This is a genomic window from Echinicola marina (genome assembly GCF_020463795.1).
GTDB lineage: Bacteria > Bacteroidota > Bacteroidia > Cytophagales > Cyclobacteriaceae > Echinicola > Echinicola marina.
In genome coordinates this window covers 3,782,301-3,839,971 of sequence record NZ_CP080025.1, presented here as the reverse complement: position 1 = coordinate 3,839,971, position 57,671 = coordinate 3,782,301, and the positions used below count along the sequence as shown (strand labels likewise).

The 57,671-nt window shown below is 40.8% G+C and carries 34 protein-coding genes (2 of these 34 cut by a window edge); 3 read left to right on the top strand and 31 right to left on the bottom strand.

Going from position 1 to position 57,671, the window contains the following annotated elements:
• Both KZP23_RS15425 and KZP23_RS15420 read right to left on the bottom strand, forming a co-directional pair.
• A protein-coding gene (locus KZP23_RS15425) for a FecR family protein (RefSeq protein ID WP_226332686.1) crosses the window boundary here: on the bottom strand, positions 1-618 show its 5' portion. The gene continues 522 nt to the left of window position 1, outside the view; only the first 618 of its 1,140 coding nucleotides appear in the window; its start codon is at positions 616-618; its stop codon lies beyond the left edge, outside the window.
• Between the two features lie 236 nt (positions 619-854).
• Entirely contained in the window at positions 855-1,412 is a 558-nt protein-coding gene (locus tag KZP23_RS15420; RefSeq protein ID WP_226332685.1) for an RNA polymerase sigma factor, read from the bottom strand.
• Positions 1,413-1,708: 296 nt separating this feature from the next.
• Here KZP23_RS15420 and KZP23_RS15415 point away from each other — a divergent pair, with 296 nt between their 5' ends.
• Complete coding sequence (locus KZP23_RS15415; protein WP_226332684.1) at positions 1,709-2,089, top strand: hypothetical protein; 381 nt, start codon at positions 1,709-1,711, stop codon at positions 2,087-2,089.
• Between the two features lie 264 nt (positions 2,090-2,353).
• Here KZP23_RS15415 and KZP23_RS15410 read toward each other — a convergent pair whose 3' ends face one another.
• The 6 genes from KZP23_RS15410 to KZP23_RS15385 form a co-directional block, all read right to left on the bottom strand.
• Positions 2,354-4,216: a sulfatase family protein gene (locus tag KZP23_RS15410; RefSeq protein WP_226332683.1), complete on the bottom strand. Its 1,863-nt coding sequence runs from the start codon at positions 4,214-4,216 to the stop codon at positions 2,354-2,356.
• Between the two features lie 221 nt (positions 4,217-4,437).
• A complete protein-coding gene (locus KZP23_RS15405) occupies positions 4,438-5,814 on the bottom strand; it encodes a sensor histidine kinase (RefSeq protein WP_226332682.1) in 1,377 nt (458 codons plus the stop codon).
• A complete protein-coding gene (locus tag KZP23_RS15400) occupies positions 5,811-6,479 on the bottom strand; it encodes a response regulator transcription factor (protein WP_226332681.1) in 669 nt (222 codons plus the stop codon). Before KZP23_RS15400 ends, KZP23_RS15405 begins: the two co-directional genes overlap by 4 nt.
• Before the next feature lie 58 nt (positions 6,480-6,537).
• Positions 6,538-8,502, bottom strand: a complete 1,965-nt coding sequence (locus KZP23_RS15395; protein WP_226332680.1) for an LTA synthase family protein — start codon at positions 8,500-8,502, stop codon at positions 6,538-6,540.
• 610 nt (positions 8,503-9,112) lie between these two features.
• Complete coding sequence (locus tag KZP23_RS15390) at positions 9,113-10,276, bottom strand: efflux RND transporter periplasmic adaptor subunit (RefSeq protein ID WP_226332679.1); 1,164 nt, start codon at positions 10,274-10,276, stop codon at positions 9,113-9,115.
• 7 nt (positions 10,277-10,283) lie between these two features.
• Complete coding sequence (locus tag KZP23_RS15385) at positions 10,284-14,615, bottom strand: CusA/CzcA family heavy metal efflux RND transporter (protein WP_226332678.1); 4,332 nt, start codon at positions 14,613-14,615, stop codon at positions 10,284-10,286.
• A gap of 236 nt (positions 14,616-14,851) precedes the next feature.
• Here KZP23_RS15385 and KZP23_RS15380 point away from each other — a divergent pair, with 236 nt between their 5' ends.
• Positions 14,852-17,143, top strand: coding sequence for a glycosyl hydrolase family 95 catalytic domain-containing protein (locus KZP23_RS15380; RefSeq protein WP_226332677.1), 2,292 nt, complete (start codon positions 14,852-14,854; stop codon positions 17,141-17,143).
• Positions 17,144-17,268: 125 nt separating this feature from the next.
• Here the strand turns inward: KZP23_RS15380 and KZP23_RS15375 are convergent, their stop codons facing one another.
• The 10 genes from KZP23_RS15375 to KZP23_RS15330 form a co-directional block, all read right to left on the bottom strand.
• Positions 17,269-18,270 (bottom strand): hypothetical protein, encoded by a 1,002-nt coding sequence (locus KZP23_RS15375; RefSeq protein ID WP_226332676.1) that lies wholly within the window; start codon positions 18,268-18,270, stop codon positions 17,269-17,271.
• An 89-nt stretch (positions 18,271-18,359) separates the two neighbouring features.
• Positions 18,360-20,138 carry an FAD-dependent oxidoreductase gene (locus KZP23_RS15370; protein WP_226332675.1) on the bottom strand — a complete coding sequence of 593 codons (1,779 nt, stop codon included), beginning with the start codon at positions 20,136-20,138 and terminating at the stop codon, positions 18,360-18,362.
• A 21-nt stretch (positions 20,139-20,159) separates the two neighbouring features.
• Positions 20,160-22,646, bottom strand: coding sequence for a hypothetical protein (locus KZP23_RS15365; protein WP_226332674.1), 2,487 nt, complete (start codon positions 22,644-22,646; stop codon positions 20,160-20,162).
• Between the two features lie 90 nt (positions 22,647-22,736).
• A complete protein-coding gene (locus KZP23_RS15360; protein ID WP_226332673.1) occupies positions 22,737-24,212 on the bottom strand; it encodes an alpha/beta hydrolase fold domain-containing protein in 1,476 nt (491 codons plus the stop codon).
• 57 nt (positions 24,213-24,269) lie between these two features.
• Positions 24,270-26,570 carry a discoidin domain-containing protein gene (locus KZP23_RS15355; protein WP_226332672.1) on the bottom strand — a complete coding sequence of 767 codons (2,301 nt, stop codon included), beginning with the start codon at positions 26,568-26,570 and terminating at the stop codon, positions 24,270-24,272.
• Complete coding sequence (locus KZP23_RS15350; RefSeq protein ID WP_226332671.1) at positions 26,571-28,943, bottom strand: TIM-barrel domain-containing protein; 2,373 nt, start codon at positions 28,941-28,943, stop codon at positions 26,571-26,573.
• Between the two features lie 13 nt (positions 28,944-28,956).
• Complete coding sequence (locus tag KZP23_RS15345) at positions 28,957-31,245, bottom strand: FAD-dependent oxidoreductase (RefSeq protein WP_226332670.1); 2,289 nt, start codon at positions 31,243-31,245, stop codon at positions 28,957-28,959.
• A complete protein-coding gene (locus tag KZP23_RS15340; protein ID WP_226332669.1) occupies positions 31,242-32,903 on the bottom strand; it encodes a sodium:solute symporter family protein in 1,662 nt (553 codons plus the stop codon). Before KZP23_RS15340 ends, KZP23_RS15345 begins: the two co-directional genes overlap by 4 nt.
• Before the next feature lie 111 nt (positions 32,904-33,014).
• On the bottom strand, positions 33,015-34,703 hold the full coding sequence (locus KZP23_RS15335) for a RagB/SusD family nutrient uptake outer membrane protein (RefSeq protein ID WP_226332668.1): 1,689 nt from the start codon (positions 34,701-34,703) through the stop codon (positions 33,015-33,017).
• Positions 34,704-34,714: 11 nt separating this feature from the next.
• A complete protein-coding gene (locus tag KZP23_RS15330; protein WP_226332667.1) occupies positions 34,715-37,822 on the bottom strand; it encodes a SusC/RagA family TonB-linked outer membrane protein in 3,108 nt (1,035 codons plus the stop codon).
• 357 nt (positions 37,823-38,179) lie between these two features.
• Between KZP23_RS15330 and KZP23_RS15325 the strand changes: the two genes are divergently transcribed.
• Positions 38,180-39,196 (top strand): LacI family DNA-binding transcriptional regulator, encoded by a 1,017-nt coding sequence (locus tag KZP23_RS15325; protein WP_226332666.1) that lies wholly within the window; start codon positions 38,180-38,182, stop codon positions 39,194-39,196.
• A gap of 68 nt (positions 39,197-39,264) precedes the next feature.
• Here the strand turns inward: KZP23_RS15325 and KZP23_RS15320 are convergent, their stop codons facing one another.
• The 13 genes from KZP23_RS15320 to KZP23_RS15255 form a co-directional block, all read right to left on the bottom strand.
• Positions 39,265-40,143, bottom strand: a complete 879-nt coding sequence (locus KZP23_RS15320) for an AraC family transcriptional regulator (RefSeq protein WP_226332665.1) — start codon at positions 40,141-40,143, stop codon at positions 39,265-39,267.
• 522 nt (positions 40,144-40,665) lie between these two features.
• Complete coding sequence (gnd, locus tag KZP23_RS15310) at positions 40,666-42,120, bottom strand: decarboxylating NADP(+)-dependent phosphogluconate dehydrogenase (RefSeq protein ID WP_226332663.1); 1,455 nt, start codon at positions 42,118-42,120, stop codon at positions 40,666-40,668.
• Between the two features lie 251 nt (positions 42,121-42,371).
• Entirely contained in the window at positions 42,372-43,709 is a 1,338-nt protein-coding gene (locus tag KZP23_RS15305; RefSeq protein ID WP_226332662.1) for a hypothetical protein, read from the bottom strand.
• The gene (locus KZP23_RS15300) at positions 43,693-45,411 is read right to left on the bottom strand and encodes a VWA domain-containing protein (RefSeq protein WP_226332661.1); all 1,719 of its coding nucleotides are present in this window, start codon (positions 45,409-45,411) and stop codon (positions 43,693-43,695) included. The genes KZP23_RS15305 and KZP23_RS15300 overlap by 17 nt, the downstream gene beginning before the upstream one ends.
• Entirely contained in the window at positions 45,404-46,408 is a 1,005-nt protein-coding gene (locus KZP23_RS15295) for a VWA domain-containing protein (protein ID WP_226332660.1), read from the bottom strand. The genes KZP23_RS15300 and KZP23_RS15295 overlap by 8 nt, the downstream gene beginning before the upstream one ends.
• Positions 46,392-46,898, bottom strand: a complete 507-nt coding sequence (locus tag KZP23_RS15290; RefSeq protein WP_226332659.1) for a DUF4381 domain-containing protein — start codon at positions 46,896-46,898, stop codon at positions 46,392-46,394. Before KZP23_RS15290 ends, KZP23_RS15295 begins: the two co-directional genes overlap by 17 nt.
• Positions 46,895-47,833, bottom strand: coding sequence for a DUF58 domain-containing protein (locus KZP23_RS15285; RefSeq protein WP_226332658.1), 939 nt, complete (start codon positions 47,831-47,833; stop codon positions 46,895-46,897). Before KZP23_RS15285 ends, KZP23_RS15290 begins: the two co-directional genes overlap by 4 nt.
• A gap of 12 nt (positions 47,834-47,845) precedes the next feature.
• Entirely contained in the window at positions 47,846-48,811 is a 966-nt protein-coding gene (locus KZP23_RS15280; protein ID WP_226332657.1) for an AAA family ATPase, read from the bottom strand.
• Between the two features lie 39 nt (positions 48,812-48,850).
• On the bottom strand, positions 48,851-49,891 hold the full coding sequence (locus tag KZP23_RS15275) for an HAD family hydrolase (RefSeq protein ID WP_226332656.1): 1,041 nt from the start codon (positions 49,889-49,891) through the stop codon (positions 48,851-48,853).
• Positions 49,892-49,970: 79 nt separating this feature from the next.
• Positions 49,971-51,476: an arylsulfatase gene (locus KZP23_RS15270; protein ID WP_226332655.1), complete on the bottom strand. Its 1,506-nt coding sequence runs from the start codon at positions 51,474-51,476 to the stop codon at positions 49,971-49,973.
• A 111-nt stretch (positions 51,477-51,587) separates the two neighbouring features.
• Entirely contained in the window at positions 51,588-53,141 is a 1,554-nt protein-coding gene (locus KZP23_RS15265) for an arylsulfatase (protein WP_226332654.1), read from the bottom strand.
• A gap of 588 nt (positions 53,142-53,729) precedes the next feature.
• The gene (locus tag KZP23_RS15260; RefSeq protein WP_226332653.1) at positions 53,730-55,808 is read right to left on the bottom strand and encodes a GDSL-type esterase/lipase family protein; all 2,079 of its coding nucleotides are present in this window, start codon (positions 55,806-55,808) and stop codon (positions 53,730-53,732) included.
• A gap of 66 nt (positions 55,809-55,874) precedes the next feature.
• Positions 55,875-57,671, bottom strand: the 3' portion of a protein-coding gene (locus KZP23_RS15255; protein ID WP_226332652.1) for a DUF4982 domain-containing protein. 642 nt of this gene lie beyond the right edge of the window; 1,797 of the gene's 2,439 nt are visible here — the last part of the coding sequence; its start codon lies off the right edge, out of view — the gene reads right to left on this strand; the stop codon is at positions 55,875-55,877.

Below are 57,671 nucleotides of genomic sequence, written 5' to 3'. Positions count from 1 at the left end.
GTCTGCAAATTTTGAAGGATACTTAATTACAGACTCTGAATTTAGCCATACCTTAGTTCCATCTGCCAATTCCAAATTGAAAGATTCTCCTCTTGGAATGACCAGAATGTTCATGGCCGACTTGCCCTTTGTATTACCTTTGCTTTCATATTCAATCTTATTTCCAAGTGCAGAAACTGCTGCTTCCTCATCATCGATGGAAAAGACACTGTCCTTGTCAAAGTTGATTTGTTCGCCTCCCGATGTAAAAAGCTGCACACTTCCTGTATTCTTGGACAGCTCTGTCAAAAGCTCTTCATCAGGCAGTTGGGAAGAACTGAAATTGTCAATACTTAACCATAAAATGGTCCCGGAAAAAATAAGTAGCAGGATTACGGCTGCATATCTCCAAATTTTGAAATCTCTCTCTTTCTTAAAAGTTATTCCGCTTTTTAAATTTGCTAATGCATCATCTTTAAGTAGCAGCCTGGGATCTCTTCCCGATTTATAATATTCCAAGGTTCTGGCATAATATTCCGCATGCTTGCTGTCTGATGCTATCCATTCCTGAAGTTCATTTTCTTCAGCATTAGACAGTTGCCCATGTATTTTTTTCCAAATGAGAAGGTAATCTATCATTTTATTGTCCTTTATCACTTAAATGACATGAGACTTAAAAAAAAGGGTGACAAAAAATATATTTTTTTTCGGCCAAATGACACACTAATCATTTATATAAGTTTATTTCTTCCCACTTTATAGCCTGAATTTATGACTAGCGCATATTATTAAGCCACTTGATAGTATGTAAAAGAGGTACTAAAAAGTAGTGATTGGAAGTAGTAACAAGGTAAAGGAATTGGGCTAAATAATTATCAGAAGAAAAATATAGAAAACAATTTAGGGTTCATTTCATTCCTCAACTTGGATTTACCCCGCTTCAATTGTGTTTTTACAGTATTTTCAGAAAGGTTAAGTGTTTCTGCTATTTCTGCTATTTTTTGGCCTTTGAAGTATTTCAATACAATGATTTCCCTTGCCTGTACTGGCAGATTATTTATGGCCATTAATAATTCTTCTTCAAGTACACTTTTATCGATTTCTTCTTCCCTTGATAGATGCACCAACATGGCCTCTATATATAGGATTTTGTGCTTATCATAGACATCAATACTTTTCAACTTGTTCAAACACCTGTTCTTTACTGCAGTATAAAAAAATCCGTCCAGTGTACCTTTCAATTGAAAACTATCCAGATTCTCCCAAAAATGTATAAAGAGATTCTGAACAAGATCTTCTGCCTCGCCGGAATCCAACAGAAAAGTAAATGCGTAATTTACCAGGTCTTCGTAATATCTATGATATAAATGATCAAAGCCCTCCTCTGTTTTCTTCTTTAAATTCGATATGGTAAGATTTTCGATTTGTCCCAAAATTCACTCAATAAGCAACCATTGATCAAAACAAACATTAACACCAAATATCATAAAAAACACTTTTAACAACACAAATAACTATATGTTTTTAATTTTAAAAAATAAATTATCCCATAAATGTAAAAAGTTTAAATAAAATTAACCAATAATATTCCTATGAAATCTCTTTTCATACACCTGAGGAAATACAATAAAAAAATAGAATATAATTAAGCTACAGAATAAAAACCATCACTATATCTAATTAAAAATCAGATATTTGTATATTCACTGTAAGCAAAATTTCCTCTATTATGAAAAAACTAATAATGTTCCTCCCTGCTTTATTTGCTTTACTCATTTGCACCCCACCTCTGCTTGCCCAAGAAAGTGAGGTAAGCAAAAATGAAATTTTAGGTGCAATGAACAGCTTCGAAGGTTTGGACCTGAGTTCAGACAAAAAAGATAAGCTGAAAGCAACCAACAAAAACGCGGTTGATGATTTATTTGAAATCGCAAAAGGTAATGATTCCCCAGAAGAAAAGACCAAAAAGTTCATGAGGGTCAAAGAAGATAACAGCAAAATTTTTAAGGATATCCTGGGTGAAGACAAGTTCAAGAAGTACCAAAAATCAGTCAAAAAGAAATTGAGGCCCTTCAAAAGAAAAGCCAAGCTCATTGGTTTCCTGATTTAGTATTTAGGAGCAGCTGAAACCATTATTCACCTTGGATCTTGTAGGTGAGAGACCGATCCCAGCAAAGTAGTTGATGTTTTATGCACTGCTATGATCATGGTAGCTTCCTGTACATTGACCTAAAACAATATAGATAGAAACACGGGTTAAACACGGGATATATACGGCATTGCTAGGGGTTAAATACGCGTTAAAGCTGAACGTTAAAAAACGTTACATTTATCAAATTTTGTGAAAACCAATCAAACTAACCGATTCGAATACTTACTTTCCAGACCACTTTTCCTCCAACCAACTTACCAAGCGTAAATCGTACCTGTTTTCTGTCTCATTCCCATACAATTCCTCCATCAAGGTGATGTCTTTCTTGATCATTTCTTGTGGAATGCCCAACATATCTATACTGTTCAGGGCTTGGACCCTTGCAAACAAATAAGGCGATTTGAGTCCTTGCTTTAAATATTTGAGGCCCTCATTATAAAAACCCAGCCCATAAAGACATTCGGAAAGTGTTACTGTCACCTCATCCGACTCATCTGGGAGCAATTGTATAATTTCTAAAGACTTAGGAGCGGCTTGTTCCCCCAAAATCAACATCCCCATGGCCCCCCAATAACGGATAACACTATCATCGCTGTTAAGGAAATCCATTAATTGATCGATGTTTTCGATGTTTCCTCGTGCGGCTATTTGCGCAACTTCCATCCAAACCTTCCATTGGTCCGGAACCGTCCTCATATAATCATAATGGCTGCCACCAATGGTATTTCTTCTGTTTCTCTCTGCTTCAGGAATCAAGCCTGTATCCCCAATGCGAAGACTCCAGTTGATAGCTTCTTCCCGCATCTCCTTTAATACCTCTGCATAGGCTGGATTCTCAGCAAGATTATTTATTTCCCAGGGGTCAATTTCCGTATTATACAATTCTTCAACAGGCTTTTTATTCCAGAATGCAGCCTGCATTTCATCACATTTACCATCTAAATATGCTTTTTCCCAAGAGCGCATGGAGGGGGCTTTCCAAAGGTAGTTTAAGTGCTGTCCATAAATCCTATGTGGCATATAATTCATGATATACCTGAATCCTTTGGAACGAACTGCCCTGCTCATATCATATCGCTCATCCATCCGTCCTCTGAACATAAAAGCATATGATGATTCCTCCGTTTTTTGGCTTCCTAAAAAGGCCTTTCCTTGCATCCATTTGGGAATTTGTTGATTGGTCAAGCTCATCATGGTGGGCGCCAGGTCCACAAAACTCACCAGACGGTCCACCTGATCCCCTATTTCTTTCGAGGGAAACAAATATTGATATTTCTTGGGTATTCTGATGATCATGGGTACCCTAGTACCACTTTCATAGACATAGCGCTTGCTTCTTCCCAAAACCCCACCATGGTCTCCAAAATAAACAACAATGGTATTTTCAGCTAGACCTGATCGCTCCAGCTCTTCCAATTTCTCACCAAGCCACTTATCCATATCCTCTATTTTGTCATAATATTGGGCCCAATCGTGCCTCATTTCAGGTGTATCCGGATGATATGGAGGCAAATTCACCTGGGAAGGATCATGCCTTAACTTTTCTTTGGGGATGGATTGGTGAATACTACTTTCATGACTGATATTACAATTAAACACTGCGAAAAAAGGTTGTCCCTCAGCCCTGTTTTTGTAATGGGCCTTTGTGGAGCTTTCATCCCAAATCCCTCTTGTTTGGCTTTTGGCTATATTATAATCCTCTTTGGAATTATTGGTGCAATAATACCCCGCTTCCCTTAAGAGTTCCGGGAGCATTTTAATCATATTTGACTTGGGGTAATTGCTCCTCATATGCTGATGCCCTCCTGAATTGGCATACACACCTGTAATGATGGTATTTCGGGCTGGGGCACACACCGGTGCATTGGCATAGGCATGTGTATATAAAAAACCTTCACTGGCCAATTTGTCCATATTTGGTGTAGTCGCAAATTCATCGCCATAGCATCCTGCAAAGGGGCTATTATCCTCACTACTTAACCATAAAATATTGGGTAACTCTTTTGCTGTAAGCATTGAAGCAAAGAGCATAAAAATCAAAAATACTGTCAAATACCTGGTCGGAAAAATCCCTCTAATATCCATATAAAGTCAATATTGTCTAATGATGAAGTGGTCGGAAGCCTGTCTAACTACCTGGTAGAACTGAAGATTGAAGCAAGTATTGTTTTAGTTTAAACAATCGTTCAGCATCTCTTTTAATCTTAACTGCCACAACTGCTGATATACATAAAATCAAATATGCTTCAATATTCTGAAAACTTACATCATAAGCAAACATTACTCATCTTTGAATACTTGCATCCTCACTCAAACACCAAATGTACCCAAGTCCCTTTTCCAAATTTACTATGAACGTCGATTTTAGCTTGAATGGCTTCCGCGGCCTTCTTTACGATGGATAAGCCTAAGCCATTACCATTTACTTCTTTATGCTCCAAGGGTTGTGATCTAAAAAAGGGATTGAAGATGACGGGCAGATCTTCCTCCCTGATACCTATTCCCTCATCTTTGATATAACAATGACACTGCCCAGCCACATACTGAAGTTTAATATCAATCTTGCCCCTATCATGGCTATATTTGATGGCATTATTGATCAGGTTATCCAGCATTAAATTGCCATAATAGTAAGGAACCAAAAAGTCTCCTGATTGATCTGAAGTCAGGGAAATACTGATTTTCTTTTGCCTTATTTGACTTTGGTACCTACCCAAAATCTCATCTACCAATACGGCAATTGCAACCTTTCCCTGTCCTTTAATGGCCTGATTCAAATCATTCCTGGCCAGGAACAATAGCTGTTCCACTATTTTTGACATCCGGTCTACTTCTTGAAGGCTATCATAAATCTTCTCTTCATAATCCTCAATATTCCGTTTCTTTCTGACCAGGACCTCCAAGGTTCCCCTCAGCGCGGCCAAAGGCGTTCTCAGTTCATGGGAGGCATCTGAAGTAAACTGTTTTTCCCGCTCAAGTGCCGCCCCTATCCTATCCAAAAGCCCGTTAATGGAGGTGGACAGTTCAAATAATTCATCTTTATTATTGGGCAATGGCACCCTTTCTGCCAAATTGTTTTTGGTTATGCTATTGGTAGTAGAGATAATGCTAGCTATAGGCGCAATGCTCTTTCCTGCAAGGTACCTGGATATAAGAAACAACACCCATATTGAAACAGGAAACAATATCAGTAAAGTTTTCATCAAATTTGACAATACCATGATAGAAGCCTCCAAGGGAACTGCTGCGACAATATACCCTTTCAATTGCCCTTCTTTTTGAATACCAATATGCACTTGCCTGATCGGCCTGTTATTTAGTCTGGTGTCATAATGGTGCCCCAAAGAGACCTGCTGCTGCATATCCAAATGATCTTCCTTTAAGTTGGGAGACTTATCCATCACCTGTCCATCCAAGCCCATTAGCTGCAAAAAAACCGGATTGATCTGCACTTCTTTATGCTCAATTTCCTCCCATTCTTTCTTATGGGTAAAGTAGATGGTGTCTCCCTCAACGGCTATTTCCAATAAGTGCTTGTTCGCTTCAAAGGTCAGGTCCTGATCAAGGCTTTCATAAACAGTTTTCTGAACAATAAAGTAAATAAAGCCGAAAGCCAATACACTCACCGCGGAGGTAGCTATCAGGTAATAAAAGGCAATCCTATTTTTGAAGTTGAGCTTCATATTTCCTTCGCTATATACCCTACGCCTCGAATGGTTTGGATATAATTCTCTCCTTCCTCCAAATTGAGTTTTTTTCGCAGTGCATTGATATACACATCTATCACTCCTGAGTTATAGTCAAAATTGATATCCCATACCTGCTCTATAATCTGTGTCCTACGGCAGACTTTCCCCTTATTCCTCAGTAAGTATTCCAAAAGCGCAAATTCCTTCTGGGTCAGGTAGACCACTTCCCCATTTTTAAATACTTGATGTGTTCCGATATCCATATGGATATTGCCCACAGAAAATTTTTCATGCTCTCCACTGACCGGTCTTAACTGGACTTTTACCCTTTCCAATAATTCTTCAAAGTGAAAGGGCTTTTTGATATAATCATTTGCGCCAGCTTGAAGTCCAAAAATCACATCAGTCACTTCATCCTTTGCAGTAAGAAAGATGATGGGGGTTTTGCTGTTATGTTTCCTAAATGACCTACAGACCTCTATACCACTTATAGACGGAATCATCCAGTCCAGCAGGATAATATTATAATCATTGGAAAGGGCCATGTCCAGGCCCTGAGCACCATCAGTTGCAGATTCTACCAGATATCCCTCCTCTTCAAAGCCTTGCTTTAAGAATCTCACAATACCTGGCTCATCTTCTATAATCAGTAAATTCATGGGCTATTTCCATTTTTATTTAACTGGAACTATTTCTTCTTGTTGAACAGCACCTTCACTATTGATTTACTTTAAGTCCATCATGTTTATAGAGGTAAGATGCCAATTGATAATACGCAATGGTTTCATCAAGATAATCAATATCCACGGGCAATTTTTCCAATTTAAATGTTTGATCATCCCACTGGTAAAAATTGCTTTTCCTCTGATCATCCAATACCAATAGCTTATCTCTTTTCAACAGACCAAGTTTTCTATAATTTCCAATAAAAGCTCTCTCTTCTTCTGGCTTAAGCTCCAATACATTTAGTCCAAACAGATTGCTATTATACTCCCAACCCATCATTCCGAATACAGTGGGAAAAACATCAATTTGTGAACACAGCTTATCTATCTTCATAGGTTCATATCCTGGAAGGTTATAAACCAAAGCAGGAATACGGTAATTCTCAATATTTAATTCCCACTTTCCTGCACTGCTCGCACAGTGATCAGCCATCACAATAAAAACTGTATTTTTGAACCAAGGTTTTTTGGAAGCTTTTTGGATAAAATCATGAATAGCAAAATCAGTATACTTCACAGCAGCAGACCTTGAACCTTGGGGCAAGTCTATTCTTCCCTCTGGAAAAGTATAAGGCCTGTGATTGGAAGTAGTCATCACAAAATTGAAGAAAGGTTTGTCCGATGATTTTCTCTGATCAGCATGCTCAATGACCTGCTTAAAAAGATCTTCATCACTGATCCCCCAAGCATTTTCAAAATTAACTTCTTCATCTGAAATCAATTCTCTGGAAGTCTTTATTTCATATTCTGGTATATAGCCCCTTCCCCTATCTATTATATTGAATCCATTACCGCTGAAAAAAGCATTCATATTGTCAAAATAACCATCCCCTCCATAATAAAAATAACTCTCATAGCCCTTTTCCTTGAAAACCTCATTAATGGTAAACAAACCTGCATTTTTTGGTCTTTTAACAATACTCCTCCCAGGTGTAGGAGGAATAGACAGGCTTATGGCTTCCATTCCACGCACTGTCCTTGTTCCGGTAGCAAAAAGGTTGTTGAAAAATATACTTCTCCCAGCCAAACTATCCAAATGAGGCGTCAGTCCCTCATTATTCCCAAAAGTCTTCATAAAGCTCGCGCTTAAACTCTCCACACATATGAGGATGATATTGGGTCGGATCTCTTTCTCAGTATCATTGATGACTTTTCTAAACACTCCATTATCTGCTAAAAACTCAACTTTTGATTGAGCCAATTTTTTCCTGACAATATCATTGGCCGATTCAAGGGTTTTAGAAGCATAAAAAGCATCATATTCCATTTCATTGTTTCTGAAAGCCGCAAAAAAAGAATATATCCCTGCCTTGCTGATCTCGTTATTGTAGCGGTTTGAGGACCATTCGGCATCCTGATTATCAACAAAAAAGGAAAAAAGAAAAAATGATACTAATACTATGACGGCCATTATCCCCCGATTAGCAATAGTTGTCTTTTCACTAAAAGTCGCTCTAAACAATTGTATTTTACTGAAACAAAATACTGTTAAACCTACCAAAACCAATATTCCACTTATTAATAAAGGTATAGGATAAGATTCATTTATATTATCAATCACCTCATAAGTATAAATAAGATAATCTACCGCAATGAAGTTAAATCTGGTCTGAAACTCTTCCCAAAAGGTCAATTCCGCAAAGAATGAAAAGTAAATTATTAATAGGTTCACTATTAGCCCTATATAGGTCAATATCTTATCCAACAAACTACCAATAAGCTTCTCGGGAAGCGAGATCAGGTAAAAGGCATAAACTATCAGGAAAAATGAAACAGTTCCAAAATCATAAAACATCCCTATTAAAATAGTTTTTATGACAGCGATAATGGATGAATCCACTTCATTCCCTGCCCATAAAAACAAAAGCACTCTTAATACAAATGAGAGTAGCAGAAATAGCCCTGTAAATCCTATGAAAACAGAAAACCTGCTAGAAATTAACCTTTTTTTATTCATCGTGTTTTTATCAACTGGTTTTACAAATATTGAAGCTTATAAATGCTACCTGTAACTCTGGAGAAACGAATTGGGATTAATTAGATATATTATTTCCTTAGTCGGAAGCCTCTAAAAGCTAAGCTCTTACTTCTCTCAGGTAAAGTTTGTTCCTTTCTCCAATAGCTCTCCCCAAAGTTTTCGGAAAAAAAGCTAAGTGTTCATATAAAACAACCCCGTACCTTAAGAGAAGATCAGAAACAATAAGAACTTTACAATGTTTGGTTACGTGCAACATTGCGAATGCACCAAGTAATTAATTATGTCTTTCTTAAACTTAGCCTAAAGACAAATCCAGTAAATTTGATAAAAACTCAGTAATATTTACTCGTTTTTCTTGTTTTTAATTCTATTTAAGTAATTAGTTCATTTATTCATCCTTAAAAGAAAGCTCACCATAAGTTAATAACCACCATTAACGTGTGCTCTCAACCACAGCAATAAAACACTGTAAAACTGACTGTTAGAACACAAAACCAACAATCAACAGCCTAATAAACGACCTATATAATTCGTTTCTAATTTTTTACAGTCCCTCCGCTGATATTTTTCAGTTGATTTACCTTAAATCCTATTCTTTAATCAAATTAAAGGCCCCCTTTGTCAAAAACACGGAGCCTTCCTTAAAATCCCCCGCATTTTTCACTGCTATATAGCCAGCTTCTTTTTGTCCAGGAATCACCAATTTCTCCATGAACTTAGTTTCCCCATTGGATTCGGCCATTTGAAGCAGCACAAAATACTTCTCCCCCTTTTGAACAATAGCTGTTTCCGGCAAGGCTTTTTCATCAATAGCATCTATTTGGACCTTGGCTTCTGCATACATACCTGGAACAAAATTCCGATAAGCTTCCTCATCATCAAGGTGTACATGCACCGCTATGCTCCGGTCCTCTTCGGATACCGCCTTACCCACTAAATGCACCTTACCGGTATATAGCTGACCAGGATTGTCCTGTAATGAGAATCCAACTGCCTGTCCTTCCTTGATCTTCCAAGCATCCTTTTCAAACACATTTAATTCTAAATGGAGATGATCATTATCAATGATGGTCAATGCCACATCAGACGAATTCAAGTATTTTCCTTTCTCTGTTGAAATGGAAGTGATATATCCTGAAATGGGAGCTTTTATATTGATCGTGGAAGTAATACTGCTTCCCTCTAACTGCTCTGCATTTAGCCCCATAAGTGCCATGCGCTTAGCCAATGCCTCATATCGGGATTTCATCAGCAAATAGTCTGCTTCTGCTTTAAGGTATTTCTTTTCGGAGCTCACCTTTGTTTTTACCAGCTCTATTTGGCGCTCAAAATCAGCCTTTAAATAAGCTATTTGACTTTTTGTTTCCAGGTACTCTTGCTGTAAAGCAATAAATTCAGGATTTTCGAGACTAAACAACACTTGACCTTTCTGTACTTTTTGGCCGGGCAAGAGTTTCAGTTCCTTCACAAAGCCACCAAAATAAGCACTGACAACTACCTTATTTTCTGGTGGAACATCCAACATTCCATTGGCCTTCACGGTTTGATAAAACGGTTTCTCAACGAATCCTGAAATCTCAAAATCATTGGCCTTCAGCTGTGCTTCTGTCAATAATAATTCATTGGATTGCAATCCTAATTCCGCTCCTTCTTCTTCTAGCCCTACTTTATCGGCATTGCCGCAAGCTGCCATTAAAAAAGCCCCCGTTAATAGGCAAATCCCAGCAACAATATATCTTGAAATTTTTCTCATAATCTATTTATAATAAGTAATTGGCTTCCAGCAATACCAAATTATACTGCCATAGGTTTTCCAAATAATTGATCTCAATATTTCTTGCATTTTCCAGCAACTGGATATACTGCAAAAAATTAATTTCTCCATTGCTATAGGCAAGTTGTGCATTTTTGATCAGCCCAAGTGATAAGCTCCTGCCTTCCTCTTGGTAATAATTGATGGCTTTTTTGAATTTAGAAATTTCCTGTTCCAAACCTTGGTACTTGGCTTCCAGTTGGATCTCATAATTTTCTTGTTGCTCGGTTGCTGCCAGCATTGCTGTTTTGGCCGCTTTAATTTCGGCTCTTTGGGCACCAAACCAAAGTGGTACAGCTATTCCCGCCTGAAAACCTTTATATACTTTTGATTCCTTATACTGATTACTTCCCTGAAAAAGGGAGAATTGTAAGTCAGGTAGAAGCTTTTGTTTTTCAAGCTTAAATTCATTTTCCTTGGATAAAACCAATTGCTGATGGAATTCCAAACCTGGATGGTTAGTATAAGTCTCAGGACTTTGCAACATGCTCAAACTGTCCATTGATACGGTAAAATATTCATCTCCTTGAATCCAGCTATTAAGCACAATCAAGGCCTGGCGAAAATTGTCTTTGCTCTGCTCCATCAAGACAGTGATTTCCCTGGACTTACTTTCTGCTGTCAACTTTTCCAACATATTGGACTCTCCATATTCAAAGCGACTTTGCGCGGCTTGTTCGAATTGGGCATAGAGACTATCCAAATAATTATAATTACGTATTAATTGCTTATAATAGACTGCCGTATAATAGGCTTTTGAAATCTCCTGCTTCACCCTGTACTCATCAAGTTGGTAGCTTTTTTCCTGTAGATAATACCGGCTTTTTCTCCATTTGGATTGTGCGCCATAAACTGTCGGAAACTTGAGGCTTTGATCCACTCCCCATACTTTAAGGGGATGGCCATTTTCTGCAATATTGTTTTCATCAAATTGATAATACAGCACTGGTTTGTCCAAATCCCAAGCGGCGCCTTTCAACTGTTCCTGTGCTTCCAGCTCATACCTGGCAGCTTTCAGTTCACTGTTATTGCTTATGGAAAGGTCAATGGCCTCATCCAGGCTAATGGCAGTTTCTTGAGCAAAGGAGGTAGGGAATATCCCCATCACCACTCCGACAATCAATAGCATTTTCACCATTTTTTTTGTAGAAAGCTTGAGTGGTCTATTGTTTTCTGTAAACAAAGTATAAAGAACAGGAACCACCAAGAGTGTCAACAATGTGGCTGAAACCAAGCCACCAACCACCACGGTAGCCAGTGGCCTTTGCACTTCTGCCCCGGCAGATTGGGAAATGGCCATGGGCAAGAATCCCAATGCCGCAGCAGAGGCGGTCAGTAGCACTGGCCTTAGTCTTTTTCGAGTTCCGATCATAACTGCCTTGTGGACATTTTTTATCCCATTTGCACGCAACTCTTTAAATTCTTCTATTAGCACGATTCCATTGAGCACTGCTATACCAAAAAGCGCAATAAAGCCTACTCCCGCAGAAATACTAAATGGCAAATCCCTGAGATATAACAGAAATATTCCGCCTACCGCTGCCAGCGGAATGGCACTGTATATGATCAGGGCTTCTTTCACCGAATTAAAGGCAAAATAAAGCATCAAAAATATGAGCAATAAGGCAATGGGCACCGCGATCATCAACCTTTCTTTGGCGGTACGGAGATTTTCAAACTGACCACCGTAAGTTACATTATAGCCACTTGGCAAATCAACCTGTTTGTCTATAATTTCCTGTACATCCTTTACCACTGATTCCAAATCCCGGTTTCTCACATTAACCCCTATTACAATCCTTCTCTTGGTATCGTCTCTGGAAATCTTCGCCGGACCGGTGGTATAAGCTATATTGGCAAATTCACTCAAAGGCAAACTCTTACCATTGGGAAGTTGAACAGAAGCCGTTTGGATATCCTCCAAACTTTGTCGTTTGGACTGATCGAACCTTAAGACCAAATCGAACTGTTTTTCTCCTTCAAATACCATCCCGGCAGGAAGTCCCGCAAAGCCCATACTTATCAAATCATTCAAATCCGATACATTTAATCCATATTTGGCAATTTTAGCCCTATCGTATTTTACAGTCATCTGGGGAAGCCCTGCCGTCTTCTCTACGATAATATCAGAAGCCCCTTCCACATCTTTTATGGCTTCTTCCACTTCCAGGGCTTTTTCATAAAGGATATCCAAATCCTCACCAAAAATCTTGATGGCCAAATCTGCCCTGACTCCAGTGATCAATTCATTGAAACGCATTTCTATGGGTTGGGTAAATTCAAAATCTATCCCTGGTAAAATGGCCAGTTTGGCCTTAAAGGCTTCTGCCAACTCGTCTTTACTTTCTGCATTGACCCATTCATCCTTTGGTCGTAATTTGATAATTACGTCGCTTTCTTCCATGCTCATTGGGTCTGTGGGTACTTCTGCTGCTCCAATACGGCTGACCACTTGATCTACTTCAGGAAATTCCAACAGTATCTTTTCCATTTTGGTAGTCGTTTCTATGGTCTTTTCCAGTGAAGTCCCTGTCTTAAGCACTGGTTGGATGACAAAATCCCCCTCATCCAAAGTAGGGACAAACTCTCCTCCCATCCGACTGAAAATAAAAACACTGGTGATCAGCAATACACCTGATGCAGCCAGTACCATCTTTTTGTTTCTTAAAGCAAACAATACAGTTGGTCGGTAAAAAGAGTACACCCAGTTGATGAACTTCTGGGAAAAGCCTGGTTTAGTAGATGCACTAGGCTTAATAAACATAGAGGCCATAACTGGGACGTATGTAAAACATAATAACATCGCTCCAATCAAGGCATAGCAAAACACCAGGGCCATAGGCCGGAACATCTTTCCTTCCACATTGACCAAGGAAAGGATGGGAATAAAAACGATGATGATGATTAACTGTCCAAACACCGCGGAATGCATCATCTTTGATGCTCCCTTATAGGTGATTTGGTCTATTTTAGCCTGCCGATCCTTTCCTTCCAATTGGCTCAGAGCTATATTTTGGGAGGTAATTTGATAAGCGATAAATTCAACAATGATGACCGCGCCATCAATGATGATCCCAAAATCTATGGCACCTAAACTCATGAGGTTGGCATCCACTCCGGTCAAATACATCAAAGACAGCGCAAAAAGCAAACAAAGTGGTATAACAGAAGCTACTACCAAACCGGATCGCAAATTTCCCAAAAGCAAAACCACCACAAACACTACGATAAGACAACCCAAAATCAAGTTTTCTGCAATCGTAAAAGTCGTTTTGTCTATTAGATCACTTCTTTCCAAAAATGGATTGATCACAATTCCTGGAGGAAGAGAAGATTTTATTTCTTCTACTCTTTGGTTCACCGCATTGATCACAGCCTGTGAATCAGCGCCCTTTAGCATCATCACTTGACCCAACACTTTTTCACCTTCTCCATTCCCGGTGATGGCGCCAAAACGATTGGCATGGCCAAACTGTACCTTTGCTATATCACTGATATAAATGGGCACACCATTCCTGTTTTCAATGACGATATTTTCAATATCTTCTAAACTTCCAACCAGTCCCTCACCACGCACAAAATAACTTTCTTCGGTTTTTTCTATATAGGACCCACCGGCAATGCTGTTGTTCTTTTCCAAAACCGAATAAACATCACGCAATGGTATTTTCATTGCCCTCAATTTCGATGGGTCCACAGCCACTTCATATTGCTTTAGGTAGCCCCCCCATGTGTTGACCTCCACCACTCCTGGAATCCCTGAGAGCTGTCTCCTTATCAACCAATCTTGAATAGTCCGTATATCTGTGATGGAATATTGATCTTCATATCCTGGTTCCACATCAATGATGTATTGATAAATTTCTCCCAAACCAGTAGAGATGGGCCCCATAAAAGGCACTCCAAAACCATTGGGGATCCTTTCTTCAGCACTTTTCAGTTTTTCAGCTATTAACTGTCTTGGCAGATAAGTCCCCGCCTTGTCCTCAAATACCACCGTCACTACGGAAAGCCCGAATTTAGAAATTGACCTGATCTCTTTCACATTGGGGAGATTGGCCATTTCCAATTCTACTGGATAGGTCAAAAACTTTTCCACATCTTCAGTGGCCAAGTTCTTAGAAGTAGTAATGATTTGTACTTGATTATTGGTGATATCGGGTACCGCTCCCAAAGGGATATGGGACAAGGAATAAACTCCAAAACCAATAATCCCCAAGGTCAACAGTAAAATTATCAGCTTATGATTTAAGCTATATTGAATAAGCTTCTGCAGCATCAAGAAAATATTTTTGTTACGTGTCAAAAATATTATCTCTAACTAAAGCCTATCTTAGAGAAATCTTAAGATTTCCTTAAAATCCAAAGGAATGTATAAATGAAGCCATATTTAGGAATATACATTAAGCTTTATTCCTCATATCATAAAGTTTTATTTCTTACACATCATTAAATTAGACCAAATGCACTATATTTAGAAAACATTTAAAAAGTTTCATTAACTAACGCATATATATGAAAAGTTTACCTTTACTTATTTTTTATTTATTGTTAATTTCTTGTTCCCTGCCGGAAAAAGAGACAATAAACATCCACAAAGACCTACAGCCATATAACCTTAATTTCAGTTATATCCCTACTACCTGGGATGAGGGACTTCCACTGGGCAATGGGGAAATTGGTGCATTGGTTTGGCAAAACCAGGACAAATTACGCATGTCATTGGACCATGTAGACCTTTGGGATTTGAGAAAAATGGAAAATCTGGATGGAGAAGAATATAAATTCTCTTGGGTAAAGGAACAATGGGAAAAAGATGAATATAAAAAGGTACAAGAACTATTCGATGTCCCTTATAACCGTGCACCGGCACCATCCAAGATCCGGGGAGCAGCCTTGGAATTTGCCACCGAAAAGCTGGGTAAAGTAACCAGTAGCCGCTTGGACATTGCAAGTGCCACAGTAAAGATAGAATGGAGTTCCGGAGCTACTTTAAGCACCTTTGTCCATGCTGACCGTCCCATAGGCTGGTTCAAACTGGAAGGAAAGGATGTCAAAGATTTAATCCCTAATATGATTGCTCCTACCTATAACTTGGAGTCGGAATCAAAAAAAGATCAACCTATTGCAAGAAATGACCTCAGAAGACTAGGCTATCCTCAAGGAACAATAATGCAATCACCTTCTGAAATTGTCTATATACAACCTGGATGGGATGGTTTTGAATATCAAATTACCGTTAGATGGGAAAATACTTCCAATGGAATAGAAGGCTGTTGGTCGATTACTACCAATTTAACCAACAATGAAAAAGATGCAAAAAAAATAACAACAGAGGCCATTGCAGAAGGTTTTGACGCATCCATTCCCAGCCATCTTGACTGGTGGGCAAAGTACTGGAACAAATCAAGCCTTCAGGTGCCTGATAGCATTCTTCAAAAACAATGGTACTTGGAACAATATAAATTTGGCGCAGCTGCTAGAGAAAACACACCTCCAATATCCCTACAAGCGGTATGGACTGCGGACAATGGCAAGCTACCACCTTGGAAAGGTGATTTTCACCACGACCTTAATACCCAGTTAAGCTATTGGCCGAGTTATACTTCCAACCATTTGGATCTGGCCAAAGGTTATTTAAACTGGTTATGGGAAAATTATCCCACCTTCAAAACCTATACAGAGACCTATTTTGAAACCAATGGCATAAACGTTCCTGGAGTAGGCACCTTGACCGGAGCCCCAATGGGTGGCTGGATCCAATATGCATTTGGCCCAACTGTATCGGCCTGGCTATCCCATCATTTCTACCTCCACTGGAGGTACAGCATGGATAGGGAATTTCTAAAAGAAGAAGCTTACCCATGGTTCAAAGAAGTGGCGATCTACTTAGATGAAATTTCGGAAAAAACCGAAGATGGAAAGAGAAAGCTCCCTATCAGTGCTTCGCCAGAAATGCACAATAATAGCCGCAGGGCATGGTTTGGTGAAACTACCAATTTTGACTTGGCCAATATCCGATTTGCCTATACCAAGGCCGCTGAATTGGCCAGAGAACTTGGCCTTGACAATGAAGCTAAAAAATGGGAAGCTATCTTGGCCGAATGGCCGGACTATGCTATCGATGAAACAGGGATGATGGTGGCACCTGGAGAAGCACTTAACTCTTCTCATCGTCATTTCTCTCACTTAATGGCCATTCACCCGCTAAGCATGATCAACTGGTCAGATGGTGACAAAGCCCAAACCATCATCAAGAATACTTTAGAAAACCTAAAGACTGTTGGATCTTCTGCCTGGGTAGGCTATTCCTTCAGCTGGCTCGGCAATTTACAGGCAAGGGCCTTAGATGGTGAAGGCGCTGCAGAAACATTGAAGATTTTCGCCAGCAGCTTCTGTTTGCCTAATAGCTTCCATGTCAACGGCGACCAATCCGGCAAAGGCTATTCTAATTTAAACTACCGTCCGTTTACCCTTGAGGGTAACTTTGCATTTGCCGCGGGACTACAGGAAATGTTGTTACAAAGCCATGAAGACTTTATCCGTCTTTTCCCGGCCATTCCAAAAGATTGGGAAAAAGCCTCTTTTAATGGATTCTTGGCACAAGGTAATTTTGAAATTAGTGCAGAAAAAATAAATCATGATGAAATACAGGCTGTCATCAACTCACCAAAAGGCGGAACCTTAAAAATCATCAACCCATTTGGAGAAGATTGCAAAGTAAATGGACAAGCCCTAACCAAAGGGAATGTATTCTCCAAAGCCATGAAAGTCAATGAAAGCCTGGAATTGACCTTTAAAAAATAAATTGATTTAAGCTTATAAAAGAGCTTTTCCCCAGTAATTTATAATTAGGGAAAAGCTCTTTTTTTTCTTTAAACAGGGATTTTTGAAACAAAATAGTCTTTAATTCATTCTATAGACTTTAAGATTTAATCCTCTACTATTCCTGAATCCATCACAAGATAGCCATACCTGTTTTCACTACGTGCAAATTCTGACAAATTGGTTTTCAAAGAATTGCTTAACTCCCCTGAGTTGCTCACAAGTTCCAAATATTCCAACAGCTGATTCTTAGACATTTTATTTAAATACTTGGAGAGCTCTTCCAAACTATGCGAATAAACAAGGGCAACTTCCTTCAAGCTTTGAAGCAAATAAAACCTTGAATTGACATCCAAAAGCCCATACAAACTGCAGACCTTTGCCTGGAAATCCAAGTCATTCCAAAGTGGGCTAGGCACCTTTTGTAATATTGTTTTCCTTAAAAGGGGATTACCTTGCTTCAAGCCAATGATCAAAAAGGGGATATTTTCCGAAAGCTCATCTACGCTTAACTGATCTACCGCAAAAATTCGATAGCTGTCTCGATCGGAGTTCATCATTTCAATGGCAAGTTCTTTAGTATACGACTTTTTAGTTTGCTCATTGAGCAGGTTTTGTATTTCCCCTTTATGTGCAATATGCCAAAGCGTATAAGAGGTATAAAGTGCCCCCTTTACCACCTCTTCTTTTATTTCCAAAGCAGTGGCACCTGTAGTACCATCAATTACATCAGAAGGCCTCAAAATCTTCTTATCGATTAGCTCATCCTTTCTTTTGAACTTTAAGATAGTTCCATCATTCATGAGCAATTCATGTAATTTTATATAATCCTCCTTTTCAAATGGTTCATGGTCAAATTTGGTCAGAGGATGGCCTGCGAGTGTGTCATAACCAATATAATTACCTGTCAAATCCCAAAACAACTTGATATGCAATAATTCACATATTTTATCTTCACATACTGCAGTAGCAAATTCAGAACTATAAAAAGCAGGAATTCCATGAAAATTGTACAATTCAATATTAATTGGTTCAATATAATCGTCTTCCGAATAACTCCCTATAGAGATACCATCATAATTTTCTTGGCTTTTTAAGGTTAGTTCCATAAAAAGAGGTTTAAAAAGTTCTTTCCCCTCAAAACCCAATAAGAGCAAAAAGGGGAAAGTAAAAAGCATTAATTTTCTATAATAGCACTTCACTTTTGCTTTTCTATTAACTCTAAATATTCGTCCAAATGATCCTCATAAACAGACCTAGGATCACATTGGTATTTGGCACAAATGGCAGCAGCAAAGCCCACTGCAGCCCCCATTTGACCAGTAGTCCTCATTACCCTTGGACCTCCTAAGCCGATATGAGAACAGCTGAAATTACGCCCTGCCATAAATAGGTTACTGATATTTTTGGAATATAAGCTTCTATAAGGGATATAATACATTGGTGTTCTGTAAAATATGGCCTCTGACAGAAAATCAGGTTTTGAAGCATCTTTTAGATTTTGTTGGTAATGCACGTCCACTTCCCTTTCTTCCATTACCACAGCATCAGAAAACTTTCTTTGCTCCGTTACATCATTAAAAGTAAAAATATAATCTCCTACCAACCTTCTGGACTCTCTTTTCCCAACTAAATAAGAAATCCACTCAAATTTAAGTTTTTCCATGCCTGGCAACTCCTTTTGATTGGCAAAGGATCCATAGATAGCTTTTAGCATATGATCCCTGATTTCTTCTGCATCCTCTATTTGGTGATAATCCAAACGGGAAAGCTCCCACTTCCATGTACCAGCTTTTGCTTCATGTCCCATAGCTACTTCTTCTGCCCAAGGTACTTTAGGGAATTCATAAGCTTTATCCGCTTGATAAGTTCTCCAAAGCACAGATGAACCCATTACGAATCCATCTGCTTTATTGGGAGACCACAACTCTCCCCATTCTTCATAAGCCTCACCATATTGATCTACAGCTTCCCTACCGTAGGAAAACTCTGCACCAGCCCAATAGCCTATCCAGCCATCTCCTGTTGAATCGACAAAACGAGGTGCCTTGAAACGGATTCTTTTTCCTGCTGAGGTGTGCCTTGCATCTACCGCTGTAATGGTATTTCCCTCGGCCAAAGCATCATAAGCTCTCCAATTGGTGTATAGCGCTATATTCTTATATTTTGATATATTTTGATGACGCTTATCTTCATCCCTATAAGCTTCTGGCGAGCCATTTGGATAATGTTCCGTATCCAGCATTTTGAGGATTCTTTCAAAATTGCCATAAATCCCTAATGTATGCACGCGAATTTCACTACTGGCATTTCCGCCCAATACAGGTCTATCATGAATCAGAGCAACTTCCAGACCTTGCTCCGCTGCGGCAATGGCTGCTGCACAACCGGCAATTCCACCTCCAACTACCACCAAATCATATTCTTCCACTACAGCTGGCTGGTCACTTTCACCTTTGGCACTTTTCCTCCATTCAGCCAAGGACTTTCCAGCTCTAGGGGGAACATCGTCCCTTGATTGAGAAAAATAAATGGCATCACATCTTCCATCAAAGCCTGTCAAATCAATTAACTCTAGCTCAACAGTCTTTTTCTTTAATTCAGCCATACCTACATACTCCCAACCCCAACCTGCTTGGGTTCCTAATTCACTTGACAGTACATTACCATTTACAGCCAATTGAAACCTTCCTGGAGCTTTCCAGTCCCCTGGAGCCCAGTTCTTACTCCTTACCCAAATATGGTATGCCCCTTTATCCTTGATTTTAAAGCTCGTAGAGGCATTTGACACGGGCTCCCCCATGCCATGTGCTAGCAAATAGGGAGATCCCATTTGTTCGACAAACTGCGGGTCTACCAACCAATCCCCTAAATCATCAAAGCTTTCCGCTTCTATCAAAACACCATTTTGCCGGCCATATCCAGTAGTTATAGCCAACAAAGTAAAAATTACTGCAAAGAGATATTGCTTCATCATAATCTATTTTGGATATATTGTTTATTTATAATCTAACCAGCTGGTAGCCTTGCAATCCTGATCAACGCTAAATCGAATCCATCTTACTTGGAAATCATCAGGGAACACATATTCCAGCTTCTCCCCTGGCTTTACTTCAAAAGTCTTATATTCCATCCACGGACCATGTCCAATAGGTTCTACTTCTACAGTAAAGTTAACAGGTTGAGCTGCATCATGAGACAATGTCATTGACTTCTTATCATAAAACCCTATCAAATATGGATCAGAACTTTCATTAGCCTGAACCTTAGTGTTTTTCCATGGTCCTCCTTGCCCCATAGGCTTGCCCAACTCCCATAAATCATCAATTACTCCTGCCCATACTGCAGCTTTTCCGTCTTCAGAAACAATCACGTGTTCTGAATTCCCAATTTCAGGATCAATCCCGGTCATCACCAATAATCCCCTATAAGAGGCATAATCATACACTGCCAAATTATGGGAAGATACAGGCCTTACCTTTGCAAAACCATCTGCATTTTCGGCTGGTAATTCATAGAATGTTCCATGTAAATTCATCAGATCTCTCTCTGTAGCTACTTCTCTGGCAATCCGCTGAATACCATTATTGGTAAGCTTATCAAACTGAGCATCTCCCAAAGGGAATCTCCATCTTCGACCCAAGTCGTCAATTACCAGCACAGAACTTTCTTCAACACTTACCACCTCTTTAGGAATGGCAAATTTATTTTCGATGAAATCAGATGTTTTCGGATCTTCCTTTTTCAGCAAGTTCATATTTCCATCCAATTCATAATAAGCTGTTTTTTGAAATTTCCCCTGCTCAACATTTCCTGCCAAAATCCCCAAACTTCTTCTATTATCTCCTAAACCATAAAGCAGTCCTGCATTATAACTTTCTTCCTCAATACTGGCCATCCCCTCAAACATTCCTTTATCAGACCTGTCAAATCGACTGTTGTCTGTGTAAGTAAAAAACACCGTTCCTTTAGTTGATTTATCAGCTATTACCCTAATCCATTCCCCTTTTTCCTCTTTTTCAAATGAAACATCCACAGAGCTATTTGCTGGGACTTCCACTTCTTTAAGATCTTGCCATTCTCCATTACCACTGATATCAACCTGAAAAGTAAGATTGACAGAGGATGTTCCATTATTATCAACCCATGCTATACGTTGGTCCCAACCTGCGAATAAAAATGGATCTGATGCTTCTCCTGCTTTAATATTTTCATTGATATAAAGTGATCCCTCAGCTGTATTTGGTCCCAACTGATCTGGCTTGTCCATGCTTGTAAACCAAAGATTGGAATTGGACTGGCCTGGACCTTCAATGCTTCCTTTGACGTTTCTTTTGTTCAAAAACTCTTTTTGGGCAGAGTCATCACAACCAAACACCAACTGATCGTTCCATCTGGTGTAATCGCCTATAACCTTCAAATAGGCTGACCTGGGTCTTATCCCTTTAGTATTTCCAACGCTAAATGTTTTAGGGAAATCCCAAAATAAACCGTGCATAGTCATTAGGTAATCAGGATCATTTTGAGTTCCTATATCTCTAATTCTTGGCCATTCTGTATTCCATCCATGTGCCCCATCGTAAGAATGTGAAGCCTTCGGAAGTCTAAAAAACTCCCAACCTTTCTTATTGTCCCTTACACCAAGTAAAACAGATCTGTGATCCCATCCTGTAGCCCAAATAGGATCTGTTTCCGGATTTGAATTACCATAAATCCCTCCAGGACCGGTAATTTCGACAAATTGGTTTCTTCGCACCAATTTCCAGTTCTTTCCATCCCACTCTGCCAAGGCCCCTGCTTCAATATCAAATTGTCTTTTGGCCTCCGGCACATCTTCCCCATTATTGGAAAAGACCATTACACCCTGCCCAGAATACAAGCCCTTTCCATGCGCTCCTGGTAGCAAGGGACTAAACTGCGGTTCCTCGCCCTTTCTCCTCACCTGATTACCATCCACATATAGTTCTTTTACCTCTAAACTCTCCACATCCACTTCATAAAATCCTTCTTCCATGGTTCCATAGTAGATTTTATTTTCTGGATCTGTCAGGTGTCGAGCATTTCCAGTATGCCTTCCAGGCATTTTATCATAAGATATCACCCTTGGCTTTCCCTCCTCATCTATTGCATAAGGACCAATAAACAGCTGCTTACTTTCTTCATGAATCATCCTATTGGCAGGTGTTCCTCCTATACTTTCCTTATGGACAATCTGTTCCAATCCAGGGGTCACTTCATATAGTTTATCCGAAGATCCATAAGGCATATGGGGTCCATAAGTGATCACCCAAAGCCCACCGGCCCATGGAACCACCGCCCCTGTACCACACTCTCCTTCATCATTATAATAAGCCAAATGAGGGTAAATACCGCTGAATTGCCTGAATGATGCCCCTCTATTTTGTTTGTCCTCATTGGATTGGCATCCTATATTGGCAATCAAACAAAAAAATAATGTAACAACTATTAGATTTCTATAATTCATATTCTTATGGGGTTATGTCAAATTGTATTAAATCAAACCAAGCTTCATTCCATCCAAATCATCTTGACTTAATGAGAAAAACAAAAGCATTCAATAGAAATAGCCCTGTTTTTTCAGGAAGGCTTCTGTATCCCTAAGAGTGTGGAAATAAGCCTCTCCCACACCCTTACGGTAATAAAAGATGGGGTGGCCGGCTCCCCTATAAACTTTTAGCTTTCCTTTGATACCAAATGCTTTCAATTGGTCTATGTATTTCTCTGCATTATTGACGGACAAATAAGGGTCTTCACTTCCCAATAAAATAAGACTAGGCGGAGCTTCTTGATCCAAACAGTACAGGGGAGAGATTGCTTTGTAATTTGCTTTCATCTCATCAGAACCATATCCCCCAGGTGCGTTGTCTATTACCGGATAATAAAGGATATTCAGATTTGGCCGGGAACTTATCACCAGATTTTCCCCTGCTTTATCATAACCATCAACCGTAGCAGTGGCAGCAGCCAGATATCCTCCTGCTGAGGCACCGGCCACCGCTATTTTATCGGCATCTATTCCCAACTCTTCCGCGTTTTCCCTCACCCAACGGACCGCAGACTTGGCATCACTGATACAATCAAAGATGGTGGACTTATCCAGATAATCGATGCGATAGTCTGCACTGATGGCCACAAAACCTTTTTCGGCAAAATGCGCACATTCTCTATAAAATTGTAGGGGAGATCCCACCTTCCATCCTCCACCAAAGAAAAACAGGATACAGGGCTTCTTCTTTTCTATATTGCCTGGTTTCTTAGTAAAAATATGAAGTTTTAAATCCCTGTTTTCCACCTCCTTATAGGTAACCAAAGTTGGCTTCAATGACCATTTGGGAGCTTTTAAAACCTCTCTCAGGGCATTGAACCAATTCTTTGCCATTATTTCAGCCCCGGCCTTATTGGGATGTACCTTATCCGTTACAGTATGCTCTTTCCATAAAAATCCAGTTGCCTGGTCCACTAAGTAAAGGCCGTCATACTGCTCTTCCAATGTCTTTACCATGGAAGCAGTGGCAGCATTAAGCGATGGCAGATAGGCATATTTTGGAAGCTTACCACTTTCAATGACCTGAGCCACCATAATAATGGCATCTGGATTTATCCTCTTAATTTTATGGATAATGGTACTTTGCGCTTCAATGATCTGGGCTATCGGTTTTTCTTCAGAAAAATGGTTATGTCCACTGTGCAGCAATACAATGTCAGCAGGATATTGATGGTAAATACTATCAATCTGCTGCGCCAGAAACTCCGTAGTTTTCCCTCCAAAACCTGCATGGGCTATCCCTCCTATTCTGGAGGGGCTGTTATTTGGGCCAATAAACTCAACCTGATAGCCTTCCGTAAAAAGCTGCTCCCATAAGGGGTATAAGTAAGAGGAAAAGGAACTTCCTCCCTCGGTAATGGAATCCCCCAAAGGCAATAAAGTATAACTCCTTTTGGCTTTAGCACTGGGAACAATTGCTTTTTTACCGGTTTGTGCCAAGCTGCTGTACCCCAGCAGAACAAGTACAAGAAAAAAGACAAGCATGAGGCTATGCATTAATGACTTTGGGCAAGTTTTATCTATGGTAACTTCCATTTCCTCTTATTGGACAGTTAGGCTGTTTTCGGATTGCATAAAACCATAGCCATAAGAGGCTGTTAATTTTCCACCCTTACGGACAGGAAGTTTTTGATCACCAATCTTCAGCATCCCTTTTTTGATCCTAAGATTTGTTTTGAGTTCATCCATATATGGATCATGTTCAGTCACAGTGACCACAATGCTTTGCCCCTGCTCATTGGTCAATCTTACAGCTGCTGTTTCACGCTTTTCCTGATGGAAATTAACAGGGGCTTTTAGGGAGACAATGATTTGGTTCTTTTGCTGCAAAAGGTTTACACTGCTGTAATACTTTGCCAAATAGGCCATGCTAAGATTATAAGCGGTATTGAACTGCACCCATCCTTCCGTCCACCCTAAATTCCCAACTTCCGGATGGTTAGGATAATGGAAAGATTTTGGGGAGCCATCAAAGACGAATTTGACTTCCTCCAATAAGCCAATCCCCCCCTTGTGCATGCTGTACCAACCTTTGTCCACTCCTTCTATTTCTTCCGGCCCATTGTATGAAAAATGTCTTCCTGTGGGGTTTCTACCAAATGCATTATCAAAGTGCGACCAAACCAATATTTCCAGTTCAGCAATCAGTTCATTGTCTTCCAATATAGACATAGCAGAAAGCGCCGCTGCCGGAAACCCCAATACATTGCCTGTTTCATTCCAACTTGGCGGTGTCCATTCCTTTTCGCTGTATTTTCTAAAATCCCAGTAATTGTCTGATCTTGCCAGTGCCACTTTTGCCCATTCTTCCACCTTTTTGTGTAATCCTTTCGGGGCCCTGTCGGGATATTCATGGTAAAAATAGGCAAAGGCTCGCATGGTCACATGTTCGGACATCCGCTGGCCCTTTGTCACCATCGGATCCTGCCAATCCAAGTACTCGATCAGCCATTCCATTTGCTGATAGGCAGCATGGAAATATTTATCGGCATCTTGCTCCCCCTGATCTTTTGCCACTTCGTACATCATCAGATTAGGTATCACGGAATAACCCGGAGGCATTTCCCCTTTTGTTGTGCCTATGGAAGTTTTTAGAGACAGAAGATTATGGTCGGTACTTTGATCGTATTTTGTAGTGGAATAATCTCCCACTTCACTTTTAGTCCACTTTTCTTTCAGATAGTCATAGACGACTTCGAAATTCTGTCTGGGCAACCACCCCTCTAAGTATGGCCAAGCGTAAAGAAAATAGGCCAGTTCGCACTTCTGCATTTCATGTTCCAATTGCTGGGAAATTTTCACATCTGCATCCCAATGGATCAGCTGGACAAGATCCGGGGTATTTTCGTCATAGGGAAGCAGCTTCCCCCATTTGCCCAGGTACTTATCATCAAAGTCACTGTTGGGGACATACCGAATGGTCTGTTCCATATCTTTAAACACAGAGGGATTGGCCAAGAACATGGTAACCAAACTTTGCTCCGCCCAATTAAAAAAATCACCATCTCTCCAGGCCCAGGACAAAGGCCGTATTTGATCCGTAGTGCCCACATAATGCCTGGCTCCGATCATAAAATCCACCATGTTTCGATAACTGATACGCTCCAGCCAATTGATCCCGATTCTAAACGGATAGGAACGTTCCTCTGCGGACTCAATATAGAACTCTTCGCTTGAACGAGGTTCAAAATCGGTAATATCCCCTATCCCAGCATTAATTTCTCCACTATAAAGTACCTTGTCGTCGCTGTTGCTTTTGACATGAAACCTTGTTCCTTCTTCAGCAGAGGGCATGGAAAACCGTTTTGTCCGATGAAGGTTATAGCCACTTTGGTTGACCAAAATTCTTGGTACCTCTTCCACTGAACTGTCCACATACTCTTGCCCATAAATTTCAATCTCTGAAATGACTGCTTCACTTTTTTCTTCCGTATACAAGCGGATGCGGTCAGCCAAAATGGGCTTTTCAGGATTTACGCGAACCGTAAATGCATCATTTTCAGTCACGTTTTTGATATCTCTCCATTGACCATTATGCATCACTTGGATTTTAAAAGAAGTTAATGGAGTCTGAAAACTGTCAAACGCCACCATTAAAGTACTTATTTCAGTAGCTCCGGGCAGTCTGACCATGATCCATGAGGCCTCCTCATTTCCACTTATTTTCCATCCGTTTCCAGACGCTTTAAGTCCATCTATTACTTGACTTACTTGCTCCCCTTCTTCGTCGGTACTTGCTTCAACCTCCCCCAATACGGCTAGATTGTTTTGTTGGCAAAATGTAGCAGTGGCTCCACCAACAAACACCACGAACGTTAATATGAATGTCTTTACTTTATACATTTATTCAGTTGCTTGGATTTGATATGACTTTCCTTTTTCGATTTCAAAATAATACGCTTTCATCTCTTCGTCCCAAGTAAGCTTTCCCGTGGTATTTTCGTTGGTAGTCAAGCTAAATGACCTGCTGCCCGCTTTGGGAGTATGAACGGTAGCTTCAGATAGGCCATCCGGAAAAACAAAGCGATAGGATTCTCCTTTAAAATTCAAGGGAAAATAATAGCAATACAGTGCTTGATCTTTACGTAATACTAGGCAGTCTTTTCCTCCTATAAAAAGCGGCACTTTCTCATCCGGGAAAGGATAATTGGTATAGGTTTTTCCCCCATCCAGCACCTTTTTGGTTTCCCAATCCATCCATTTTCCCTTGGGCAGGTACACATCCCTTTTGCTGGCCTCGGCGTAATCATTGCCGAAAAGTGGTGTAGCCAAAAGGGATTCACCGATCAGCCAACTGTATTGTCTCTTGGTATTATTTGCCAGATCATAGGTATTGCTATCATCAGGGAATGCCAAAGGAAGTGGGGTCATGGCAAAGGGGAATCCTGTTTCATATCCCCTGACCACCTCACTATAAATATAAGGCACCAAGGAGTAATGAGCATCAACGGCTTTTTTAACCACATTTTCATATCCTCCATTATCCAAATGCCAAGGCCCATAGCCCATGGACATGACCGGCATCACGGCCGCCAACATGGCATTCCTCACAAAATACCGCTTTTGATCTTCGGTCAAGGGACTTTTCAGGTACTTCCCTGCCACAATATCCGGATACACGTTCCCGACACCACTATAAGCATAACTTAGGGCATTAATGGGAGTTCTGTCCTGGTCAAAACCGTATTTGGTATCTTCTAAGCGCAACACATCTCCAGGAACACCATAAGCCGAATTTCTCACCATGACAAGCTGCTCTCGATCCATCAGCACCTCGTTTACTTTGTTTTGTTTGGCATCATTTCCCAACAAAACCCCATCTTGGAGCATCAGATCTTCTTTAATCCCATCTACTCCCCAAAGTGAATATTTATTGACAAACCAATCCACGGCATCAGGCTTGTCGGTGTCCAGCAAATAGGTCTTTCCTTGCGGAAAATTCACATCAAAAACCTGTGCTTTGCCTTCCGGATTTTTGATGAAATAGCCATTTTTCAATCCTTCCAAAACATATTTGCCATCATTTTCAGGAGAATAATTGCCTCCATCTGCAGGTAAAGCCTTAAAATTGATCCGGCTTCCCAGTAGCAGTTTGATATCTCTTTCTTTAAAAAAGCCCTTGAGCCCTTCCACCTGCGGATATCGGGGATTGGGCAGACCGTCTTCCCGTTTTTCTGCCGGAATGCTGTCCCAAATTCCAAAAGCCGTGGTACTGCCCTCTTTGGGGCTTCTCCGCTCCCCTTTCCAAAAACCACTACCTACCACAGCCCATTTTATCGGAAAGCCTTTCTCAAGGTATTTATTGATATCCTCCTGAACGGACGATTGATAGGTATTCCAGCCCAAAGCACCAAAAGCTTCATAACCCAGTTCGAAGAAATCAAACTTGGGCTTTTTGGAAGGATACCCGTTGTTTTCCCTGACCTGGGAGTAGGTTTTATAAATGGTGTCCATCTCCCCAAAGAAAAAATAGGCATTGAATTCTTTTTCTTTGGACAGGCCCATCTTATTTTCCTGTTGATTGATGGTGACACTTTTTTCCCCTTTCCCAAAGACCACCTGAGCTAAACCGTGAGCTGGAAATACGGCAAAGGTGGAAACAAACCGGTAGTGGTTCCAATTATGGGATTTTGTCTTGTCATTGATAAAATGTTCATTGCTATAACCGAAAATATTGGTTTTCCCCTCATATCCACCGTAATCGCCCAAACCATATACCGGGGACATACTGGCACTTCGTATCGCTGCATTTACTTTTTGGGAAGGGTCGGCATCCCATATCTTGATATGGAGATAATGGTCCGAAAGTACAATCCTACCGTGAAGCACCAAACCGGCTCCATTTTTCACCTTTACGTCAAGCTGGTCTTCCCCGGTTTTATGGCTTTCAAGAAGATGGGCATCACTCACCTTTTGTCCCACCTCTCCGATCAGTATTCCGGAAATCGGGTGTTTGCGCAAAACTTCTTTTCTGTCCTGATCCAAAATCCAAAAAGAGCCATTGGAAGGGTCTATTTTAAAGCTATGGTTGTTATTTTCAAGCCCAAGTATATCCTTCTGAACACCTTGGGCCAAGCTGGAATGTGCAGATCCAGACAGGATTACAATACCACAAAACAACAGCGGTAAGGTACTTTTACATTTAAGGAATGAAAAGCAGCCCACTATAGCTTTTGATGGATGCTGGAATAGTTTTCTACAATTAAGAAAGGTCATTTTAAGTACTCGTTTATTGGGCAATAAGTCCAAACAGCGCTGCAGGCACATCCTTTGAAGGATGGTCTAGCTCAATCGTCAGTTGATCCAATTCCAAACCGTCAAATCTTATGGTATTCACCGTCTGATGGTTATCCTCCTTTTGGTAAAGGATTTCTCCACGTTTATCTAAAATACGATAGCTTTTTACACAAAATGGGATTTCACTTTCCGGATGGCCCATTAAAGTAGATTCCATGGGATGGTCATAGTCCGTGTCAAAAAACAATTTCAGTTCTTTGATACTTTGTTTTTCTTTCCATGCAATTTGAAGCGTGGGGTTTGCATCATTCAAAGAGGCCACCCAGGCATTTACTTTGGTCGTAGGCCTAAACACTCCCGGGAGTATATTGATGGCCCCGAATGGTTTGAGGGGAACTTCCAGTTCAAAAGCCAGATTATGCCCCTTCGGTCTTCTCTCCGGTACCCAAAATTCGAACTGATCTATGCCGATGTTTTCAGGCGGGGATTGCAGGCTACTTGTAGCCACCGATTTATTGTATTTATTGGAAATGGACAAAACACCGGTCAGGCGGCTATTGCTGCACTTTACTTCCAAAACATCATTTGCCATCAGGCAGACGAATAAGTACTGGGATGTGGTATTTTCATAGTCAAAATCCAACGTCACACATTGTTCTCCCGCTACCAACTGTACCTGTTGCTTTGCGATCACCTCATCGGGGGTAAAATTGCCTGCCTTGCTGCTTTTACGTAATTCCACCTCTAACACCGTCGCCTGTGAAGCCCTGACACGGAAATTCATGGCCGGAATCTTAATTTGCTCGAAAGGGAGCAATTGTCCAATGGAAAACTCCAGCGGCTTCCATGGCCCATCAAAGGGCAATCCTTTCAATGCATACTCACTGCTTACAGTAAGGTGTGCACTGCTGAGCACATTTCTCTCATTGCCCAATGGCTTATTGGGGATATAATGCCCTGTGGCCAATAGACTGTCCTGAAGTGAGGAAAGGTGATCTTTGGGAATAATTTCATGTGGTAATATGCTCTTTTCCCGACATATCTTTGCAGCCATCCCCAGGGCTTGCCCATTATGGGCACAGGTGGCCATCACCCTGGTAGACCCAAAAGCTACATGGCTGGCACTAAGCAGTCTTCCCCCGAGAAAAAGGTTTTTGATGTTTCGGCTGTACATGCTTCGGAAAGGGATTTGATATACCCCCTTTGAATGCCATTGGGTACAGCCAGGATTTTGGCTATACACACCGTCTGCAGGATGCAGGTCCAGCGCCCAGCCACCAAATGAAACGGCATCAAAATGCTCCCGCTGCTCCACTACATCCCTTTGTGTCATGATATAGTCCCCTTCAAACCTCCTGCTTTCCCGCTTACCAGGTACTGTACCCACCCACTCCAAAGTCAGGTTTTCCACCCCATCATACTCACCAGAATTCTTCACATGGTTCCATATCCCGTAGACAATGCGCCATAATTCCCACTTGATCTCCTCACTGGCCAGGATAGTATTACTCCTCCCACCATACTCCACCCACCACAAACGGCAACCATCTTCCCTTAGGTTAAAGGTTTTAAACCTTGGCAACTCGGTGATATCCTTTTTTGCAAAACTCGGCGCCATGTATTTCACTGGCCTACCCACATCTTTGGTGTAGAAATAGATGGAGTGGCCCAACAGTTCACCATAACTGGCATCCGGGGCAAACAATTCTCCAAACTCCTCTTTGATTTCTGCTCCCATTCTAAAGGCTGCTCCGGCCAGAAACCCCAACAGCCCATCCCCGGTAGCATCCACATACAAAGGTGCTCTTAGGACATATTCCGTAGAGTTTTGGCTACAGAAAGCACGGATAAAATCAATCTGGTCCCCTTCTTTCTTTTCAAGCTCATGAACACAGGTGTTGAGTAAAAGGGTGATATTATTTTCCTCGGTGACTTTTTCCAAAAGAATAGTATCCAAAATAATTGGATTGCCTTCAGGGTTGCGGTAAAGGTTTTCGACCAATATTTCATCGATGACCCCACCTTCCCTTGCCCAACGGTTGTTGTTGCCCATGTGTGAGGTTGCGCCCAAAATCCACAGCCGCACTTCAGATGAAGCATTTCCCCCCAAAACAGGCCTATCCTGGACCAAACAGACCTTGAGTCCTTCCCTTGCGGCGGTAATAGCACAGCATGTTCCTGCCAAACCACCACCTGCAATGACCAAATCAGGTTCCATGTTTACCCGATGCGTATTTCTTTTTTCTTTGGAAGCAGTACCTATCTCCATTTTATGATTCATATTGTTTTTTTAACACTCGATTTTTGTATTTTTTTTACCCTGCTCAGTCCCACTCCCAATGTGATGATAAAAGTCCCCATGATGGCTAAATATATGGCCGCATGTGCTGCCCAAACCGTGAGTACCAAAAGCACCAGACCTATGGAATACAGGGCAATGGAGATCACTTTGAGGCCGTACATGTTTTGCTCACTGCTGGGATCACTTTCCTCCTTATTGCCGGAGCTCAGTTCTGGGATCACCGATGAAGCCTGTCCCACTATCAGGGCATAAACTTCGTAGCCGGCCAAAAGTATCACCGGGAGCAAAATCCCCAAAAGCATCTCTTCGCTCCTGTCCAAGGAAAAATCCATCGCCCAAGGCGTCACAAACTTGAAAAACAAATTGATGATTAAACTGACGAGGGTTATTTGCAAAATGGAAGCTCCAGTAAGGCGCTTGGAAAACAAGGACCATATCGCCGGACCATACAAAGCCCCGGCGGTCACGGCTCCTATGCTTAAAACCACCTCCACTATTCCCCCGGCCATAGGTACCAAAAAGGCAATCATGATGGTACCTGCCCCAAAGAGCAAGGTGGAAAGACGGGCAAAACCCATTAATTTTTTCTCGGAAAGATGTGGCCTCAAGGGCTTATAAACATCATTGGTCAATACGGCTGCCGCCAGGTTCAAAGAAGTATTGACCGAGCTGGCCGTGGCAAAGATCATCCCTCCTAGCATCAGCCCCAGCATCCCCACGGGTAGTACTTCTTTGCACATCAATAAATAGGCTCCTTCAGACTCCAATCCGCTCAGGGAGGGGTCAAGGATTTTATATACCATTGGAGGAAGCATCCAGATGAGGGGACTGATCAGGTATAATCCTCCAAAGAGATAGCCAACCTTACTGGCTGATTTTGAATTTTTAGTCGTGGTATACCGCTGTACATAGGCCCAGTTCCCGCCAATAAATACCAGGTTATAAAAACAAAAGGCGAAAATAAACAAGGGAGTGTATTCACCATTGAACACCTGAAAAAAGCCATCCGGAGCTTTGGAAATCAAGGTATCGATTCCATTGATCTCATCCAATGACAAAGGGATGACAATCAATACCGCCGAAGTCAGTATGACAAACTGTAAAACATCTGTAACCACCACTGCCCATAAGCCTCCCACTGCTGTATAAACCATGATTATCCCTCCCAAAATCAATATGGAATGGTAGATATCCAAGCCTGTACTTACATTGACAATTTTAGCCACTGGGTACAAAAATGCCCCTGTATAGCCCAAAGAGATAAATAAAAACAGGTAAGTGTAGTACTTTTGTACTTTTTCACCAAATCTCTTTGTCAGATATTCTGCTACGGTCAAAACACCTGTTTTTCTCCACTTCGGAGCAATAAAATATCCTACCAAAAAGCCACTTAGGCACATCATCATCTGGATGGTGATGGCCACCAAACCGTATTCATATGCAATGGAGCCCCATACAACAAAGGTACCTGCCGAAAAGAAGCTCATAAACAGCGATAGACCATTGATGCCCCAGGGTACTTCCCCTCCGGCAGCAAAAAAGGATTTCATATCTCCCCCCCGCTTTCCAAAGGACAGCCCCACCATTAAAATGATCAGGGTGAAAACAATTATCGTTATATAATCGAGGTACTCCATTTGTACGCTTTTATAGGTCAGTTTAAAGGTTGAATAATGGTCAATACTATGGCAGAAGTAGCAGCCCAAATGATCCGTAAAACCAAATTTGGGCTGCCGTTTTTTTAAGGTTTAATAGCCTGGATTTTGTTCCAAGTTTTTATTGATCAAAATCTCCTTTGTAGGAATAGGCCATAAATACTGTCTGGAGGCATCAAAACTCCTTATGGCCAAGCGCTTGACCAAACCGGCCTCATACATAGGGGACAGATCTGCCAAACCGTTTTCATCAATTTCAGGAGTCATAGGGAAAAACCACAGGTTTTGATCTACCACCTTTGCCTTCAAATCTGCCACATCTAGCAGGCCGTAGATATTCTGATTAAGGGCCTTCTCAGCTATTCTCCACCTGATAATATCACTATACCTGATATCTTCAAAGGCCAATTCCATTCTTCTCTCCATTTTAATCGTCCTTCTCAACTCACTTTGATCGGTTGAAGTAACTGCAGGATAAGCATTGATATTGCTTGGATCCACTTTGTAGGACCTTGCACGTACCCTGTTGATCGCATCATAGACAGACTGATCGATTTCATTCAGTTCGATTTTTGCCTCAGCATACATCAAAAGCACATCCGCATATCGCATCAATATCCTATCGTTCTCTGCATTGAAATTGGGTAACCAATCCTCATCAACCCCTTTTTGCAGAAGCAATCCATTAAAGGAGGCATAAGCTGCCACTGACTTGGTGTCATTGTTGGCCTGCCTGGACCCCGTATTATAATTCATAACCGTCAGGGAATCAGGATGGGGTTGGTAGGTAAAATTAAGGTGAACGGACTGAAACTCCACAATGGTAGAAGCACATCTGGGATCCCTGTTTTCGAAAGGATTATGGGGATCATACAAAGGCGATTCATCTATAGGGAGGCCATCGGTACAGAGGAAGGCTGAAAACAAATCCCAAGAGGGAGCCTGAGCGCCACCCCATCCACCGGCATTTCTGGGCAGAAAGTCCCTGACATACCACGTTTCATTCAGCTCTCTGGATCTCGGAATGGCAAAAATAACTTCAGCGGGATTTCTGGTCCTGGTAAGAAACAGTTCATCAAAATCAGGATAGAGTTCATAAACCCCTAAATCCATACAGGCTTTGGCTGCTTCCTTGGCAATCGCCCAATCCCCCATTTGCAGGGCAAACCTAGCTTTCATGGCGTATGCAGCTCCCTGTGTGGCCTTTTTGTTTTCACTGGAACCATAGGAATCAGGAAGTTTTTGGGATGCTATATCGAAATCACTGTAAACAGCTTCTTTTACCTCATTTTTAGCTGTTCTGGACAAATCGAAAACCTCATCCAGACTCAGCACATCTGTTGAATAAACCACATCACCAAAAAGGAAAACAAGCTCTGCATACTTTTGGGCCCTGACAAACCGGGCATTTCCTTCAAACTCGTCAATCGTCTGCTGGGGTACGGTGCCCTGAACCTTATCTAAATTGGCCAAAACGGTATTGGCCCGGGCGATGACTTTATAGGTATTGGCCCAAATAGAGGTTATTGTTCCCCATTCACCATTGATAGTCGCATTGGTGATGGGAGTGAGTGCCTCTCTCCGGGTATAATCATCAGTCCACTCGTCACTTAAAGATGGCCAAAAAACCGACCTGTAAAAATCGTTTACCGACATTTCAATTTCGGTCTCATTGGAATACCAAGCCTCACTTGATCCTTCCGATAGAGGATTCAAGTCCAGATCAGCACAGGCTGAAAAACCCAATAGACCGAAGAGATATATAATTTTAGTTGTTTTCATGGTGGTCAAAATTAAAATTGAATGTTTGCTCCTAATACAAAAGAAGACGTGATAGGATAGCCAGTCAGGGAAACCTCAGGATCCCAACCTTTAGGATAATTGTTTATCGTAAAGACATCACTGGCATTGAAATAAACGCGCATGTTTTTCACACCTACTCTCCCCGTTACCTCGGTTGGAAGCGTATAGCCAAGCGAAATATTCTTCAATCTCATATATCCTCCGTTGATAAACCAAAAATCTGACATGGCAAAATTGTTACTTTCACTGTTTCTGGATAACCTGGGATAGCGAGCATCAGCATTTTGTTCTACAGTGTTATACATGCTCCAATAATTTCCTTCAATGATTTTCGGAATATTGCCCCAGTTTTCGGGTAATGGCTGAACCATCAGCCCGGACATCCTGGAGTTCTGCTTACCTACCCCTTGGATGACCAGTCCAAAATCAAATTGCTTATAATCAAGACGGATATTCCCTCCGTACATGTACCTTGGCAAACTTCCTCCCAGCAAAACCCTATCGTACTCTGGAGAGATCTTTCCATCAGGTTCTCCATTTGGACCACTGATATCTTTATATTTTACGTCGCCTGGTTTTACGGAACTGTTGAGAACCGGTGAATTGTCCACCTCTTCTTGTGTTTGAAAAAGACCCTCTGAAACATAGCCGTACCATTCACTGAACTGGCTTCCTTCCATTCTCACCTGACTGCCCAGGAACTGGATTCCTCCCAAATCTCCCATGGTGGATACAAAATCGGAAACATTTAGCCCTATGGAATATCCCAGCTCTCCGATATCATCACTCCAGCTAAGATCCAGTTCCCAACCATTGGTGTACATTTCTCCGGTATTTTGGTCAGGATTGTCAAAACCGATATAATCGGGAATTTCCAGAGGCAAAAGCATCCCTTTTGTCGTTTTCTTGAAATACTCCCCTGATAGCATCAACCGGTAATTGAAAAAGTTGGCATCCACTCCAATATTATATGAAACCGTCTTCTCCCAGCTGATATCAGGAATGGCGTATTGCCATTGAGCTGCAGATTGGGCAGACACCACATTGCTTCCCTGATGGAACAGTGGGTTGGCAAAGCCGATAGAGGCCTGGTAAGGGTAATTACCTATTCTCTCGTTCCCAAGGGTACCATAAGAAGCCCTCAATTTCAAGAAGGATATGGTTTCATTATCTTTTAAAAAGCCCTCTTCAGAAAGTGCCCAACCTGCAGAAAAAGAAGGGAAAGATCCCCATCTATACGCTTTGGCGAACCTTGATGAGCCATCGTAGCGGATATTTCCTTGTAGAAAATATTTTTCTGCGTAGTTATAGGTAAGTCTACCAAAATAGGAATTGTAGGCATTTTCATAGGCGTTTCCTCCGTTGTTCCGGAAATCGAGCGGTCCTAGATCCAAATAAGGAAAATTGTCCAAGGTATACTGCCCTCTTGAAGCACTTAAGCTTTCATACCTTGCAGTAAAACTTTCGTTACCCACTAAGATATTCAAAGCATGCTTGCCAAACTTCTTGTCATAATTAGCCAGAAACTGCGTGGTTACCTGGGTATTGTCATTCCGTGATTCAGAAAGTCCGGTAGAGGCAGCCCACTGCAAGGTGCCCAAATAGACAGTAGGGTCATCATAGGCATAGTAAGGAACCCTTTTCTGAAAATTCTTGCCCTTGTAAAAATTAAAATTCGGTGAAAGAACCGCCTTCAGCTGAAGTCCATCAACCACTTCATAACTTGCAGCCAGTCTACCGCCAATCTGGTTTTCCCAGCTTTTTCTGAATCCACCATATTTGAGCTGTCCATAGATATTGTGGCCGCTTTTTCCTTCTCCTACCCTTCCATCGCTCCATTCTGCAGCAAAGACAGGCGCAGATATCCACATGTTATAAATTGGATCCATACTTGGTAGGTTTTGAACTTCTCTCCTAAAAAAGATATCTGCTGTTACGCCCAACTTATCGGTGATTTTCCCATCGGTATTGATCCGAGAGGTGATCCGTTCAAAATCCCTGCCCATGTACAATGCGCCGAACTTATCGTAAACCACCGAGGCCTTGGTCTTGATAGCATCTCCACCACCGGCTATATTGATGGAATGATGCTGCCGAGGAGCCTGTTTCTTCAAAATCAAATCCACCCAATCGGTAATCGGATATAGGTCAGGATTTTCCGAATTGAGCTGAAGGTAATTTTCAACCTGCTCCTGGGTGTACATTGGATATTCATTCGCATTGTTCCCGTTATCGTTCCATCTCAGTTCATTCACTACCTCCATATAACGGGTGATATCCACATATTCCGGCACAGTGGTCGGAACTTCAGCTCCGTATTCCACATTATAGGTAAGGCTGAGGTCGCCCTTTTTTGCCCTTTTGGTGGTGACCACAATCACCCCTGCAGCAGCCCTGGCACCATAAATGGAGGCCGATGCCGCATCTTTAAGCACAGAAATACTTTCTATGTCATTCGAATTGATATCATCGATGCTGTTGACTGGAACCCCATCCATGATGATCAACGGGTTGCTGTTCCCGATGGTGGTGATCCCCCTGATGCGGATACTGGCAGAGGCCCCCGGAGCATTATTGTTTCTGGTTACCATGACCCCTGGCACTGCCCCTTGAAGGGCCTGGGAAATCTGGGACGTCTTCCTTTGGGCAATATCCCGACCCGAAACGGTTGCTACAGCGCCTGTAAGGTCGCTCTTTTTTTGAGTTCCATATCCGACCACCACTACCTCTTCCAAGGCCGATAATTTTTCCGAAAGGGTGATGTTGAGTTGTGTCTTATTGCCTACTGGCACTTCCTGAGATTCGAAACCGATAAAGGAAAACACCAAAACAGGATTGGGATTGCTATCTGGTATAGTGATTTTATACTCGCCTTCCATATCCGTGATGATTCCCGTCGAAGTACCCTTTAAAAGTACACCTGCACCCGGAAGGGGCTGGCCTGACTCATCAGTGATTTTTCCGGTTACCGTCTTTTCTGCCGTTTGGAAAAACTCGGAAGACTCGGAGAGCTCCCTACCATTGGCTGCATAAGAGAGTACCTGAAACCAGCATATCATCAGTGCGCATGCTGAGAGCTTCAGTAATTTTTGCTCCATTAGATTGGTTATTTTGGTTAAAACTGGGTTACTAAAATTGTTCCTTAGAATCAATTTCATTCACAATATACCCCACAACTCAGTATTAAATTAGCGATTTTTCAATATTTTTTTCATTTTTACACCGTAACCGTTACCGATAACGGTTACATTTACGAATTCAGCAACAAACCCATTGTTTTACAACAAAATCAACAGACTTAATTTTCGTTATTTTATCAGCAAAAAGCGAATAATCGTATTTTCTTATTATTTTCCCTTATCTAGTTTCAGCAAAATATTATATTTAATGGGCTCTTTAACATGATAACAGTTGAAGACCATTAACAATATTCCACCTCAAAGGCTTCTTCAACCATGAGTAAAAAAGTAACCACTATCAGAGACATTGCATATCGCCTAAATGTCTCTGTAGCTACTGTTTCCAGGGCTCTTCGAGATTCTACAGAAATAAAAAGAGAAACCAAACAAGCGGTTTTGGAGATGGCCAAAGAAATGGATTACCATCCCAACCTATTGGCCAGTAGTCTTAGCAGCAAAAAATCCAAGATACTAGGGGTGGTGGTACCTACCATAAACAGGCAATTTTGGTCCAATTCCATTTCAGGAATAGAAAGTGTAGCCTATCACCATGGCTATAAGGTAATGATTTTTCAGTCGGCAGAATCAGTAAAAAAAGAAATAGAGATTGTTGAGACATTGGCCAATAGTCGAGTTGACGGGATTTTGATTGCACTCTCAAAAGAAACAATAAACTACAATCATATTAATAACATATTGAAACGAGGAATTCCAGTACTTCAGTTTGAGCGATCAAGTACTGACCTCGATACCCAGAAGGTAATAACAGATGATTTTAATGGGGCTTTTGAACTCGTTCAACATTTAATTGATTCAGGCAAAAAAAATATAGCCTATTTGGGAGGGCCAATCTCTTTAGGGGTTTGTAAACAACGTTTGAAGGGGTTTCAGCAAGCACTTCAGCAAAACAATGTCACCGATAAAGAAAATTTAATTATTACTATTGATAGTTTTGATTATCAATCAGCTGAAAAAGCACTCAGGAAATTTTGGTCTTTAGAGAAAAAACCAGACGCAATTTTTTGTTTTGCCGATATTTTAGCCATTGGTGTCATGGCAGCTGCTAAAAAATTAAATATTAGCATTCCACAAGAACTTGCTATAGTAGGTTTTGGAAACGATGATATTGGAAGATTTGTTACCCCCTCGCTAACCACAATGGCTCAACCTTCTTTCGAAATGGGAAAATTAGCAGCTGAACTTATCATGAATGAAATTAACGATGAAGAAAAATACTGCTCCAGACGTGAAGAAATAATTCGACCACAATTAATCATAAGAGAAAGCTCTTAATAATATTATTCTATTGAAAGAAACAAAACTAGCAAAAGGTAGAAACCATTTACAAAATATTCCTTCAACTATTTATTATGATAATTCCTTTGAAATTTTGATGGACTTATCCCTACTATTTTACTAAACAAACGCGAAAAATAAGCATAATCCTCATAACCCAGATCTTCAGCTATCAAAGCCAGACTTGTCTTGGAATGACTTAATAACCTTTTGGCCTCAAGTATTACTCGGTCAATTATCAATTCTGAGGGAGACTTTCCTATAGCCTCCTTGGTCAACCTGTTGAGATGCCTTGATGTTAAGTGCATCATATCAGCATAGCTCCCAACAGATTTTTCATTTTTATAATTAGCTTCTATCAATAATTCCAATTCCCTGAGATGTACAGAATAGGTTCGTGCCTTTGATAATTTAGCTACTGTATTTTTTAAGTACAGCCTGCTTAACTCAATATAAATCAGGTTTAATAGTGAAATGATTTTGGATTTTTTGAGGTAATCCTCCTCTTTATTGGCCAAATAAACACTTTGAAACAAATCGGAAATATAATCTATCTCTCCTAGCTTAAGAGACAATTTTGAGGGATTCAATAAAGAGTAAAAAAAGGGAAAATCATAAATGGTATTATCGGTAAAAGCAGCATCAAAGAATTCTTTCGAATGGAAAAATATATATCCATCAGTATCCTTCGACAACTCCCAATGATGAGATTGACCAGGATTTAACATGAAAACAGTACCAGGCTCTATAGGGTACTGCTCAAAGTCAATTTCATGTGACCCTTTCCCCTTTGTAAATAGGACTGTAAGAAAAAAATCATGCTTATGGGGTACAGTTATCTCATCCTTATGAAGAGTCAAATGATCCTTAAAAGTATTACAATAGAAATCAGGCAAAACCTCTTTTTCAAATTTATCTAGGTGCAATACATTAAGTAAGCTCATACACTTATGTCCTATTTATCCAAATACCTGCAACATATATATCATATACGACACACCAATACTAGTTAATTTTGTTCAAAAATATACTATCCCAATTATGATCAGCAATATCTTAAAGAAAAAATGTCCTGTATGTCAAAAAGGAGAAGTATTTGAAAATACCGGTTTGCTGGGTTTCTTCTTCATCCCAAAAATGCATCAACACTGCCCAAATTGCCAGCACCGATTTGAAAAGGAACCCGGGTTTTTCTTTGGGGCTATGTACGTCAGTTATGCGCTATGTGTATTAGAAGCTGCTATTTCTTTTCTTCTCTATCTGACCCTAGGAATCAATGACAAATATCTTATTTACTTACTAATTGCACCAATAATTTTGCTATGGTCATTTAATTATAAAATGTCCAGGGTAATTTGGATGCATATTATATAATCCCCTTGTCAAATATCAATGGTAAGAAAAAGGGGAAACTGTTGCTTCCCCTTTTTCTTTTACAAAGTCATTTTTGCTTTAAACAATAAATATTAGCTGTTATAGGCCGTAGACACTGTATCCGCACCTTCTCCCGTCCAATTGGTATGGAAGAACTCACCTCTTGGCTTATCAATACGCTCATATGTGTGCGCTCCAAAATAATCTCTCTGTGCTTGTAGTAAATTGGCAGGCAGCCGCTCTGATTTGAAGCCGTCAAAATAACACAATGCTGAAGCAATGGTAGGTACTGGAATACCGTTCATTACTGCGGTAGCACAAACATTCCTCCAACCCTGCTGAGCCGCCTCTACTTTCTCCTTAAAGAAAGAATCCAATAATAAATGAGGGAGATCTGGTGATTTGTCAAAGGCCTTTTTGATGTCTCCCAAAAAGGCTGAACGAATGATGCAACCACCTCGCCACATCAAGGCAATATCACCATAGTTCAACTCCCAGTTATAAGCCTTAGATGCTTCCATCAACAAATTATAGCCTTGGGCATAAGAAATGATCTTTGCCCCATACAATGCCATTTTAAGGTCATCCAACATTTTGGCTTTATCGCCATCAAAGTTCACTTCTGTTGGCTTAAATACCTTAGAAGCTTGGACTCTTAGGTCTTTCTGAGCAGATAGGAAACGAGAGAAAACTGATTCCGCGATCAAAGTCAAAGGAACTCCTAAGTGCATCGCATCAATACCAGTCCACTTACCTGTGCCCTTTTGCCCCGCTGTATCCAAGATTTTCTCTACCATAGGCTCACCGTCAGTGTCCTTATAAGCCATGATATCTGCAGTAATCTCTATCAAATAAGAATCCAATTCCTCCTCATTCCACTTCTTAAATGTGGCATGCATCTCATCATAGGACATTTTAAGCACATCCTTCATAAACTGATAAGCTTCATTGATGATTTGCATATCTCCATACTCGATGCCATTATGGATCATTTTCACATAGTGGCCCGCACCATCTGCACCTACCCAATCACAACAAGGGACCCCTCCATCCACTTTTGCAGAAATAGCCTGAAAGATCTCTTTTACCTCAGGCCATGCCTCTTTGCTTCCTCCGGGCATCATGGATGGACCACGCAATGCTCCGATTTCTCCACCAGAAACCCCCGTACCAATGAACTTAAATCCTTTGCTCTCTACATACTTGGTTCTTCTAATGGTGTCTTCATAATAAGAATTACCTCCATCTATTATAATATCACCAGGTTCTAAATGAGGAATTATCTGATCAATAAAATGGTCAACAGGATCTCCTGCTTTCACTAGCATCATTACTTTTCGAGGTGTTTCCAATGACTCGACAAGCTGTTTTATAGAATGGGTACCTATAAACTTTTTCCCTGCTCCTCTTCCTTCAATAAATTTATCTACCTTTTCTGTAGAACGGTTAAATACAGCTACTGTAAAACCCTTGCTCTCCATATTTAAGACCAAGTTTTCACCCATTACCGCCAATCCTATCAGCCCGATATCTGCTAAATCCTTCATATTTATGTTGTTAGTTATTTATTAGTTCCCTATCAATTGAAAAACCCAATTCCAGGGAAATTATTTAGGTTTTTGGGAGCGTTAAAGATAATAAACCCTTAGCATTATTTCATCAATAAAACATTTGCCTTTGTGCTATTTCCAAAAAAGTCAAAGGGCAAAAGCCCTTTTATGAACATAATCTTATACTAAAATGACTTAAAACAGTTTTTTATACCTATCCCCATTCAAGTCCAATCACAAAAAATAATTTAAGGATTCACCCAGGACCTTGAAGGCCTGAAAACTTTTCCTTTTCCCTGCAAATAACGCTTCCTTGATAGTTTAAAATCATTTAAGTGATGACTGAAGAAAGCTATTTCAATTTTTCCATTTGACGTCGCCAGCTTTTCCTTTAGTTGAGACGTCCCATAGTTTTTAATAAAATATTTCAAACTTGGTTCCTTCAGATCCAATTCGTCAATCCACCTATAAATAGACTTGAGCGTTTCTTTGGATTGATTTTTCTTGGCTGCATGCAAGAACAAATCCCAATAATACCTTTCCGAATGCAAGTAAGCCTGCTGCCTAGTCCTGTTCCAGTTGATCAAGTTCCTGGTTATTTTTACAACAAAGAATACCAGCACAAACAGTATTACACACAAGATCAGCAATTGCTTCCAAGAAAAACCTAGCCATGTAAAAGGCTTTTTTTCCACTGTATCCATCAGCAGCTGTGCTTCCTGAGAAGCAAGGGAGTCTTTAATCGTTGTCAAAATCCCCATGTTTGGGTTGGCCTTGACCTCAATTTTCACCGATTTTAGGGTTCTTTTGTAAAGTTTATCCTGATAAGGATTGTACCAATGAAAAACCATTTCTGGAATCGTAATCTCTCCCTCCTTCTCAAAAAGATATTTCATTGCCTCAGTGCGAGAAGCACTGATGGATGTCTTCCCCTTATTATCATTTAAGCTGGTTCTATCGGGATATAGTCCCAAGCCTGGAACAGTATCCCAATTAATGGGCGGTATCAATCTGGACATGGTTCCTGAGGCTGTTCTTACTATTTTGCGCTCAAGAACGTCCCCCACCTTTACATCATTGAGGCTCCCACTCCAACTTCCATCCACAGTCAAACCACCTGCCACTAACCAATCATTTGTTTCAAAACCAGGAGGAACAGGTTTTACCTTGATCAGTTTTTGCTCAGTTTGCAATTCCATTTTTACCCCCTTATAATCACCCTCGGGAGGGGTTTCAACAGAAATATCAAGACTTGGAAAAACGATATTCTCTTCTTTATAAGGGAATACATGATATATCAGCTCCACATTCGAATAGGTCATACCATTTTTACTAATGGAACCACTCACGGGTCTAAAATAGGTCGTAAAAGCTCCATTTACCTGAAGATTTCCCAAATCAATGCCACGGGTAAACCAAGTAGAGGTATACACCTTGATGCCCACAGTGACCGGTTGGCCTACATAAACAGTCGATTGGTTTAAATGAACTTCTGCCCATACCTGTTGGCCCTTACTGGGCAAGGACAATAGAAGTCCAAGACATATTCCATAAACTATCAATATGTATTTAATAAGCCTTTTCATCAGCACTCGGCTTTACCTTTCCGTTTTTTAACTGGTATTCAAATTTTCTTTTCATAAATAAGGCAGGATCATCATCCACCTTCTGCAGCAATACTTTTTGATTATTAGTTTCTTGTTGGTGAGCGCCAATATCATCTGGAACTTCTTCCAGCTCTTTTGCTTTCCTCACATCTGTATTGACTGTTTCGGATAATCTTTCCTCCTTCATATCCTCCTCGGTGGCTTCCTGTCCACCTCCTCCCAAATCTTCCATACTGTCATTTTCTTGGGTATTGTCTGCAGTACCGTTTTCTGCTTCTTGTGCCTCCTGAGGATCTACTTCACTTGTACCCGACATCATTTTGCTCATGGCTTCCATATTGGCAATTGCCTGCTCCATATTCGGGTCCATTTCGGTGGCCAAACCAAATGCAGCCCAAGCTGCTGTCAAGTCTCCATTCTTATAATAGGCTAGGCCTAAGTTATAAGCTCCTTCTGCTGTAGTATCTTTGGCAAAGGCCTGAATCGCTTCAGTATATTTTCCCGATTTAAAATAGGCTACACCCTTTCTCATGGGATCATTGTATTTTTCGGCGGCCTTCTCAAATTCCCCCTTATTGCTGAGCAATTGACCTTGATAATCGGCCGTAAACCACAGGTCATCAAAGCTATTTACCTTTCCACAAGAAGAAAAAGTAATCAAAAGCAAAGCATAGAGCACCCATCCTTTTCGAAACCACATTAGAAAAATCAAAATCATCGGTATGATCAGCAATAGTCCTCTATCCTGCCATTGATCAGCTTTTTCTTCGGGCTTTTCTGTAAAGATCAAATTAGCTCTTACCTTCTTTGAGATAGCCTCTACATCACTATCGTCCAAGGTCAAGGGCGTTACTGTTACCTTTTCCAGGGAATTGAATTTTTGGACAATTTGGCGATTCATTACAGAAACCACCTCTTTTCCATTTACTTTTAAATTCCCTCTTCCTGAAGGGGAAGGCACGGCAGCCCCCATTGGGGTATTGTATACCAGTATTTCTAGCAGATTACCTGAAGTACTGGCCAACCTTTGGATTTCATCAAATTCCTGATCCTCAAAATCATCGGACATGATCAAAATTGTCCCTGGAGCTGAAGTAACTTTAATGATGGAGTCAGCCAAGGCCAAAGCTGCCCCTAAATCAGATCCTTGAACGGGCATGATGGAGGGAGACAGACCTTCCAAATGACTTCTGATAATATCATAATCCCTTGTCAAAGGAACCACTGTATGGGCAGTACCCGAAAAAGCCAGCAATGAGACCCTCGCTTGAGGGTTTTGGTCCAAAAAGTCATTGATTTTAAACTTGGCCCTTTCAAGCCTATTGGGCTGCATATCTTCCGCCATCATGCTCTGGGACAAATCCAAACAAATCACCAAAGGCGTTTCCAATTCCTGGCCGGGCACTTCTACCTTTTTCCAAGTAGGTCCTGCCATTGCCAAGCTCCCCAAACAAAACCCTAAAAAAAGTAAACTGTGCATGAGGATTTTCATCCGCTCAGTCCCCTTTTGAATAACATAGGCCCTCAGATGAGGAGCAATGACTTTTTTCCATTTCACCCCACTCTTAATACTCAGGATGCCCCAAATAAAGAAAACTAATGCCGGTACTATCGTCCATAACCATTGAGGCCTAAGGAAATGAAAAACTTCCACATCAATCGGTAAAACCTCATCAAACATAAGCATCCTTTCTTTGCATTCTTTTTATGGTGCTGCCCATATTACCTACCAGCATCCCAAGTAGCATCAGCGCCAAGGCTATGCCAAGTGGGTAGATATATAGTAATGTTTCGGGTCTGTTTTCCTCCTCCTCATATTCTATCGGCTCCAACTTGTTCAGTTCTTCATAAATTTCGTTTAACCGCTCCGTATCAATGGCCCTAAAATATTGTCCGCCGGTCATTTCGGCAATTTCTTTCAAGGTGTCCTCATCCAGGTCACTCTGATTACTAAAAGGATCTCCGATACCGATGGTGTAAATAATGATAGAATCTCTCCTCGCCATATCTGCTGCATCAAGGGGCAAAATATCAGTCCCAGCATCTACACCATCTGTCAGTAGTAGCATGACCTTGGTTTCAATGGTATCTTTTTCAAAAAGTGTAGCTCCTTTTGAAATAGCTTTGCCAATGTTGGTCATTTGCCCAGCCATTCCTACATCAGCTTCCTCTAGCAATTGATCTACAGTTTGTAGATCTGGGGTAAAAGGAGCCTGAATATAAGCACTGGAGCCAAAAAATAACAAGCCCATCCTATCTCCCTTTCTTTGTGCTATAAAATCATGCATCACTGCTTTGACCGCATCCCATCGGCGAACTTTTTCTCCATCTATCATCCAATCATCAGTGGCCATACTGAACGAAATATCAGCGGCAATCAAGAAACTCCGGGAGGTCTTTACTTTCAATTCAGGCTTCCCCACCAATTGTGGGGAAGACAGGGCAGCCAATAGCAAACACCAAATCAATATCAGGTAAAACCAAGAAACAATTCCTTTCCTTTGGACCATTGCGGCCTTTCGTGGCTTTTGACCTGTTTGATCCAGCAATTTAGGATAGGTGGGCAAATTAATAGAAGAACTTTTTATCCGGATAGGCGGTAGCAGCCAATACACCAAAAGCGGAACCGGCAGCAGGTACAAAGCCCATATATTTCCTATTTCAAAGTTGTCTGGCATGCGTTTTCACCCATTTTTCTGCGTTGACCATAAGCTTTCTTTTCCCCTCATTGCTCAAGAGCACATTTCTATACAAGGCTGTCAAAAGCTCCTCTTCCCTATCCAAAAAATTCACTTGCTTTCCTGTTTTTTCCAAAAAAGCTAACCAATCATGATCATAGAGTCCCCCCACCCTTCTACGACCAAAGGCTTTTATAGCTGTATTTTTTAATACTACAAAAACCTCCGTCGTAAGCTGTTCTTCCTCTGCTACCCTTTTGATCCTATCCAATGCCTCTCTTCTATATTTATTCTTCCAATACCTTCTGAGACCAAAATAACCCAGTATCAAAGTCACCAACAGTAAGAGCAAACCAAGCCCCCACCATCCTATGGTTTCAAAGCTGAAATCCACTGCCGCAGGTTCATAAAGTTCAGCCCCATGTAATAATTGAGCTACGGCGGTGGTATCATTTGTGGGCAAGCTATCCAATTGCAATACATTCCTCATTTACCTGTCCCTTTAAAAATCTCTTTTAACTGCACATCTACGGGTGCCACTGTATTGATACTGAAGAGGGGAACTCTATGTCTTTTCATTTCCCCTTTAAACTTAGTAAAATCAGTTTTAAACCGATTTTGTAGGTCATCCCTTGTATTCTTTTTTTTCCCATCGATAGCCACTTGACTATGATTATCTCCTGCTACAAATTTGATATGGGGGATTTCCCATTCCATAGGACCAGTTACTTTAGCCAATAAAACATCATTGTGCTGGGCTATTTGTGTGATAAACTTTGTCAGTTGTGGAGAATACCTCAAAAAATCACTGATAACCACCACCAAAAAATCATGGGTCACCATATTTCTTACTTTTTTGATCGTTTCTTGTAGTGCCTCCTCAAACATTACCGGTGCAGAATCGGCCAATTCATGATTCCGGCTAACGATCATTTCAAAAAACCTCAAGATATTTTTTCTGTCTCTCTTAGGGAAAATAATGTCTACTCCATTATCTGCAAAAATTACTCTCCCGACCCTGTCACCTTGTTTTAAAACCCTAAAGGCCACCATTGCGGCCAATCGGGCTGCCACGACGGATTTAGTGTATTGCTGTGAGCCAAACAGCATGGATTTGGATTGGTCGACGATTATTAATGCTGGCTTTTCTTTTTCTTCTGTAAATACCCGTGTATGCGTCTGATGGGTACGGGCAGTTACTTTCCAATCAATATTCCGGATATCATCACCGTTCACATAATTTCGCACTTCCTCAAAATCCAAACCCCTTCCTCTTAATTTGGAAGCATGTTTTCCCCCCAATATACTGTTGACTTTTTGCTTTCTGGCCAATAAACTAAAATGCATGGCAAGATGCTCCATCCCTAGAAGCTCCTTTAGGGAAATAAATACATCTTTTGGAAAGGTCTCTTTTGACTTAGCCATTCACTCCAATTTTTATGCAACTACAGCTACCTCTTTCAGTACAGTCTCCAGCACATTATCCGCGGTAATGCCATCTGCATTGGCCTCATAACTCAGGATCAGGCGATGGCGAAGACAGTCATGGACTACTGCCCTGATGTCCTCCGGAGAAACAAAGTCCCTTCCCTCCATCCAGGCATGTGTTCTGCATGCCCGGTCAATGGCTATACTTCCCCTAGGACTGGCACCAAAGTCTATCCAAGTAGCTAATTCTTCGCTGTACTTTTTAGGATAGCGCGTTGCCGAAATGATGTCTACAATGTACTTTTCCATATTTTCGGAAATGGTCACTGCTGCAATTTCTTTTCTGGCTTCGAAAATTATTTCCGGGGATAAAGGTGTGCTTTCCTGTTCTTTCTGTTTTTTTTGCTCGGAGCGATTTAAGCGCAAAATCTCCAATTCAGCTGAGTCAGATGGATAATCAATCATGACATGCATCAAAAATCTATCCATCTGGGCTTCAGGAAGCGGATAGGTTCCTTCCTGTTCTACAGGGTTCTGTGTAGCCATAACCATAAAAAGCGGATCCATCGGATAGGTCTTTCCTGCTACTGAAACCTGTCTTTCTTCCATCGCTTCCAACAAGGCTAATTGTACCTTTGCAGGGGCCCTGTTGATCTCATCTGCTAGGATCAGGTTACTAAAAATAGGTCCTTGCTGAAAAATAAACTTCTCCTTTGATTCAGGTTGATAAATTTCTGTCCCCGTCACATCTGAGGGAAGCAAGTCTGGGGTAAACTGAATCCTACTTAATCCACACTCAAGCGCTTTTGCCAAGGATTTAATGGCCCGGGTTTTAGCCAATCCTGGCAATCCTTCCAACAACATATTTCCATCCGCCAACAAAACCAATATCAGGCGGTGAATCAATTCGTCTTGGCCAATGATTGATGATGACATTTGTTGGTGTAGTTGCTGAATACGCTCTAAATTACTCATAAACCCTTTTCTTTAATTGATCTATAGGTTACTCTCTCCTTATTTTTTATTATAGGGATAAATCACTTTCCAGTCTTTGGCCATGTCCACCACCAACCAATTGTATTTTTCTGCATCATCCAGCCCCTTATCCAATTTCCCAATATGAGATTCACGATCATAGGCATATTCTCTGACAGAATCAGTATGATGAATATACATTCCGAATCTTTTGCCATGACCTGTGGAAGTATATTGAAGCATTTCATAATCGCCATCACTATTTCCTGCAGCAAATACAGGCCGCTTTCCTATATTTCTAGAGATTCCCACTGGCTTGCCTGCTTTATCATCATTAAAATATAACTCAGGCAACTTATTCAATACAGGCTTTTCTCCTTCCATTTCATAGGACAAGCCTCCTACAGATCCGACAATTTGATAAGGAGGAATTCCATAAGCTTCCTCCGCCCATGCCCTCATAAAATCTATTCCTCCGCCAGAAACGATAAACGTTTTGAAACCATTGGCCTGCAAATAGTCCAATAATTCAAGCATGGGCTGAAAAACCATCTCATTATAGTGCTTTCCTGTATCAGGATGTGTGGCAGTTTTCATCCATGTTTTGACCCTTTGGTCAAACTCTTCTGTGGTCATTCCTGTGTGGCTGGCCTTTAGCAAAGCCAATAAGGACTCTTCTCCCCCTGCCAAAAAACCTTGTACATCACCTTCCAAAAGAGGCTTAAACAGTCCCTTATCGGTCCATTCCGGATGATCAGGAGCCATTCTTTTGATTTCATCAATGGCAAAGGCCAATTGGAAATACATGGGTTGTTCGGTCCAAAGGGTTCCATCATTATCAAAAACAGCGATCCTATCTGATTCTGGTATATAATCCAAGGACAAAGAATCTGTTACCTGTTCTACCCATTCCATAATTCTCTTTCGAGGTTTCATTTCCCAGGAAGATAATAGCATGGTTGCCCCACTGATATTACCTTCATTGTGCTCTAAAGTAGTATCAATCTCTTCCTGTTGGGGACCTGAACACGCAAAGCAAATATATCCCAGTGAAATATAAAGAATGAATATCTTATTCATAGAAATATAGATTATCGTTAAAAAAAGTGAATATCCATATAACTGGACATTCACTCAACTTAACCTTCACATTTTAACATTAATTTCTAGGAGGTGCGGTCATTTGCTGAACTACCTTATCTATGGATAAAGAAGACCCTGTTTGAGGAGGGAAATCTTTAAATGTAGCCAGGAACTGAGCAGCATATTGCTGAGCAGGTACAAAAAGCCACATATTTTCTGCATACCACCTTACATACATTCGGGAATCAGGTGATACTTCGTAAGGATCAGCCCGAAGGTTGATTACATATGGCCAACTTGGTGATTTTCTATAGGCCTCAGTTATATCTCCTTCCATAATGGTAAAGTGCAATTTCCAATTACCATAACGAATCGCATTCATATTCGCACCAGCATCAAAATAGAATATTTCCTTTCGGGGAGACTCTTCCACTTCACCTTTGAAATATGGCATCATATTGTAACCATCCAGGTGTTGCTTAAATGTCTTGCCATTTGCCTGATACCCATTCAATACTTTCTCCTTGATATTAGGTTCTCCCGCAGCTGCCAATAAGGTTGGCATCATGTCTTCATGAGAAAAAACATCATTGTAAACCGTGCCTGGCTTGATCACTCCAGGCCAACGAATGGCTGTAGGTACGCGAAAACCTCCTTCCCATGTCGTACCTTTCTCACCTCTGAATGGAGTAGAACCACCATCAGGCCAAGTCGCTTTCTCTGCACCATTATCAGTAGAATACATGACAATGGTATTATCAGCAATGCCTAATTCATCAAGTAAGTCCAATAAACGACCTACCGCTAAATCGTGCTCTACCATAGCATCAGGATATAGACCAATACCTGTCTTACCATCACTTTCCGGCTTCAAGTGTGTCCAAACGTGGCACCGTGTTGAATTCATCCATACAAAGAAAGGCTTACCATCTTCATGTGCTTTTTTGATAAATTCAACTGCAGCATTCTCAAACTCATCATCCACCGTTTCCATTCGTTGTCTGGTCAACGGTCCCGTATCTTCCACTTTACCGTCCGCTGTACTATGAATCACACCACGAGGACCAAACTTTTTACGAAACTCTGCATCCTTTGGATAATAATACCCTTCTAGCTCTTCTTCAGCATTCAAGTGATAAAGGTTACCAAAGAACTCGTCAAAACCATGGTTGGTAGGAAGGTGTTCATCCTGATCTCCCAAATGGTTCTTACCAAATTGACCAGTAGCATATCCTTGTGGCTTAAGCAAGTCAGCAATGGTAGGCTGAGTTTCTTTGACACCATGCTTAGAACCAGGCATTCCTATGGTCAATAAACCCGTTCTAAAAGGATGCTGGCCTAAGATAAATGCTGCTCGCCCAGCCGTACAAGATTGCTGACCGTACCAATCAGTAAATGAAGCACCTTCATTTGCTATTCGATCGATATTGGGTGTTTTATACCCCATCATTCCGTTGTTATTGAAACTAACATTCGACCAGCCAATATCATCTCCCCAAATCACCAAGATATTGGGTTTGTCTTGGGCGCTTAATGCCCCAAAAACCAGGGAAAATAAAATTATTAGTGTTGTTTTTTTCATAGTATTAGTGTTTATGAATTCTCATATAAATAATTTTATTTAAGCCTCTCTTCTATCTATTTGAAAAATCAAATACCACTATGTCTACTCACATTAATAATTATTCCAACATTAATTTCCTTTTTGACCTGCTGTTAAAGATTCCATCACTTCGTCCAAGTTAAAGGAAGCAGGTTTTTGTCTTGGAGGGTATTCCTGAAATGAGGAAATCATCTTGCCTGCTATGGCTTGGGATGCACCGCCTGCAAATTGTACAATACCTTCCATCCATTCATAATAACTATTGGCGTTGTGTTGAGCACGCTCAAATGGATCCATCCTAAGGTCAAATATCAAAGGAATTCTCAACTGAACGAATGGGTACATCCATACTCCAAACTTGGAAGACTGCTGTTCCATGAATACCAATTTCCAACGATCATAGCGCATGGCCACCAATTGTCCGTCATCATTCCAATAGAAAAACTCCCTTCGTGGCCAATTAGTAGCTCCATACTGATCTTTGCTCACTTCTTTTTTTCCAGTCAGGAAGGGCAATATATTATAACCATCCAAGTGAACCTTATAGGTCATGTCCCCAATTTGGTAACCATCCATTAATTTTTCTTTGATTTGGTCGTCCCCAACAGCAGCCATCAAAGTAGGTAACCAATCGTTTCCAGCTACAATTTCATTAAAGACTGAGCCTGCAGGGATTTTACCTGGCCATTTAATAATACAAGGCAATCTGTAGCCACCTTCCCAGTTGGTATTTTTCTCTCCTCTGAATGGCGTGACTCCACCATCAGGCCACATATTAAAATGTGGTCCATTATCAGTTGTGTAGATAATAATGGTATTGTCATCTACCCCTAACTCTTCCAATTTATCCAGTAATTGGCCGATCTGGTCATCGTGCTGCACCATACCATCTGCATATTCACTTAAGCCAGTTTTGCCCTCATACTCCTCTGGTACATGGGTCACATAGTGCATTCTAGTGGTATTGAACCATACAAAAAACGGTTTGTCGGCATCAACCTGACGATCAATAAAATCAGTAGTTGCATTCAGTACTTCCTGGTCAATCGTCTCCATTCTCTTTTTGGTCAATGGGCCAGTATCTTCTACGCTGCCATCGGCAGAACTCTTTATAACTCCTCTAGGTCCGAATTTCTTCCTAAATTCTGGGTTCTTGGGATAATAAGAATTCTCTGGCGTTTCTTCTGCATTCAAATGGTACAGGTTCCCGAAAAACTCATCAAAACCATGGTTGGTAGGCAAAAATTCATCAAGGTCTCCTAAGTGGTTTTTTCCAAATTGCCCTGTAGCATATCCCAAAGGCTTTAGTAATTCTGCCAATGTAGGATCTTCAGGTTGTATACCTAAAGTAGCTCCTGGAATCCCCACCTTAGTCATCCCTGTCCTAACAGGCATTTGTCCTGTAATAAATGCGGCCCTTCCTGCTGTGCAGGATTGTTCTGCATAATAATCAGTAAATGTAGCTCCTCCTGCTGCCAATTTATCAATATTGGGCGTGCTATAGCCCATCATTCCTCTGTTATTGTAACTCAGGTTCCAATATCCAATGTCATCTCCCATGATGACAAGAATGTTTGGCTTTTCTTGACTGTAGACTGAGCCTAGAAGTAGTGTTAATAAAATTACAAGTGAAATCTTTTTCATGCTGGCGTCATTAATATAAAACAAAGTATTATGCTGTAAAATCTATTGCAGATTTAGGTGTTTTGATTTGCTAACCGTCCAAAACTATCGCCTCGGACATTTTATCTGCGGAACAAAATCAAATCCTACTAAAAATACTCTGCAATTGATCGGGAATGGGTAATTACCCTATAATCGCTGCCAACATTTCGTAAATATTGGCAAAATCAAACAATAATAACCATAACAGAAATCAATTGATCGTGAATAACACAACAAAAACTTGCTTTAATCAAATACTATTTTTATCCATGCATATGCTACAGTTCAAGAAGTTCCATGCCGCTATATAATGACAAAGAAATAAAAGGACCGTCCCATAACATGGATTTCTCTGTGTATTTAAAGTCTCTTGCGGAAAAACGCCATAAATAATTGGATCAAGAAGCAAATCAAGCCATTTTAAAAGTCCATAAAAGCAGTAAAATGACGATGATATCAACATAGCCATCCAGAATATTTGACTCCTTTTGCCAAAATCATACAAGACTTCAAGGTGCTATAATCTTCCCTCTTAATTCCTTAACAAAATAACAATTGATGGTCTAACTATTCATCACACAATCTATACACAAGCGTCCCCATCGGCAAGCCAGCTTTATTGACTAAATTGGCAGGGCCAAAGGGAGCAAAGCCATAAAGCACCTTGTGGACAAAAAAGTTATTAGGAACTTGTAAAAGCACCTTATTTCCTACAATTTCTCCTTCCAATATCAATCTCTTTCCCCGAAAATCCATTACTGCAAATCCCAAGACCGCAGTTCTTCCATCTTTGGTTCTTAGTCCTTCATCATTTTGGAAGGATAAAGCCAGCATATCCCCTTCTTTCACCACCTTATTCAATTCCGGCCCATCAGCCAGCAAATCTGCCCCATAAGTATTTACTAATGCTTGCAAAGCCAACCTTCTGCCTACTTCTTCTTTGGCTTTTGGATGAACATCCAATGAGTCGCCCAAATCCAAGCTTACTGCCATTCCAGTATTGGGGACGTTCTGACTCAATGCATATTGCATAGACCTAAAATAAGGCCATGATGGTCTTGACATTCCTGGCAGCTGTACATAATAAACAGGAAACGCTGAATTATTCCATTTCTCCCGATAGCTCTTGACCATTGTTCGAAAAAGTCTTGCGTAAAGATCTGCATTATGGGCATTACTTTCTCCTTGGTACCATACAAGCCCTTTAAAACCAAATGGCATGATTGGCTGTAAACCAGCATCATAAATATATGCTGGCTCATAAGGATGGCGTTGCTGCTTATCAAGCTTATTGGATATGTTCACTGCTGCCCTCTCCCTCACCCAAGGCATGATAAAATCTGAAGTTTCCCAATTATCCAACATATCCACTAGCAGGTCATCCTGTTCCAAAGTTATCCTATCTATAAATGCCTCTATGGGAGCTCCTCCCAACGCCAGCTGTACCAAACCTATGGGCACCGCGGTTTCCTCTTGGAGGATTTTACCAAAATGATAGGCAACAGCCGAAAAATCAGGTCTATCTGCATTCCATTTCCCTTCAAAATATGTCAGTTCATTTACCTTATGTAGCGCTAAACTGTCCCAAGCCCGATTGTCAGTTTCTCTAAACGGCTTCAACTGAAACAGGTGCAAATTCTTATTGCTTTCCTGCTTACGTTCTTCCTCCCAAGAAAAAGATGATTTTAAGGGAAAAGCCATATTGGACTGCCCCATACATAACCAAACATCACCTATCCAAACTTCAGAAAAGTGTAAGGTTTGATTTGCTTGCTGTACCTTCAGTTCATAAGGGCCTCCTACAGGCATATCCTCCAGGTAAACTATCCATTTGCCATCTTGATCTACAAAAACTTCCTTGGTTTTTTCTTGAAACTTAACCGTCACAATCTTATCTGGATCCCCTTTACCAAAAATAGCAGTACTGTCTCCACGTTGCAGTACCATACCATTTGCAAAAATCGATGGCATTTCCAGCCCTCCAAAGTCCTTTTTCAAATAGGAATGCACCAAGTCTGCCATCATCTTTGCACCAGCCATATTTGGATGGATATTATCAGGGAATAGATCTGGGCGCGTAACAAACGGCTGATATAGATCCATTAATTGCACATTGTTGGCTTTTGCTAGCCATTGGATTTTTTGTCGAATTTCATAGTGCCATTCTCGCGTACCTGACTTGAACCTTGGATGTCCACTAAATATAGGGCTCAAACTGGCTATATGAATTTCAATCTTTGGATTTACACTTCTCAAAGTATCGATCAACTGTGAATAATCCCCTTCAAAATCTAATTGATAATTGGGCCAGTTCCTTGGATCAGTATCATTCAACCCCAAATGAATCACAGCTATATCAGGTTCGAATGATAAGGCCTCAGCATATTGATCAGTTAAATGGTAGGGATTATGTCCATTTCTAAGTAAAGTGGCACCGCTATGTCCAAAATTCTTTACAGTATAAGCTTCCCCTAGCAGCTTTTGCAATTGGGCAGGATAAGAATTCTGCTCTCTATCTTTAATTCCTGCTCCATAGGTTACCGAATTGCCAATACATGCTACCCTTATAGGTCTTTGAGCCAGTGAACAAGGACAGTTAAAACAACTTATAAACAATGTTATTACTAAGAAAAATATTCTTTGCATTATCACCTAATATTTATTTCAAACAGTTTCAACAAAGTCTAAAACAACTCAATTTTCATAAACAAATTATTTATCTAAACCATACCTTGACGATATCATAAGCCTTTCTTTATGTAGGCCTTTACCACTTACCGTTAATTCTATTTCCCCCTCCTCTGTACTAGACTGTACCAATACTACCAACTTCCCGCTGAAAGCTTTCATTGTAGGCAGATGAAACAATTCCAAAGAGGTAGGGTCACCATTACATACTGCTCTGAATTTTCCATTTCCTCTTACTTCAAAATCCAATTGATGCGCCGCTTTTGGACATGGGTTTCCATCTTTATCCACTATAGTTGCGGTAACAAAACTAATATCCTTCCCATCTGCTTGAATGGATTTTCTATCGGCTTGCAGTTGAATATGGTGAGGTTTCCCAGCCGTAACCCTAGTTTGCTCCGCAACAGGATTTCCCTGATCATCAAAAGCAATTACTTTGATGGTGCCAGGCTCATACTTTACATCCATCCACATCAAGCGGTACCGGTGTAATTTAGATTGGTCACTTTTATATTGGACTCCTTGGCTTTTTCCATTGACAAATAATTCAGCACTATTATAGTTGGTATACACAAAAACAGGGGTAACTTCTCCCTCCCGTCCTTCCCAATTCCAGTGGGGTAAAATGTGCAAAGTTTCAGCTTCTGTGTTCCAACGGCTCCTATACAGGTAATAGCGATCTTTTGGCAAGCCTGCCAGATCACTGATGCCAAAATAGGAACTACGCGAAGGCCAGTAAGTATCATATGGTGTAGGCTCTCCCAAATAATCAAATCCCGTCCAAACAAATTCTCCCAAAACCCAAGCTTTATCATCCTGCAGAACAAAATCATCTTCAGGGATATTGGACCAGTTACAATATTCCAAGTCATAAGATGAGCTTTGCCCATCATCATATACTTTACTATGGCCCTTTTCTACCGGAAACTTATAAACTCCTCTTGAACTTACGGTGGAAGCTGTCTCGGATCCAAGAATAAAGCCCTGTGGGAATCGCTCATAGGCTTCTTCATATAAATGGGTACGGTAATTAAGCCCCGGAACATCCAAAATGGCTCCAAAACCACTTTCCATTACCGATTTCACCTGATCCATACCAACGGTTACCGGCCTGGTGGGATCTTCTCTATGAAAAATGTCTTGCAGCCACCTCAGTCTTTTCACTCCTTCACTGCCCCATTGATCAGGAACCTCATTCCCCGCACTCCACATGATGATACTGGGATGATTGCGCGTCGCCTGAACTAAATTCACCACATCCTTTTCAGCCCATTCGTCAAAAAACTTATTATAACCATTTTTTACCTTTGGCTTTTTCCATTCATCAAAACTTTCTGCCAAAAACAATAATCCCATTTCATCACAAAGCTCCAGTTGTTCGATAGATGGCATATTGTGTGCTGACCGGACAGCATTACACCCCATATCTTTAAGAATGGTCAATTGTCTTTTTAAAGCAGCTTTATTGACCGCTGTACCTAATGGTCCAAGGTCATGGTGCAAACAGACTCCTTTGAATTTTACTTTTTCACCGTTTAACTCAAAACCCCTTTCTGCGCTGTAACTAATTTTTCTGATGCCAAACCTGATCGATTCTTTATCTTTGAGCACATCCCCTTGGTAAAGCTCCAATTCTGCAGTATAAAGATAGGGATGATCAATATCCCATAATTGCGGATTTTCCACTGCAATGCTTTGTGCTAGCTCATCCCCAAAACGCTCAGAAAAAGTATTATGTGCTACTTCCGTACCATCCGCATTGATAATTTTGGTTTTAATTATAATGTCCTTTCCCTGTACTTTGGACTTGATGTTTACCTT

Coding starts and splice junctions, on each gene's coding strand:
- KZP23_RS15410 (WP_226332683.1), bottom strand. CDS start 4,216: ATGGATATTAGAGGGATTTTTCCGACCAGGTATTTGACAGTATTTTTG.
- KZP23_RS15265 (WP_226332654.1), bottom strand. CDS start 53,141: ATGAAAAAGATTTCACTTGTAATTTTATTAACACTACTTCTAGGCTCA.
- KZP23_RS15320 (WP_226332665.1), bottom strand. CDS start 40,143: ATGAGCTTACTTAATGTATTGCACCTAGATAAATTTGAAAAAGAGGTT.
- KZP23_RS15330 (WP_226332667.1), bottom strand. CDS start 37,822: ATGGAGCAAAAATTACTGAAGCTCTCAGCATGCGCACTGATGATATGC.
- KZP23_RS15385 (WP_226332678.1), bottom strand. CDS start 14,615: ATGCTGCAGAAGCTTATTCAATATAGCTTAAATCATAAGCTGATAATT.
- KZP23_RS15345 (WP_226332670.1), bottom strand. CDS start 31,245: ATGAATCATAAAATGGAGATAGGTACTGCTTCCAAAGAAAAAAGAAAT.
- KZP23_RS15260 (WP_226332653.1), bottom strand. CDS start 55,808: ATGCAAAGAATATTTTTCTTAGTAATAACATTGTTTATAAGTTGTTTT.
- KZP23_RS15375 (WP_226332676.1), bottom strand. CDS start 18,270: ATGGAACTAACCTTAAAAAGCCAAGAAAATTATGATGGTATCTCTATA.
- KZP23_RS15405 (WP_226332682.1), bottom strand. CDS start 5,814: ATGAAGCTCAACTTCAAAAATAGGATTGCCTTTTATTACCTGATAGCT.
- KZP23_RS15395 (WP_226332680.1), bottom strand. CDS start 8,502: ATGAATAAAAAAAGGTTAATTTCTAGCAGGTTTTCTGTTTTCATAGGA.
- KZP23_RS15280 (WP_226332657.1), bottom strand. CDS start 48,811: ATGAGTAATTTAGAGCGTATTCAGCAACTACACCAACAAATGTCATCA.
- KZP23_RS15380 (WP_226332677.1), top strand. CDS start 14,852: ATGAAAAGTTTACCTTTACTTATTTTTTATTTATTGTTAATTTCTTGT.
- KZP23_RS15285 (WP_226332658.1), bottom strand. CDS start 47,833: ATGGCTAAGTCAAAAGAGACCTTTCCAAAAGATGTATTTATTTCCCTA.
- KZP23_RS15290 (WP_226332659.1), bottom strand. CDS start 46,898: ATGAGGAATGTATTGCAATTGGATAGCTTGCCCACAAATGATACCACC.
- KZP23_RS15365 (WP_226332674.1), bottom strand. CDS start 22,646: ATGAATTATAGAAATCTAATAGTTGTTACATTATTTTTTTGTTTGATT.
- KZP23_RS15370 (WP_226332675.1), bottom strand. CDS start 20,138: ATGATGAAGCAATATCTCTTTGCAGTAATTTTTACTTTGTTGGCTATA.
- KZP23_RS15325 (WP_226332666.1), top strand. CDS start 38,180: ATGAGTAAAAAAGTAACCACTATCAGAGACATTGCATATCGCCTAAAT.
- KZP23_RS15275 (WP_226332656.1), bottom strand. CDS start 49,891: ATGAATAAGATATTCATTCTTTATATTTCACTGGGATATATTTGCTTT.
- KZP23_RS15335 (WP_226332668.1), bottom strand. CDS start 34,703: ATGAAAACAACTAAAATTATATATCTCTTCGGTCTATTGGGTTTTTCA.
- KZP23_RS15360 (WP_226332673.1), bottom strand. CDS start 24,212: ATGCTTGTCTTTTTTCTTGTACTTGTTCTGCTGGGGTACAGCAGCTTG.
- KZP23_RS15305 (WP_226332662.1), bottom strand. CDS start 43,709: ATGAAAAGGCTTATTAAATACATATTGATAGTTTATGGAATATGTCTT.
- KZP23_RS15415 (WP_226332684.1), top strand. CDS start 1,709: ATGAAAAAACTAATAATGTTCCTCCCTGCTTTATTTGCTTTACTCATT.
- gnd (WP_226332663.1), bottom strand. CDS start 42,120: ATGAAGGATTTAGCAGATATCGGGCTGATAGGATTGGCGGTAATGGGT.
- KZP23_RS15270 (WP_226332655.1), bottom strand. CDS start 51,476: ATGAAAAAAACAACACTAATAATTTTATTTTCCCTGGTTTTTGGGGCA.
- KZP23_RS15355 (WP_226332672.1), bottom strand. CDS start 26,570: ATGTATAAAGTAAAGACATTCATATTAACGTTCGTGGTGTTTGTTGGT.
- KZP23_RS15340 (WP_226332669.1), bottom strand. CDS start 32,903: ATGGAGTACCTCGATTATATAACGATAATTGTTTTCACCCTGATCATT.
- KZP23_RS15400 (WP_226332681.1), bottom strand. CDS start 6,479: ATGAATTTACTGATTATAGAAGATGAGCCAGGTATTGTGAGATTCTTA.
- KZP23_RS15295 (WP_226332660.1), bottom strand. CDS start 46,408: ATGCCAGACAACTTTGAAATAGGAAATATATGGGCTTTGTACCTGCTG.
- KZP23_RS15300 (WP_226332661.1), bottom strand. CDS start 45,411: ATGTTTGATGAGGTTTTACCGATTGATGTGGAAGTTTTTCATTTCCTT.
- KZP23_RS15350 (WP_226332671.1), bottom strand. CDS start 28,943: ATGACCTTTCTTAATTGTAGAAAACTATTCCAGCATCCATCAAAAGCT.
- KZP23_RS15390 (WP_226332679.1), bottom strand. CDS start 10,276: ATGAGAAAAATTTCAAGATATATTGTTGCTGGGATTTGCCTATTAACG.